Annotated in this window: 52 protein-coding genes, 1 tRNA gene, 1 pseudogene and 1 other annotated feature (2 of these 55 cut by a window edge); of the genes and pseudogenes, 26 read left to right on the top strand and 28 right to left on the bottom strand. The window is 42.0% G+C overall.

The features are described from left to right. Nucleotides 1-528, bottom strand: the start of a protein-coding gene (gene topA / locus ABLA76_RS07010; RefSeq protein WP_348987384.1) for a type I DNA topoisomerase. It extends 2,070 nt beyond the left edge of the window; only the first 528 of its 2,598 coding nucleotides appear in the window; it begins with the start codon at nucleotides 526-528; the stop codon falls past the left edge of the window. Nucleotides 529-835: 307 nt separating this feature from the next. Here topA and ABLA76_RS07005 point away from each other — a divergent pair, with 307 nt between their 5' ends. Further along, nucleotides 836-979, top strand: a complete 144-nt coding sequence (locus ABLA76_RS07005; RefSeq protein ID WP_348987383.1) for a DUF2498 family protein — start codon at nucleotides 836-838, stop codon at nucleotides 977-979. 91 nt (nucleotides 980-1,070) lie between these two features. Here the strand turns inward: ABLA76_RS07005 and sohB are convergent, their stop codons facing one another. Beyond that, entirely contained in the window at nucleotides 1,071-2,117 is a 1,047-nt protein-coding gene (sohB, locus tag ABLA76_RS07000) for a protease SohB (protein ID WP_348987382.1), read from the bottom strand. A gap of 243 nt (nucleotides 2,118-2,360) precedes the next feature. Here sohB and ABLA76_RS06995 point away from each other — a divergent pair, with 243 nt between their 5' ends. Both ABLA76_RS06995 and cobO read left to right on the top strand, forming a co-directional pair. Next, nucleotides 2,361-3,125: a YciK family oxidoreductase gene (locus tag ABLA76_RS06995; protein ID WP_348987381.1), complete on the top strand. Its 765-nt coding sequence runs from the start codon at nucleotides 2,361-2,363 to the stop codon at nucleotides 3,123-3,125. After that, nucleotides 3,125-3,721 (top strand): cob(I)yrinic acid a,c-diamide adenosyltransferase, encoded by a 597-nt coding sequence (cobO, locus tag ABLA76_RS06990; RefSeq protein ID WP_285810682.1) that lies wholly within the window; start codon nucleotides 3,125-3,127, stop codon nucleotides 3,719-3,721. Before ABLA76_RS06995 ends, cobO begins: the two co-directional genes overlap by 1 nt. 68 nt (nucleotides 3,722-3,789) lie before the next feature. Here the strand turns inward: cobO and rluB are convergent, their stop codons facing one another. The 3 genes from rluB to ABLA76_RS06975 form a co-directional block, all read right to left on the bottom strand. Next, on the bottom strand, nucleotides 3,790-4,713 hold the full coding sequence (gene rluB, locus ABLA76_RS06985) for a 23S rRNA pseudouridine(2605) synthase RluB (RefSeq protein WP_348987380.1): 924 nt from the start codon (nucleotides 4,711-4,713) through the stop codon (nucleotides 3,790-3,792). A gap of 81 nt (nucleotides 4,714-4,794) precedes the next feature. Beyond that, on the bottom strand, nucleotides 4,795-5,415 hold the full coding sequence (locus tag ABLA76_RS06980; RefSeq protein ID WP_285810681.1) for an L-threonylcarbamoyladenylate synthase: 621 nt from the start codon (nucleotides 5,413-5,415) through the stop codon (nucleotides 4,795-4,797). 19 nt (nucleotides 5,416-5,434) lie between these two features. Further along, nucleotides 5,435-6,307, bottom strand: a complete 873-nt coding sequence (locus tag ABLA76_RS06975) for a PHP domain-containing protein (protein ID WP_348987379.1) — start codon at nucleotides 6,305-6,307, stop codon at nucleotides 5,435-5,437. Nucleotides 6,308-6,603: 296 nt separating this feature from the next. Continuing rightward, nucleotides 6,604-6,709: a sequence feature (Trp leader region), on the top strand. 27 nt (nucleotides 6,710-6,736) lie between these two features. Between ABLA76_RS06975 and ABLA76_RS06970 the strand changes: the two genes are divergently transcribed. The 6 genes from ABLA76_RS06970 to trpA all read left to right on the top strand — a co-directional run bounded on the left by ABLA76_RS06970 (nucleotide 6,737) and on the right by trpA (nucleotide 13,330). After that, nucleotides 6,737-8,296, top strand: coding sequence for an anthranilate synthase component 1 (locus ABLA76_RS06970; protein WP_348987378.1), 1,560 nt, complete (start codon nucleotides 6,737-6,739; stop codon nucleotides 8,294-8,296). Beyond that, nucleotides 8,296-8,874, top strand: coding sequence for a gamma-glutamyl-gamma-aminobutyrate hydrolase family protein (locus ABLA76_RS06965; protein WP_348987377.1), 579 nt, complete (start codon nucleotides 8,296-8,298; stop codon nucleotides 8,872-8,874). The genes ABLA76_RS06970 and ABLA76_RS06965 overlap by 1 nt, the downstream gene beginning before the upstream one ends. 63 nt (nucleotides 8,875-8,937) lie before the next feature. Further along, on the top strand, nucleotides 8,938-9,942 hold the full coding sequence (trpD, locus tag ABLA76_RS06960; RefSeq protein ID WP_348987376.1) for an anthranilate phosphoribosyltransferase: 1,005 nt from the start codon (nucleotides 8,938-8,940) through the stop codon (nucleotides 9,940-9,942). After that, on the top strand, nucleotides 9,939-11,303 hold the full coding sequence (trpCF, locus tag ABLA76_RS06955) for a bifunctional indole-3-glycerol-phosphate synthase TrpC/phosphoribosylanthranilate isomerase TrpF (protein ID WP_348987375.1): 1,365 nt from the start codon (nucleotides 9,939-9,941) through the stop codon (nucleotides 11,301-11,303). The genes trpD and trpCF overlap by 4 nt, the downstream gene beginning before the upstream one ends. A gap of 30 nt (nucleotides 11,304-11,333) precedes the next feature. Further along, nucleotides 11,334-12,524, top strand: a complete 1,191-nt coding sequence (gene trpB / locus ABLA76_RS06950) for a tryptophan synthase subunit beta (RefSeq protein WP_285810673.1) — start codon at nucleotides 11,334-11,336, stop codon at nucleotides 12,522-12,524. Continuing rightward, on the top strand, nucleotides 12,524-13,330 hold the full coding sequence (gene trpA, locus ABLA76_RS06945) for a tryptophan synthase subunit alpha (RefSeq protein WP_348987374.1): 807 nt from the start codon (nucleotides 12,524-12,526) through the stop codon (nucleotides 13,328-13,330). Before trpB ends, trpA begins: the two co-directional genes overlap by 1 nt. 76 nt (nucleotides 13,331-13,406) lie before the next feature. Here the strand turns inward: trpA and ompW are convergent, their stop codons facing one another. Further along, a complete protein-coding gene (gene ompW, locus ABLA76_RS06940) occupies nucleotides 13,407-14,048 on the bottom strand; it encodes an outer membrane protein OmpW (RefSeq protein ID WP_047770967.1) in 642 nt (213 codons plus the stop codon). A 473-nt stretch (nucleotides 14,049-14,521) separates the two neighbouring features. Here ompW and ABLA76_RS06935 point away from each other — a divergent pair, with 473 nt between their 5' ends. Further along, nucleotides 14,522-15,277, top strand: coding sequence for a YciC family protein (locus ABLA76_RS06935; RefSeq protein ID WP_348987373.1), 756 nt, complete (start codon nucleotides 14,522-14,524; stop codon nucleotides 15,275-15,277). Nucleotides 15,278-15,338: 61 nt separating this feature from the next. Here ABLA76_RS06935 and ABLA76_RS06930 read toward each other — a convergent pair whose 3' ends face one another. After that, nucleotides 15,339-17,045: a SulP family inorganic anion transporter gene (locus tag ABLA76_RS06930; RefSeq protein ID WP_047770969.1), complete on the bottom strand. Its 1,707-nt coding sequence runs from the start codon at nucleotides 17,043-17,045 to the stop codon at nucleotides 15,339-15,341. A gap of 227 nt (nucleotides 17,046-17,272) precedes the next feature. On the opposite strand from ABLA76_RS06930, the gene ABLA76_RS06925 reads away from it, so the two are divergent. Together ABLA76_RS06925 and yciA are read left to right on the top strand one after the other, a co-directional pair. Beyond that, nucleotides 17,273-17,809 (top strand): septation protein A, encoded by a 537-nt coding sequence (locus tag ABLA76_RS06925; RefSeq protein ID WP_047770970.1) that lies wholly within the window; start codon nucleotides 17,273-17,275, stop codon nucleotides 17,807-17,809. Between the two features lie 77 nt (nucleotides 17,810-17,886). After that, nucleotides 17,887-18,324 carry an acyl-CoA thioester hydrolase YciA gene (gene yciA, locus ABLA76_RS06920; protein ID WP_047770992.1) on the top strand — a complete coding sequence of 146 codons (438 nt, stop codon included), beginning with the start codon at nucleotides 17,887-17,889 and terminating at the stop codon, nucleotides 18,322-18,324. A 65-nt stretch (nucleotides 18,325-18,389) separates the two neighbouring features. On the opposite strand, the gene tonB is transcribed toward yciA, so the two are convergent. Both tonB and ABLA76_RS06910 read right to left on the bottom strand, forming a co-directional pair. Further along, complete coding sequence (gene tonB, locus ABLA76_RS06915) at nucleotides 18,390-19,082, bottom strand: TonB system transport protein TonB (protein ID WP_348987372.1); 693 nt, start codon at nucleotides 19,080-19,082, stop codon at nucleotides 18,390-18,392. 210 nt (nucleotides 19,083-19,292) lie between these two features. Further along, entirely contained in the window at nucleotides 19,293-19,475 is a 183-nt protein-coding gene (locus tag ABLA76_RS06910) for a YciY family protein (protein WP_072059806.1), read from the bottom strand. A 369-nt stretch (nucleotides 19,476-19,844) separates the two neighbouring features. Between ABLA76_RS06910 and cls the strand changes: the two genes are divergently transcribed. Then, nucleotides 19,845-21,305 carry a cardiolipin synthase gene (cls, locus tag ABLA76_RS06905; RefSeq protein WP_348987371.1) on the top strand — a complete coding sequence of 487 codons (1,461 nt, stop codon included), beginning with the start codon at nucleotides 19,845-19,847 and terminating at the stop codon, nucleotides 21,303-21,305. 161 nt (nucleotides 21,306-21,466) lie between these two features. Further along, on the top strand, nucleotides 21,467-21,796 hold the full coding sequence (locus tag ABLA76_RS06900) for an HI1450 family dsDNA-mimic protein (protein ID WP_047770993.1): 330 nt from the start codon (nucleotides 21,467-21,469) through the stop codon (nucleotides 21,794-21,796). A 106-nt stretch (nucleotides 21,797-21,902) separates the two neighbouring features. Here ABLA76_RS06900 and oppF read toward each other — a convergent pair whose 3' ends face one another. The 6 genes from oppF to ABLA76_RS06870 form a co-directional block, all read right to left on the bottom strand. Continuing rightward, complete coding sequence (oppF, locus tag ABLA76_RS06895) at nucleotides 21,903-22,904, bottom strand: murein tripeptide/oligopeptide ABC transporter ATP binding protein OppF (protein ID WP_285810666.1); 1,002 nt, start codon at nucleotides 22,902-22,904, stop codon at nucleotides 21,903-21,905. Next, complete coding sequence (locus ABLA76_RS06890) at nucleotides 22,901-23,899, bottom strand: ABC transporter ATP-binding protein (RefSeq protein WP_348987370.1); 999 nt, start codon at nucleotides 23,897-23,899, stop codon at nucleotides 22,901-22,903. Before ABLA76_RS06890 ends, oppF begins: the two co-directional genes overlap by 4 nt. A 9-nt stretch (nucleotides 23,900-23,908) precedes the next feature. Beyond that, nucleotides 23,909-24,817: an oligopeptide ABC transporter permease OppC gene (gene oppC / locus ABLA76_RS06885; protein WP_348987369.1), complete on the bottom strand. Its 909-nt coding sequence runs from the start codon at nucleotides 24,815-24,817 to the stop codon at nucleotides 23,909-23,911. Nucleotides 24,818-24,831: 14 nt separating this feature from the next. Continuing rightward, nucleotides 24,832-25,752, bottom strand: a complete 921-nt coding sequence (gene oppB, locus ABLA76_RS06880; protein WP_047770976.1) for an oligopeptide ABC transporter permease OppB — start codon at nucleotides 25,750-25,752, stop codon at nucleotides 24,832-24,834. 81 nt (nucleotides 25,753-25,833) lie between these two features. Then, the gene (gene oppA, locus ABLA76_RS06875) at nucleotides 25,834-27,477 is read right to left on the bottom strand and encodes an oligopeptide ABC transporter substrate-binding protein OppA (protein ID WP_348987368.1); all 1,644 of its coding nucleotides are present in this window, start codon (nucleotides 27,475-27,477) and stop codon (nucleotides 25,834-25,836) included. Nucleotides 27,478-27,599: 122 nt separating this feature from the next. Continuing rightward, nucleotides 27,600-29,240, bottom strand: coding sequence for an ABC transporter substrate-binding protein (locus tag ABLA76_RS06870; protein WP_348987367.1), 1,641 nt, complete (start codon nucleotides 29,238-29,240; stop codon nucleotides 27,600-27,602). Nucleotides 29,241-30,288: 1,048 nt separating this feature from the next. On the opposite strand from ABLA76_RS06870, the gene adhE reads away from it, so the two are divergent. Further along, the gene (adhE, locus tag ABLA76_RS06865) at nucleotides 30,289-32,946 is read left to right on the top strand and encodes a bifunctional acetaldehyde-CoA/alcohol dehydrogenase (protein WP_348987366.1); all 2,658 of its coding nucleotides are present in this window, start codon (nucleotides 30,289-30,291) and stop codon (nucleotides 32,944-32,946) included. 238 nt (nucleotides 32,947-33,184) lie between these two features. Here the strand turns inward: adhE and ABLA76_RS06860 are convergent, their stop codons facing one another. Beyond that, entirely contained in the window at nucleotides 33,185-33,781 is a 597-nt protein-coding gene (locus tag ABLA76_RS06860) for a thymidine kinase (protein ID WP_047770980.1), read from the bottom strand. 643 nt (nucleotides 33,782-34,424) lie between these two features. Between ABLA76_RS06860 and ABLA76_RS06855 the strand changes: the two genes are divergently transcribed. Next, a complete protein-coding gene (locus ABLA76_RS06855) occupies nucleotides 34,425-34,826 on the top strand; it encodes an H-NS family nucleoid-associated regulatory protein (RefSeq protein ID WP_047770981.1) in 402 nt (133 codons plus the stop codon). A 234-nt stretch (nucleotides 34,827-35,060) separates the two neighbouring features. On the opposite strand, the gene ABLA76_RS06850 is transcribed toward ABLA76_RS06855, so the two are convergent. Genes ABLA76_RS06850 through galU form a run of 3 tightly spaced genes read right to left on the bottom strand, consistent with a single transcriptional unit; the run spans nucleotide 35,061 to nucleotide 38,365 of the window. Further along, complete coding sequence (locus ABLA76_RS06850) at nucleotides 35,061-36,071, bottom strand: NAD-dependent epimerase (RefSeq protein ID WP_348987365.1); 1,011 nt, start codon at nucleotides 36,069-36,071, stop codon at nucleotides 35,061-35,063. Nucleotides 36,072-36,079: 8 nt separating this feature from the next. Further along, nucleotides 36,080-37,423 (bottom strand): UDP-glucose/GDP-mannose dehydrogenase family protein, encoded by a 1,344-nt coding sequence (locus ABLA76_RS06845; RefSeq protein WP_348987364.1) that lies wholly within the window; start codon nucleotides 37,421-37,423, stop codon nucleotides 36,080-36,082. 24 nt (nucleotides 37,424-37,447) lie between these two features. Next, entirely contained in the window at nucleotides 37,448-38,365 is a 918-nt protein-coding gene (gene galU, locus ABLA76_RS06840; RefSeq protein ID WP_348987363.1) for a UTP--glucose-1-phosphate uridylyltransferase GalU, read from the bottom strand. 244 nt (nucleotides 38,366-38,609) lie between these two features. Between galU and ABLA76_RS06835 the strand changes: the two genes are divergently transcribed. The 3 genes from ABLA76_RS06835 to ABLA76_RS06825 all read left to right on the top strand — a co-directional run bounded on the left by ABLA76_RS06835 (nucleotide 38,610) and on the right by ABLA76_RS06825 (nucleotide 40,282). Beyond that, the gene (locus ABLA76_RS06835) at nucleotides 38,610-39,071 is read left to right on the top strand and encodes a YchJ family protein (protein WP_348987362.1); all 462 of its coding nucleotides are present in this window, start codon (nucleotides 38,610-38,612) and stop codon (nucleotides 39,069-39,071) included. A gap of 67 nt (nucleotides 39,072-39,138) precedes the next feature. Continuing rightward, a complete protein-coding gene (gene purU, locus ABLA76_RS06830) occupies nucleotides 39,139-39,987 on the top strand; it encodes a formyltetrahydrofolate deformylase (protein ID WP_047770986.1) in 849 nt (282 codons plus the stop codon). 210 nt (nucleotides 39,988-40,197) lie between these two features. After that, nucleotides 40,198-40,282 (top strand) — tRNA-Tyr (locus ABLA76_RS06825). 330 nt (nucleotides 40,283-40,612) lie between these two features. Here the strand turns inward: ABLA76_RS06825 and ABLA76_RS06820 are convergent. After that, complete coding sequence (locus ABLA76_RS06820; RefSeq protein ID WP_348987361.1) at nucleotides 40,613-41,476, bottom strand: LysR family transcriptional regulator; 864 nt, start codon at nucleotides 41,474-41,476, stop codon at nucleotides 40,613-40,615. A gap of 651 nt (nucleotides 41,477-42,127) precedes the next feature. Between ABLA76_RS06820 and xthA the strand changes: the two genes are divergently transcribed. Continuing rightward, nucleotides 42,128-42,934, top strand: a complete 807-nt coding sequence (gene xthA / locus ABLA76_RS06815) for an exodeoxyribonuclease III (RefSeq protein ID WP_047771905.1) — start codon at nucleotides 42,128-42,130, stop codon at nucleotides 42,932-42,934. A gap of 56 nt (nucleotides 42,935-42,990) precedes the next feature. Here the strand turns inward: xthA and ABLA76_RS06810 are convergent, their stop codons facing one another. From ABLA76_RS06810 to ABLA76_RS06800, 3 genes and pseudogenes are all read right to left on the bottom strand, one after another. Then, the gene (locus tag ABLA76_RS06810; protein WP_348987360.1) at nucleotides 42,991-44,937 is read right to left on the bottom strand and encodes a DNA topoisomerase III; all 1,947 of its coding nucleotides are present in this window, start codon (nucleotides 44,935-44,937) and stop codon (nucleotides 42,991-42,993) included. A 4-nt stretch (nucleotides 44,938-44,941) separates the two neighbouring features. Then, a pseudogene (locus ABLA76_RS06805) lies at nucleotides 44,942-45,379 on the bottom strand (AIR synthase-related protein); the annotation flags it as partial. Between the two features lie 64 nt (nucleotides 45,380-45,443). Then, on the bottom strand, nucleotides 45,444-45,995 hold the full coding sequence (locus ABLA76_RS06800; RefSeq protein ID WP_348987359.1) for an NAD(P)H nitroreductase: 552 nt from the start codon (nucleotides 45,993-45,995) through the stop codon (nucleotides 45,444-45,446). Between the two features lie 169 nt (nucleotides 45,996-46,164). On the opposite strand from ABLA76_RS06800, the gene sppA reads away from it, so the two are divergent. The 3 genes from sppA (at nucleotide 46,165) to pncA (ending at nucleotide 49,831) form a co-directional block, all read left to right on the top strand. After that, on the top strand, nucleotides 46,165-48,042 hold the full coding sequence (gene sppA / locus ABLA76_RS06795) for a signal peptide peptidase SppA (RefSeq protein WP_348987358.1): 1,878 nt from the start codon (nucleotides 46,165-46,167) through the stop codon (nucleotides 48,040-48,042). Nucleotides 48,043-48,151: 109 nt separating this feature from the next. Then, complete coding sequence (gene ansA, locus ABLA76_RS06790; protein ID WP_348987357.1) at nucleotides 48,152-49,171, top strand: asparaginase; 1,020 nt, start codon at nucleotides 48,152-48,154, stop codon at nucleotides 49,169-49,171. Nucleotides 49,172-49,195: 24 nt separating this feature from the next. Beyond that, a complete protein-coding gene (gene pncA / locus ABLA76_RS06785) occupies nucleotides 49,196-49,831 on the top strand; it encodes a bifunctional nicotinamidase/pyrazinamidase (protein ID WP_348987388.1) in 636 nt (211 codons plus the stop codon). A 108-nt stretch (nucleotides 49,832-49,939) separates the two neighbouring features. Here pncA and ABLA76_RS06780 read toward each other — a convergent pair whose 3' ends face one another. Together ABLA76_RS06780 and msrB are read right to left on the bottom strand one after the other, a co-directional pair. Further along, on the bottom strand, nucleotides 49,940-50,221 hold the full coding sequence (locus ABLA76_RS06780; RefSeq protein WP_348987356.1) for a DUF1315 family protein: 282 nt from the start codon (nucleotides 50,219-50,221) through the stop codon (nucleotides 49,940-49,942). A 205-nt stretch (nucleotides 50,222-50,426) separates the two neighbouring features. Then, nucleotides 50,427-50,840, bottom strand: a complete 414-nt coding sequence (msrB, locus tag ABLA76_RS06775) for a peptide-methionine (R)-S-oxide reductase MsrB (RefSeq protein ID WP_348987355.1) — start codon at nucleotides 50,838-50,840, stop codon at nucleotides 50,427-50,429. Nucleotides 50,841-51,182: 342 nt separating this feature from the next. On the opposite strand from msrB, the gene gapA reads away from it, so the two are divergent. Together gapA and ABLA76_RS06765 are read left to right on the top strand one after the other, a co-directional pair. Further along, nucleotides 51,183-52,178, top strand: a complete 996-nt coding sequence (gene gapA / locus ABLA76_RS06770; protein WP_047769804.1) for a glyceraldehyde-3-phosphate dehydrogenase — start codon at nucleotides 51,183-51,185, stop codon at nucleotides 52,176-52,178. A 128-nt stretch (nucleotides 52,179-52,306) separates the two neighbouring features. Further along, nucleotides 52,307-53,203 carry a D-hexose-6-phosphate mutarotase gene (locus ABLA76_RS06765; RefSeq protein WP_047769806.1) on the top strand — a complete coding sequence of 299 codons (897 nt, stop codon included), beginning with the start codon at nucleotides 52,307-52,309 and terminating at the stop codon, nucleotides 53,201-53,203. Nucleotides 53,204-53,262: 59 nt separating this feature from the next. Here ABLA76_RS06765 and alr read toward each other — a convergent pair whose 3' ends face one another. From alr to fadR, 3 genes are all read right to left on the bottom strand, one after another. Then, nucleotides 53,263-54,330: an alanine racemase gene (gene alr, locus ABLA76_RS06760; protein ID WP_348987354.1), complete on the bottom strand. Its 1,068-nt coding sequence runs from the start codon at nucleotides 54,328-54,330 to the stop codon at nucleotides 53,263-53,265. A 19-nt stretch (nucleotides 54,331-54,349) separates the two neighbouring features. After that, entirely contained in the window at nucleotides 54,350-55,651 is a 1,302-nt protein-coding gene (locus ABLA76_RS06755) for a D-amino acid dehydrogenase (protein ID WP_348987353.1), read from the bottom strand. Between the two features lie 576 nt (nucleotides 55,652-56,227). Beyond that, entirely contained in the window at nucleotides 56,228-56,950 is a 723-nt protein-coding gene (gene fadR / locus ABLA76_RS06750) for a fatty acid metabolism transcriptional regulator FadR (RefSeq protein ID WP_348987352.1), read from the bottom strand. Between the two features lie 277 nt (nucleotides 56,951-57,227). Between fadR and nhaB the strand changes: the two genes are divergently transcribed. Continuing rightward, nucleotides 57,228-57,671, top strand: partial view of a sodium/proton antiporter NhaB gene (nhaB, locus tag ABLA76_RS06745; RefSeq protein ID WP_348987351.1) — the beginning only. It continues 1,101 nt past the right edge of the window; 444 of the gene's 1,545 nt are visible here — the first part of the coding sequence; it begins with the start codon at nucleotides 57,228-57,230; its stop codon lies off the right edge, out of view.

Below are 57,671 nucleotides of genomic sequence, written 5' to 3'. Positions count from 1 at the left end.
GCCGACAACGCGATCCATAAAACGACGCGCTTGCTGGGCATTCACACGGTCAAGATTTAATTCACCGGGATTATCAAAAGCCTGCGTGATTGCATTTTTGGTAATTTCATTGAATACCACCCGGCTGAAACGGGATTCATCTCCACCAATTACTTCCCGCAGGTGCCATGCAATAGCCTCTCCCTCACGGTCAAGGTCCGTTGCAAGATAGATATGATCGGCTTTCTCAGCCAGCGTTTTCAGCTCTGAAACAACTTTTTCTTTGCCAGGCAAAATTTGATAGTTCGCTTCCCAACCATGATAAGGATCGACGCCCATACGAACTATCAGCGCCGTTTTTTCATCTTTTTTTGCTTTCTTTTTATTCTTATCGGTAGATGAGCTTGAACTCTTTTGACTCACTGTTCCACTCTTCGGCAAATCACGGATATGACCTACACTGGATTTTACAACGTAGTCATTCCCCAGATATTTATTGATTGTTTTGGCTTTTGCCGGGGACTCCACTATAACAAGAGCTTTAGCCATAGTTACCTTTACCTAATTATCTTCTTTTCAGATGGCGAAAATCACGGCGTTATGTTGCGATATATAAAATAAAACCTCTTTTTATATTGCGATAGATTTGCAAGATATCAACTAATTTTTATCTTGTACTTTTACTTAAGCGCAAAACCCTTTGAAATATTTAGGGTATTTTATATACCGACACACACCATGCAATTGTCTGTTTTAACAGTTGTAAACAAAATCTTCCATCTGCATGACGAAAAGCCCACACTGTACCTGATAAAAAACGATGCGCAACAACTTATTTCTTGAAGGAGCACAATAAATGAAAACTGAAACCATGCCTATTAAGCGAGAGCAGTTACTGAAAAAAGTAAATAAAATCATTAAGACACACGAAGATTTTATACAAGGTATGTACGCAGAGCACGCGGAACAAAGAGGTGGAACATCATCCCTGACTGGTTAATAAATATGCGGGTAATAAAGGATAGATAACTCTCTTCTATTTATCTTACCCGCATATTATCTGTGGTAGTTTTCGATAACTGATTTTTCCGTTACAACAAAGGTTTTTCTCCCCTTTGCCACCAACGCATAAACAATTTGTCAACGTTCTCCATCGCGCTCCCCATAAAACGGTCTATGGCACGTTTGCGGCGATAATAATTGACGCCGATTACTTCACAATGTTCAATTTTTTCAATCAGAAAATCATCACTGACACCCACATCATCAATCAACCCATTCTCTTTTGCTTGTGTACCGTACCAATACTCACCAGTGGCTACGTTTTCCACATCCAAAGAGGGACGGTATTGATGGATAAATGATTTAAATAACTTATGCGTTTCGTTCAAATCTTCCTGAAATTTCTTGCGTCCCTGTTCAGTATTTTCTCCCAAAACAGTCAGGGTACGTTTATATTCACCAGCAGTATGCAATTCAACATCAATATCATTTTTCTTCAATAACCTATGAATATTGGGTAATTGAGCCACAACACCAATGGAACCGATAATGGCAAACGGTGCAGCAATAATGCGATCAGCCACACAAGCCATCATGTATCCACCACTTGCTGCTACTTTATCTACGGCAATTGTCAGGCGTATCCCTTTTTGCCGCAAACGAACCAATTGAGATGCTGCCAGGCCATATCCATGAACCACACCACCAGGACTTTCCAGTCGCAGCAAAACTTCATCTTTTTTATCAGCCACAGCCAATACCGCACTGATCTCTTCGCGGAGTGACTCCACCTCACGGGCATCCATACTGCCGTTAAAGTCCAAAACATAAAGATTCGGCTTCTGTATACCTTTCTGACCCGTTTTGGCTTCTGCTTTTTTCTGTTTAGCGTCACTTTTTTGTTGTTTTTTTAATGCTTTTTGCCAAATTTTTTGTTCTGCCTCACTCATTCGAGCCTGCTGCATCTGATGCTGCCTTTCCTGATATGCCTTACCAAGATTGGTCAGCTTTAATTCCCCTTTGTGCATTGTCTTACGTACACCTAATCCGATACAAACAACCGTCAGAATGGTGATTGCTAAAACCACCGTGAGCACTTTGGCTAAGAACAATCCGTATAGAGACAAATATTCCACAGATCCACCTTTATTAATTTATAATGAACAATAATATGTTTCATTCTAACTAAAAACCGAACGCCTTGCCCTAACAGTTTGCTTAACCCTATCTCAATTGAAATGACGCTCTTTTACCCATTTTACCCATTTTTCACTCAATGCTGGCAAATTTGACGGGAACCTTAAGTTTTGTTCTGATGATGACCTGCCATCCTGAAATGGCAGGTCATAGATCCACAAGCAATATAGGAAGATTGTTCGATGTTTAATTACCAACCAAATAGTCATCTACTGCAACAAAAAATTATTCTAGTAACCGGTGCTGGCGATGGCATCGGACGTGAAGCTGCACTGACCTATGCCCGCCACGGTGCGCAGGTTATTTTACTGGGACGTACTACCGCGAAACTGGACGCAGTCAGAAAGCAAATTGCAAATAATGGTGGTTTACCAGCTGACATGTATACGATGGATCTGCTGACCGTGACCGCAGAAGAATGCCAAATTTTCGCCAATGATCTGGCACAGCGCTATTCACGTTTGGATGGAGTCTTGCACAACGCGGGGCTTCTTGGTGCTGTTTCTCCTATCGCAGAACAGCCTGTTCAGCTTTGGCATGAAGTGATGCAAGTGAATGTCAACGCCACTTTTATGCTGACTCAGGCATTGCTCCCTCTGTTATTACAATCCACCAGCGCTTCTTTGGTGTTCACCAGCTCCAGTGTCGGCCGTGAGGGCAGACGTGGTTGGGGGGCCTATGCTGTTTCCAAATTTGCTACAGAAGGCCTAATGCAAGTTTTGGCACAAGAATATCGGGATACTTCCCTGCGTATCAACTGCATCAATCCCGGTGGAACACGTACCAACATGCGAGCAAATGCTTTTCCTGATGAAAATTCCGCTAAGTTAAAAACACCAGCGGATATTATGCCCGTCTATCTTTATGTAATGGGAGATGACAGCCGAAATGATTCCGGCATCAGTTTTGATGCTCAACCCGGACGTAAAGCGGGACCTGCCGAATAATGACCAGAAATAACAGCCAGTACCAGAAAAGGCAACAACGCCTGAAAGAAAAAATCGATGCCCGCATTGAAGCAGCACAACAAGAACGAGGGATTGTCATTGTGTTCACTGGAAACGGTAAAGGAAAAACGACCGCAGCACTTGGCACAGTGACTCGTGCAATCGGACACGGCCAACGTGCTGGTGTTATCCAATTCATTAAAGGAACATGGGAAAGCGGCGAAAGGAACTTGCTGATACAGCAAGGTGTTGAATTTCATGTGATGGCAACAGGTTTCACCTGGGAGACTCAAAATCGCGAATCAGACACCGCAGCCTGCCAAACAGCCTGGCAACATGCTGTGGCAATGCTATCTGATCCTTCATTACACCTTGTCGTGCTGGATGAATTAACCTATATGGTCAGTTATGGTTACTTAGAACTCACTGATGTTCTGGCTGCCCTTAAACAACGTCCGGCTCATCAAAGTGTGATTATCACTGGCAGAGGATGTCATCGAGAATTACTGGAATATGCCGATACGATTACGGAAATGCGTCCGGCAAAACATGCGTTTAATGCCGGAATCAAGGCACAAAAAGGCATTGATTGGTAAATGAATCCGCTGTTTCATATCTCGTTTAGATAAATGTTGATATAAGCTGAAACAGCGGCTTAAGCGTATTAACGACCTTTAGATGTCGTCTTCTTCCCTGCATTCTGACGAGAGCTGCTTGCAGGACGTTTCCCTGCCGGACGGGATGCAACCTGAGTATGTCGTCTTACCGCACGGCGGATCTGATTAGCCTTAACGCGACGTTGATCACGTCCAACTGCGACTTTGGTCACAATCTCTTCATCCAAATCAACCAACTGACGTAAATAGTTGGTCTGTTCCAACCCCAACTCAGTCCAGCCACCACGTGGCAAACCTTTCGGCAGATTGATATCGCCATAACGCACACGGATCAGGCGGCTAACTTGCACACCAACGGCTTCCCATAAGCGTCTGACTTCGCGATTACGACCTTCTGTCAGAGTGACGTTGTACCATTGGTTGATACCTTCTCCGCCTTTAAACGCAATGGTCTTAAATGAAGCCGGGCCATCTTCCAGTTGTACACCTTGTGTCAATTGACGGAGATTTGCGCTATCTACTTCACCGAACACACGAACTGCATATTCACGCTCAACTTCGCAGCTTGGGTGCATTAAACGGTTAGCCAATTCCCCATCGGTAGTAAACAACAACAACCCGCTGGTATTGATATCCAAACGCCCTACCGCAATCCAGCGTGCGCCCTGCATTTTTGGCAGACGATCAAACACCGTCGGACGACCTTCAGGATCATGGCGAGTACACAATTCCCCTTCCGGTTTATAATAAGCTAAAACACGGCAAACTGTTTTCTGTGGCTCTTTGATATTTAAGATCCGTCCGTCCAGACGAATTTTTACTGAGGGCTTAATTTCAATTCGATCACCCAACGTTGCGATCTTACCATCAATGCTAATGCGACCTTGTTGGATATACCCCTCGATTTCGCGACGGGAACCATGACCAGAACGGGCAAGAACTTTTTGTAACTTTTCTGTTTTATCGCTCATTGAGCAACCTCTATTGTCGCCTTCACAGGCGTCGTGATACTAAATAAAAATTGAATCATATACTTTAAAAAAACGTACACTTTATAAAAAAGGGGTTACATCACCTTCGCCTTCACGAAGAATGACTGGTGAATCCCCAGTTAAATCCACTACCGTCGTCGGTTGCTGCCCAAGATAACCACCGTGAATGATTAAATCAACTTGTTTACCCAAAGTATCCTTAATCTCTTCAGGATCAGATTCAGCAAAATCATTTCCAGGCAAAATCAAGCTACATGACATCAGTGGTTCACGCATCTTTTCCAGCAGTGCCAACGCAATAGGATTAGAAGGAACACGCAGGCCAATAGTCTTGCGTTTTTCGTTCATCAAGCGGCGCGGTACTTCTTTTGTCGCCTGTAAAATAAAAGTGTAATTGCCTGGCGTGTTATTTTTGATCAACCTGAACGCCTGATTATCTACATGGGCATAAGTGGCAATTTCAGACAAATCACGACACATCAACGTAAAATTGTGGCGTCCTTCCAATTGGCGGATACGGCATATACGGGTCATAGCCTCTTTATTTTCAAGGCAACAACCCATGGCATAACCTGAATCAGTCGGATAGATGACAACTCCGCCCTTTTTCAGTACATCCACACTTTGGTCAATAAGACGGACTTGTGGATTGTCAGGGTGGATATAAAAAAACTGGCTCATACAAATAACCTCTATACTTCTATGCAGCCCCACGCCGTGACCAGTCGTGCCATATCGGTACAACATCACCGGGTAGCCACAAATTGCGCCCAAGTTCTATCCATGAACAAGGTTGGTGAAAATCCGATCCTAATGATACTTTCAACCCATATTCTCTTGCCAGTTGACCAAGTTGCTGTCTTTCATTAGGGGCTTGCTGGCACTGGGCAACTTCCATTGCATCACCACCATGTTGTTTAAACCAAACTATTAACCGTTTTAGCCACTTCGTCGACAAATTATACCTACTGGGATGAGCAATTATAGCTTGTCCCCCTGCCTGGTGAATGGTTTCAATAGCTTGCTCAATTGTACACCATTGCGGTGGGACATAACCGATTTTTCCCTTTACCAGATATTTTTTGAACACTTTCGGGATAGTCGGTACAACTCCCGCCTCGACCAAATAACGGGCAAAATGACCACGAGTGACTTGTCCCCCATTGGCTAATCTGGATGCCCCTTCCCAGGCATCAGCAATACCTGCTTTGGCCAACCGTTGCCCCATTTCAATACCACGCTGTTGCCTTAAATCAACCTGATGCGCTAATAACTTCCTTAAGGAAATAGCGTTGATATCAATATGTAAGCCAACGATATGAATTTCCAGATTTTGCCATAATGTCGAAATTTCAACGCCGGGTATCAAAGTTAATGGCAAATTATTTTGCTGAATATGGTTTAAAGCAGACGGAATACCCTCCGTCGTATCATGATCGGTGATGGCCAGTACATCAATCCCCATAGCAATGGCTCTGTCCACGAGCTGCTCAGGTGATAAAACGCCATCTGAAGCGGTCGTATGGCTATGCAGATCATAGCGTTTTGTCGTTTCACTGGCGGCTTCAGTCATTGTTTTTTTACCTGTTTTTCGGGTGGGGGAAGGCACTATCGATTAAGTGATATGCAGCGCTATCAAGCGCAAGGCCGCTAATGATAACACAAGAGTAAAGTTCAAGAGGCGAGTTTGTTGAAACAATGATAATGAATGTGGTTTGCAAACATAAAAAATCATTGACAAGCAACCATCGAACTAGTTTACTAGTACATAGGTTAACTGAAACACTCTTTATTAAAAAAACTTAACTAAAAAACTATTGAACTGATGAGGCACTCGAAATGAGCGTATTTATGCAAACTAAGCAGTCAAAGCGTTGGTGGCACAACTTCCCAGTCAGGGCGGTTGGCTCGCGCACATAAGTTAAAAATAGATACGCAAGTGCCAAAACCCGCCCTAAGAGGCGGGTTTTTTATGAATAAAAATTAGAAACGGGGTATGAAGATGACTGGCAAAGAATTTAATATTTGTATAAATCAGGTAGATACCCTCTATCAGACAGATCCGATACTGCTTTTTCATCAACTTTGTAGTAATCGCCCAGCAACGTTATTGCTGGATTCGGCTGAAATTCACAGTAAAAAGAATCTCAAAAGCATCCTGATCATTGATAGTGCTATGCGCATTACAGCCAACGGGCGTCAAGTTACTTTTGAAGCACTCACTGAAAATGGCCAAAACCTGATCCCGATACTCGCTAATTTACTTTCAGACAAAGCCCAATTAGATGTAGAGCCACAGGTTATGCGAGCACGATTTCCTGCTATTGAGCGCAATCTGGACGAAGATAGCCGGCTAAAATCCGATTCCGTTTTTGACGCATTACGTGCCCTGGCAGCATTAGCATCCTTCTCAGACGCTCCCGATGCCATTTTTGTTGGTGGATTGTTTGCTTACGATTTAGTAGCCGGGTTTGAACCATTGCCGACAGTAGAAGATCACCAGCACTGCCCTGATTTCTGTTTTTATCTCGCAGAAGTGCTATTAGTGATCGATCATCAAGATAAACACTCACGTCTGCAAACTTCATTGTTTGGCGAATCCGATTCAGAAAGAAAACGCCTTAAAAAACGTTTAACAACCTTAGTTGCCGCCATTTCAGCCCCACTCCAGCCACTCTTACCTGTCACACTGCCCGGTATTACTGTTGGCTGCAACCAAAGTGATGAACAATACGCAAATATCGTGCGCCAGCTACAGCAATTTATCCGTCAAGGGGATATTTTTCAGGTCGTTCCATCACGTCGTTTCACCTTGCCATGCCCTTCTCCTCTGAGCGCTTATCATGTATTGAAAAAACAAAACCCAAGCCCTTATATGTTTTTTATGCAAGATCAGGATTTTTGCCTGTTTGGGGCTTCACCAGAAAGTGCGCTTAAATATGATGCCGACAACCGTCAGATCGAAATTTATCCGATAGCCGGTACTCGACCACGTGGACGCGATAACAACGGAGAATTGGATGCCGATCTTGATAGCCGAATTGAACTGGAAATGCGCACAGATGCTAAAGAAATGTCTGAGCATGTGATGTTAGTTGACTTGGCTCGCAACGATTTAGCCCGTATCTGCGAACCGGGCAGTCGATATGTCGCCGATTTAACCAAAGTCGATCGCTATTCATTTGTTATGCATCTGGTTTCTCGTGTTGTCGGCACACTCCGGCATGATTTAGATGTCTTCCATGCCTATCAAGCCTGCATGAATATGGGCACACTGACAGGAGCTCCTAAAGTTCGGGCGATGCAATTCATCGCAGAATATGAAGGTGAACGGCGTGGCAGTTATGGCGGAGCCGTCGGTTACTTCACGGGCAATGGGGATTTTGACACCTGCATAGTGATCCGTTCTGCCTATGTGGAAAACAATCAAGCGACCATTCAGGTTGGAGTCGGTGTGGTACTGGATTCCATTCCTCAGTCAGAAGTAGATGAAACGCACAGTAAAGCCAGAGCCGTTATTCGTGCAATTGCACAAGCGCATCATGTGGAGGTGACATTCTGATGGCTACTATTCTTTTACTTGATAATGTAGATTCCTTTACATATAACCTTGTGGATCAACTGCGTACTCATGGTCACCATGTCGTTATTTACCGCAATACCGTGTTAGCAGACATCATTATTACCAAACTTAATGAGATGGAATCTCCTCTTTTGATGTTATCCCCCGGTCCAGGGAAACCCTCAGAGGCAGGCTGTATGCCTGAATTGCTCAGGCAAGTAACAGGCCAGATCCCGATAATCGGAATTTGTCTTGGACATCAGGCGATTATTGAAGCTTACGGAGGAAAAGTCTCTGCTGCTCAGGAAATTTTGCATGGCAAAGCCACATCAGCTATCCATGATGGGAAAAATATGTTTTCCGGCCTCCCAAATCCTTTGTCTGTCGCTCGTTACCATTCTCTTGCCGCTGTGCACGCTCCGGCAACCCTGACTGTCTCTGCTTCATGCGGTGATATCGTGATGGCGGTGCGCCATGATGAGCACAAAGTTTGTGGTTTTCAGTTCCATCCCGAATCTATTTTGACTACACAAGGTGCCAAACTGCTTGAACAAACGCTAACCTGGGCATTGAGCTAACAATTAAAGGTCGTGAGTTTAAGGGTATCGAATTAAAGGCACTAAACTTAAAGGAATGGGAAGATGCAGTTGATTTTTGACAAATTATTCAGTGCTCAAGCACTGACACAACAAGAAAGCCAACAGCTATTCACTGCCATTATTCATGGCGAGTTGAGCGATACACAACTGGCTGCTGTATTAATTAGCCTGAAGCTGCGGGGCGAGCAGCCACAAGAAATTGCGGGCGCAGCCCGGGCGTTCCTGGCAAACGCAGCCCCCTTTCCTCGCCCCGATTACACATTTTGTGATATCGTCGGCACAGGTGGAGATGGTTCCAATAGCATCAATATTTCAACAGCCAGCGCCTTTATTGCTGCTGCCTGTGGCCTTAAGGTGGCAAAACATGGAAATCGCAGTATTTCCAGTCGATCTGGCTCATCCGATTTATTAGCTGCATTCGGCATTGCATTGGATGCCCAGGCTGAAGAATCACGCAGAGCCTTAGATGATATTGGTGTCTGTTTCCTGTTCGCTCCTCAATATCACAGTGGATTCCGTCATGCGGTGCAAGTTCGCCAGCAACTAAAAACCCGAACATTATTTAATGTACTTGGCCCGTTGATCAATCCGGCGCGTCCTCCTGTGTCTCTTATCGGAGTCTATAGCCCTGAATTAGTTGAACCGATAGCCCATACCTTACATGCCTTGGGTTATCAACGTGCCGCCGTTGTACACAGTGGCGGAATGGATGAAGTTGCTTTACATGCCCCAACCTATGTTGCAGAACTCAGTCACGGTGAGATTAATCAATACCAGTTAACAGCAACCGATTTTGGCTTACCGGGCCATCCGATATCTTCACTGCAAGGTGGAACCCCAGAAGAGAATCGCGATATGCTGGCAATGTTACTGCAAGGCCAGGGACGAAAGGCCCATGCTGATGCGGTAGCCGCAAATGTGGCTCTTTTGATGAAAATTCACGGACATGAAGATCTGCGAGAAAACACGCAACTGGCCCTTAATACTATTTACAGCGGCCAGGCTTATGAAAAAGTAATGGCATTGGCAGCAAGGACTCGATCATGAAAACCAGCATATTACAGAAAATTGTTGATGATAAAACGGCATATCTGATTACTCGTAAGGCAGAGCAACCGCTGGAGAGCTTTATTGAGGTTATCGTTCCAAGTCACCGTCGGTTTTATCAGGCGTTGACCCATAAGCAAACCGTTTTTATTTTGGAATGCAAAAAAGCCTCTCCGTCAAAAGGGATAATTCGTGAAAATTTCGATCCTGTTTGCATTGCAAAAACTTATCAGCCTTATGCTGCTGCAATTTCTGTCCTGACTGATGAAAAATACTTTCAGGGCAGTTATGATTTTCTCGCCATGGTCAGTTATGCTGTACATCAACCTGTTCTGTGCAAAGATTTTATTATTGATGCCTATCAGGTTTATCTTGCCCGTTATTATCAGGCTGACGCTATTTTACTTATGCTCTCCGTTCTTGATAATGATAAGTATCGTGAGCTGTCATCACTGGCACACAGTCTTGGGATGGGCGTACTGACCGAAGTCAGTAATGAAGATGAAAAGCAACGCGCGATTATATTGGGGGCAAAAGTTATTGGTATCAATAATCGGGATCTGCGTGATTTGTCCATTGATTTAGGGCGTACCCGTAAATTGTCGGTTGGTTTACCCAAAGACACGATCGTTATCAGTGAATCCGGTATCCACCAGCATCGTCAGGTGCGGGAATTGAGCCAGTTTGCCGATGGTTTTCTTATTGGTAGTTCTTTAATGGCACAACAAAATTTAGATCTCGCTTTACGCCGCCTGATTTTGGGTGACAACAAAGTCTGTGGCCTGACTCGCCCACAGGATGCCAAAACCGCATTGCAAATGGGAGCCGTTTACGGTGGTTTAATTTTTGCCGAAAAATCACCGCGCAAAATCAGCCTGCAAAAAGCTCAACAAATCATCAATGAAGCCTCTCTTCTATATGTTGGCGTGTTTCAAAATCAATCCATTGATTTTGTCAATAATACCGCCCGTCAGCTTTCGCTCACCGCAGTTCAATTGCACGGAGATGAAGATGAAAACTACATTAACTCCCTACGCTCAGGACTGCCTGAACATTGTGAAATTTGGAAAGCCATTAATATGTCTAAGGTTGAGGAAGTTTCCGCAATACCCCATGTTGAACACTTATTGTTGGATAACGGAGCAGGCGGAACAGGAAAACCATTTGACTGGCAGTTAATCAACCCACTCATTCAGCATAACAGTTTTCTGGCTGGTGGCCTGAACGCTGAAAACTGCCAACTGGCAGCAACATTTGGCTGTTATGGACTGGATTTTAACTCAGGAGTTGAAGTGTCTCCGGGGATCAAAAGCAGCCAGAAAATCAAACAGGTGTTTCAACAATTACGCTGTTATCACTAATTTTTCAGATAAAAATGGATGAGTAGAACAATGAGTAAATTGAATCCTTATTTTGGCGATTTTGGTGGGCAATTTGTGCCACAAATTTTGATCCCTGCACTTAACCAATTAGAAGAAGCCTTTATTGAAGCACAGAAAGATCCAGAGTTTCAGCATACCTTTCAGGATCTCTTGAAAAACTACGCAGGCAGGCCCACTGCCTTAACGCTGTGTCAAAACCTGACTAAAGGGACAAAAACACGTTTGTACCTGAAACGTGAAGATTTACTCCACGGCGGTGCTCACAAAACCAATCAAGTTTTAGGGCAAGCATTGTTGGCAAAACGCATGGGAAAGCATGAGATCATTGCTGAAACAGGCGCTGGTCAACATGGCGTCGCCACCGCCCTAGCTTGTGCGCTATTGGGGCTGAAATGCCGTATTTATATGGGGGCAAAAGATATTGAACGCCAATCGCCCAATGTTTTTCGCATGCGTTTGATGGGTGCAGAAGTGATCCCTGTCCACAGCGGTTCGGCAACCTTGAAAGATGCTTGTAACGAAGCAATGCGTGACTGGTCGGGTTGCTATGAAAAAGCACATTACCTATTAGGCACTGCGGCTGGCCCTCACCCATATCCGACAATGGTACGAGAATTTCAACGTATGATTGGTGAAGAAGCCAAAGCTCAGATTCTGGAAAAAGAAGGCCGTTTACCTGATGCCGTTATCGCCTGCATTGGTGGTGGTTCAAATGCCATCGGTTTGTTTGCTGAATTTATTCCAGAAAATAATGTTCGCTTGATCGGTGTTGAACCTGCGGGGCATGGTATTGAAACCGGAGAGCATGGTGCCCCATTGAAACACGGAAGATTGGGAATTTACTTTGGCATGAAAGCGCCAATGATGCAGACAGCAGACGGGCAAATTGAAGAATCTTATTCCATTTCGGCGGGTTTAGATTTTCCTTCCGTCGGCCCACAGCATGCCTATTTAAACAGCATCGGTAGAGCCGATTATGTTTCAATTACTGATGATGAAGCCCTGGAGGCCTTCCAGGAACTCTCACGCAATGAAGGGATTATTCCTGCACTGGAATCCGCTCATGCGTTGGCTTATGCCTTGAAAATGATCCATGAATCTCCAGACAAGGAACAATTATTAATTGTCAATTTATCTGGTCGTGGTGACAAAGACATCTTTACCGTTCACGATATTTTAAAATCCAAGGGGGAAATCTGATGGGACGTTACGAACAACTTTTTAAGAAGTTACAACACCAAAATCAAGGCGCTTTTGTTCCTTTTGTCACCCTTGGTGATCCTAATCCTGAATTATCATTGGAAATTATTGATACCTTAATTTCAGGTGGTGCTGATGCGCTTGAATTGGGTATTCCGTTCTCAGATCCCCTGGCTGATGGCCCAACTATCCAAAATGCCAATCTGCGGGCGTTATCATCCAAGGTCACGCCCACACTATGTTTTGACCTGCTGGCTAAAATTCGCGCTAAACACCCTGATATACCCATTGGCCTGTTAGTTTACGCCAATCTCGCCTTTCACAATGGCATTGATGAATTTTATCGTCGTTGCAAAAGTGCAGGTGTTGACTCCGTACTTGTCGCTGATGTGCCATTACCCGAGTCATCGCCTTTCCGTTTAGCTGCCATAAAGCATGATATTGCCCCGATCTTTATTTGTCCCCCTAATGCAGATGATGATTTACTGCGTGAAGTTGCTTCATTTGGACGGGGATATACCTATCTGCTATCAAGAGCAGGAGTGACAGGCAGTGAAAATCGCGCTCAACAGCCATTTAATCATATTGTCAATAAGCTCAAAGAATATCACGCTGCCCCGGCTATACAAGGTTTTGGCATTTCAGAGCCAGAACAGGTTATGAGCGCTCTCAATGCCGGTGCTGCGGGTGCAATTTCAGGTTCAGCTATTGTCAAAATTATTGAAGATAACTTACATCAACCCAACATCATGCTGGAAAAGTTAACGGATTTTGTTCGTGCCATGAAAAACGCCACACAATTATAAGCACGCTACCAAAAAATGGGGCAATGACGCCCCATTGGTTCTCTCTTATGTCAACGTCAAACACACGTAGCTTTAGTTAGAAACTATAACCAACACCGAACATAAAGACCCACGGATCAAGGCGGGTTTTATATTTTTTATCTACATCACCGACTTTGAATTTCACATCAGTTTCAATATTCATCCACCAAAGCGAAGTATTCAGCATCCAGTTTTTGTCCAGTTGATAATCCAGGCCAACCTGCCCAGCGATACCCCAAGAATCTTTCAGATCCAGGCTATTTAAATTAACGCCTTTTACCGTCTCATTATTAGTAAATTTTTCACTAAAAAATGTCGTGTAGTTAACACCAATTCCGACATAAGGACGAAATTCATTTTCTGAAGAACCAAAATAATATTGTGCCATTAGTGTTGGTGGTAAATGTTTAACTTCAGCGATTTCACCCGCGCCCGGCAAACTGACTTTATGCTGAAATGGCGTTGCTGCCAATAATTCAACACCAATATTATCAGTAATCATGTAACCAAAAGTTAAACCCAACTGAGTATTATTATTGACACCAAAAGATCCCAATCCTAATACATTATCAGAACCCGCATGCGGTCTTACCGTTGCTGTACCTGCACGGAACAGGAAGTCACCTGCCTCATGGGCAAAAGTCAATGACGGGGCTAACGTAGCAACAGCCAATACAAGCGCAGAAATCTTCTTCATTATCCATCCCATTTATGTGGTTTTAAAACAGTCAGAAATATACCCGTTTGTTTACTATTATGATCTAAGGCAGATCACATCTTTTAAATATTTTTGGCTAAATAAAGTATTTACTGCTTTATTATTTCATTTACTGGATATTTAAAATTGATCCAAATCAAAATTTTCTGCATATTAATTTTAATGCTATCCATGATTTATATCTTAATATCAATTTTTAAATGAATAACAATAAAAAACAATAGAAATTATACATTAAAAAACCTTATTTAATATTCCAACCCACCCTCAATTTATTAACACAAAGTTAATGAGTTGATCATTTTTATAAAATAGACAATAAGGAGCCTGGCAAACAAGATTTCGTGCCCCATCAGCCTCAAGATACAGGAGTAAATCTTAGGTATCCAATAATCCCCCTAACAAGGTACAATTGTGCACTATTGTTGTTTTATTTGATAGGAGCCACTTTCATGCCCATCACGGCAAATACCCTGTATCGTGACAGCATCAACTTTTTAAAGAATCAATTGTTGAATATTGTCATCCTCTCTGTCCTGGCCGCGCTGGTGACAACACTGCTGGGGCATTTACTCATGCCGAATGATGAACAGCTTAATTTATTAGCCGAGTTGCAAAATATAGTCAGAGAGTCCGGCAATACAGGTATCCAACGTTTCGTGATGCAATTAACGCCAGATGAGAAATTCACGTTAATGCGCACAATGTTCGGGGTTTTATTTACCCACATATTTGGTAATACCCTACTAACGGCCAGTGTGCTGGTACTCATCAATGCTATCTCTCGCGGTCAGAAAACTAATGCCATTCATGCCAGTACATTATCAATAACACAACTACCTAAGATGTTCTTGCTAATGCTGATTTGTACCCTGTTGGTCCAAATCGGCTACGCTTTAATGATCCTGCCAGGGCTACTGTTTTCTATTGCATTCTCACTGGCTCCAATTTTTTTGTTTGAAAAAAGCAAAAATGTTTTTGCAGCCATGCAAAATAGTTGGAAGTTGGCATTTGGTAATATGCGGTTGTTGATCCCAGCTATATTGTTATGGCTTTCCGCCAAGCTAATCCTGGCTCTTGTGCTGACAAAAATGCCCGATATGTTGCTATCAACACTGGATAATTTCTTATCATCTCTGTTACTGATTTACCTATTTCGTTTGTATATGTTAGTCAAGCCACAAAATAAAACCATAAACGGTATTTAATAAAAAGCACTTAAAATAGTTCACCTCGCTGTAATACTAATGCAACGGGGTGAACCGCAGTTTACTTTTCCTGTTTGTCCTCCACCTGCTGCTTACTTTGAAGTAAACGAATGGCAAAGTAGAGATCCGGCACAACTATTAAATCGTCATCGCTACGACTTAGTTTATTCTGTTTAATCCAGCGATTTAGCTCTGTTCTGCGCCCTGCCAAAACCAATGTTACACCTTTCTCTTTTAATTCTGTGATTAACTCATCCAACACGGCAAAAACACTGACATCATCATAGGTAAAACTGACCGTCGCATCGACCACTAACCACACAGGATCATTTGCAGCACTTTTCACATGCAGTAATACCCGTTTTTTGAAATATCCAACGTTAAAATAAGTGAGAGGAGAGTTAAAGCGGTACATCATAATGCCATCTATGGGTTTAATATCATTATGTTTATGGATAGAACGAACCATACCTTGGTCATTCACGCCCAGCAGCTGATCCGAAGGCCGAAAAACTATCCGCAAAAATTGCAATAATCCTAACAAAACAGCAAAACCGATACCATCGATCACCCCCACCAGCAAGACGGCAATTAACGTAAAAATTGACAGAGTAAAAGCCTGACGATTACGTTTTCGATAAGCCCAAAGATTTTTTAAACTCAATAAAGACCAAGTGGAAAAGATCAAAACAATACCCAGTGATGACAGAGGGATAGACACCAAAAATTCTGTCATAAACAGCAATACCAGCAAAATGGCACAAGCCGCTATCACCGAAACCATTTGCGTTTTACCGCCAAGCGCATCATTGACCGCAGTACGGCTACCGGCAGCACTGACAGCAAAACCTTGTGATAATGACGAAGCAATATTGGCGATACCCAATGCCCTAAGTTCCAGATCTGCATCGACTTGGTAGCCATTTTTACTGGCAAAACTACGAGCAGTCATCATAAAACTGACGAAACTGATCACCGCTAAGTTAATGGAAGGAACAACTAAATCACGTATGATACCGGGTTCAAATTCGGGTACAGGAACAATAGGCAAACCGCTCCCCATACTACCCACAATCTGGATACCATATTGGCTGAGTTCAAATTGCCAACTGATATAAGTCGATACGATCATTGCTACCAGTGGCGCAGGCCAACTAGGACGGAGGAAATGCACACTAAGCAGTACCAGCAGCGTCATTACTGACACCCCTACCGTCGGCCAGTGAGATTCTAATAGTTTACGGGGAAGTGCAATTAATCGTTCAATCAATTCCACAGGCAACCCAGACAGCCCAAAAACTTTAGCCAGCTGATCCGCCATAATGGTAATCGCAACGCCGTTAATAAAGCCCTTCAAAATGGGATGAGATATAAAATCAGCGAAGGCACCCAATCGAAAATGGCTGGCCAAAATACACCAAAACCCTGTCATTAACGTCATAACTATGGCAAGTTGCCAGCGCACATGCTCATTTCCCAATGCCAGCGGTGTCACAGCAGCAGCAATAACCGCACAAGTTGCAGCATCTGGCCCAACAATCAATTGCCGCGAAGTACCAAACAGTGCATACGCAAACATCGGTAAAATACAGGCATATAAACCAATAATGGCACTAATACCCATTAATTCAGCATAAGCAATCGCAACAGGCAGCGCGACTGCGGCAACAGAGAGACCCGCCCGCATATCATGGCTGAAATACTCTCTACGGTAATGACAAATATTTCCCAAGCCCGGCATCCAACGATGTAATCTTCCCCACAACATGACCTTTATGCCCTTTTGTGAAAATGAAACCTAGTTATAGTGCGTTGCTAAATGGAAACTCACCAGTTTCCCCTCTCCCACACTTAGCTTGTCGCTCATTGTGATAAAATTAGCCAAACAGATGAAAAATGTTTTTACCTGATAAATAAACCATTTCATCGAGATCTGGTACACTCTGGCACAAATTCAAAAACATGCCATCATTGACTTCACAATGGGTTCAATTTATGAAACAACTTTTAGACTTTTTGCCGCTAGTCGTTTTCTTTGTCGTCTACAAAATGTACGACATTTTCTATGCATCTGGTGCCTTGATTGCAGCAACAGGGTTAGTGGTTGTCATTACTTACCTCATTTATCGTCGCGTTGAGAAATCCTCCTTAATTACATTTGTTATGGTTGCTGTTTTCGGCACTCTGACACTGGCTTTCCACAGTGATTTATTTATTAAATGGAAAGTGACTGTCATTTATGCCATTTTTGCTCTGGGACTATTTATCAGCCAATGGGTGATGAAAAAGCCATTAATTCAACGCATGCTAGGCAAGGAGTTAGAATTACCTGATTTTGTCTGGAACAAACTGAATATGGCTTGGGCAATCTTCTTTATTGCCTGTGCATTAGCAAATATTTATGTCGCTTTCTGGCTACCTCAAGATGTTTGGGTAAACTTTAAAGTGTTCGGGTTAACGGCATTGACACTGGTCTTTACTGTATTGAGTGTGGTATATATCTACCGTCATCTGCCTCGCGAACAAAAATAATATAATGACCTTCATATGGATACCTGCCGATGCAGCGGCAGGTATTGTTGTATTCACCAAATAAAGCAAGTTTTCTAATGACACAACAACAATGCTTACCAAACGGAGAATTGGTTCTCCGTACACTGGCCATGCCTGCTGATACTAATGCCAATGGGGATATTTTCGGTGGCTGGCTGATGTCTCAAATGGATATTGGCGGCGCAATCCTGGCAAAAGAGATTGCTCTGGGACGCGTAGTAACTGTTAGCGTAAATGGCATCAGTTTTCTAAAACCGGTTGCGGTAGGTGACGTCGTATGCTGCTACGCCCGTTGTCTTAAAACGGGAAATTCATCTATTACCATTCATATTGAGGTGTGGGTGAAAAAAGTGGCTTCTGAGCCAGTCGGTCAGCGTTATCGTGCGACAGATGCTGTTTTCACCTATGTTGCCGTTGATGAAAATAACGCTTCCCGTCCTTTGCCTGAAGATAAAAGGCACTTTAAATTGGCAAGCAGTGATTCAGAGTCATAATTCATTTTGCTGATGAAGTCAGGGGATGCTTTGCATCCCCTGACCGGGTAAAAACTTTGGTTAAGTCAGGATTGTGAAATACCCGTAGTTTTAAACTCGATAGTCGTTAGGTGCCCGGTAGCAGGTATTTTTTCATAACGCCATTTTCTCATCGCATTTTTCACTTCACGGTCAAAGACATTCTTCGGATTGGCAGAAATAATTTCGATATTTCTAACTCGACCATTTTCATCAATATCAAATTTTACTTTTACCGTCCCCTCTGTCCCCAACTGTTTTGCTCTGGATGGGTAAATGGGATCTGGCCTGTTTAGTGCTTTTGGTCCGCTTCGTGTACCCACGTTTTCATTAATGGTATGGTGCTCCGATTTTTGATTGTCCAGCCTTTTTGCCGTCTGAGGTTCCTGATCAGAAACAGGTTTCAGGGGTTGTTCTGAAGCTTTTTCTGTCTTTTTCTCTCTTGGCTTAATTTCTTTTTTGACAATTTTTTTCTCAGGCTTAGGTTTAGGCAGAGCAATTTTCGCAATAGGTTCTGGTTCTGGCTCCGGTTCAGGAATTGATTCAGGTATGGCAGATTTAGAGACAGGCGCCTCTTCAGCCGCCAACTGGATCATGGCAACAGATATAGACGGGGCTTCTACCTGTTTTTCAGGTTTAATGGCATGGAAAAGCGCCGCCGCAATAGAAATGTGTAAACAAACAGAAAGTAGTATCGGCCAATGTATCCAACGCATAAGAGAATTCTTGTTTAACAGCATGATAGTCAGTTTTCAGATAGGTATTAGTTTAAATGCAAATGACTATCATATTCAATAAAGATTCAAAAACATCTCAGCATGACTTGCATTTTTCAGTCGGTAGTAAGGGGAAAACAACGCGTCAGATATGCATTATTATCTAGAACAGAGTTGATATCGACCGTGAACTCATTCGTCACGAGTCGTATCATGCATCAATTTAAGGTATTACTATAAAATCCACTCTATATTCCGGATAAATAGAATCGATCTATGACGCTTATAAGCATCTGCCTTACGCAGTGCATATATTCGTAAGTTACGACGTGACTGCCCTTCCGACCAGCGACGGCGGATACGAATACCTTGGCGGAGCATTCTCCAACGCCCGACTTCTCTTCTGCTATGTTTCATAAGCTCTTCCAGGCTAATTCTCTCAGTGGGTAAATAACATTATTCTTAATCGTCACTATTCGCAATGTCAATCAATTGCCAATCTGGTTCGTGATTCTGCCATAATAGTATATTACCCAAAATTATCAGTTTAATAATTATGATAAACCATTCATGATTTTTTCGTATCAATCTGCATACAGTGCATGAAGCCAAAGTCAGTCGTTATAAGTAGATAAATAGTAATGATATTCATTATACTTAGCGCTTTTTTGCTAAAATTACGGCTGTTTAATTAATAATTATTAGGTTGATAGTTTGCCAAAATTTCTAGAAACTTGCGGCAATGACTGCATAAGATACTTAAATAAATAGGATTGATTGCCACGTATGACAACTTTCTACTCTGTACTGAGCTGGCTGGCGATTTTCTTCTACTGGCTGATTATTGCCGGTATCACTATTCGAATTTTGATGAAACGTCGTCCTGTGACATCAGCAATGACGTGGTTACTCATTATTTACATTTTTCCTTTAGTCGGGATCATTGCTTACTTGTCATTCGGCGAATTACACCTTGGCAAACGCAGGGTTGAGCAAGCCAAACAAATGCGTTCATCTGTAGTCAATTGGCTGGCCGAATTAAGAAATTCTCCGCAAATTTTTGCCGATGAAAACAGTGAAGTTGCTACTCCGCTGTTTCAGCTGTGTGAGCGTCGACAAAATATCAAAGGTGTCAGAGGGAATAAAATGCAATTAATGACATCTTATGATAATTCGCTAAAAGCGATTGTTCATGATATTGAAAACGCCAAATACAATATCGAGATGGTGTTTTATATATGGCAATCGGGAGGGCTGGTTGATCAGGTCACTGATGCCCTGATGCGCGCAGCCAAACGCGGTGTTAAATGTCGAATCATGGTAGATTCGGCAGGAAGCTGGCAATTTTTCCGCAGCCCTTATCCTGATATTATGCGAAAGGCAGGTATTGAATTTATCGAGTCGCTACAAGTTAATCTCTTCCGTTTATTCTTGCGTCGTATGGACTTACGCCAGCATAGAAAAATTATTCTGATCGACAACCATATTTCATACACCGGTAGCATGAATATGGTTGACCCCCGTTTTTTTAAACAAGATGCCGGGGTCGGTCAATGGGTCGATATCATGGTGAGAATGGAAGGCCCTGTTACGACAACACTGGGGATCATTTATGCTTTTGACTGGGAAATGGAAACAGGAGAGCGCCATCTTCCCCCTCCTCCTGACAGTACTACCATGCCCTTCGAACAAGCCAGCGGTCATACTGCGCAAGTTATTGCTTCCGGGCCAGGGTTCCCTGATGAATTGATCCAACAATCCCTGATGACCGCTATTTTTGCTGCCCGCAAACAACTTATTCTTACCACTCCCTATTTTGTTCCCAGCGATGATTTAATGCATGCAATTTGTACCGCAGCTATGCGTGGTGTTGATGTCAGTATCATTGTACCAAGCCAAAACAACTCATTTCTTGTTCGCTGGGCCAGCCGTGCGTTTTTTTCAGAATTACTGGAAGCGGGTGTGAAAATTTATCAATTTGAAGATGGTTTATTACATACTAAAAGTGTGTTGGTCGATGGCCAGCTCAGTATGGTCGGTTCTGTCAATTTAGATATGCGCAGCTTATGGCTGAACTTTGAAATTACGGTGGTCATTGATGATGAACACTTTGGCAATGATTTAGCACTGGTTCAACAAGACTATATTATGCGTTCAGTACTACTTGCGAACAGTGAATGGGAAAAACGGCCTATGTGGCATCGTATTCTTGAACGTATCTGCTACTTTTTCAGTCCGCTTTTATAATTCATGACTGAAAACAGACAGAAAATAAATTGACCAGTCACTTTTTCAACATGAATATTTTCACCACGAATAACAGTATTCATTCAATACAGAACATGTTTTAATTTCATCTTGTAATTAATCTCGGACTTTGCATCATGGAAAATCAACCGACACACGCTATGCAATTAGACTTAAATAACCGAATGACTGAAGATGACGCACTTGAAAAAGCTTACGACATCTTTTTGGAACAAGCGCTTTCTCACCTTGATCCGGCTGACAGCCTATTGTTTAATTTGCAATTTGAAGAACGGGGAGGAGTTGAATTATTGGAGCCTTCAAGAGTCTGGCTTGAACATGTTGATTTTGATTTGGATCCAGACTTTTTCTCAGAAGTCATTATTGGCCTGGCTGAATCAGACGATGCCGAAATTGATGACATCTTTGCCCGTATCTTGCTCTGCCGGGAAAAATCTTACCCCATCTGCCATATCCTATGGAAAAAATAATCAGACAACCTTCCTCAATACACTTCCCTGATCGGCAAAAATGCCCTCATTGTGAGGGCATTGAATTTAAAGTCGTGACAGCGTCACATTAACCGAATCTGGCTGGTTAGAGTGGATCAACCTTAAGGCAAGATACCGCATGTTTAAAACTTCCTTCAAGCAGCGGTCGAGTCTTGGCACATTCAGCATCAGCCATTGGACAGCGAGTACGGAATACACATCCAGACGGGGGATCAATGGGTGAAGGCAGTTCTCCTTCCAACAATTCAATATGCTTGTTGCGCTCTTTGTCTGGATCAGGAATTGGCACCGCCGACATAAGCGCTCTGGTATATGGATGCAACGGATTATGATAAACCTCGTCGTAAGTGCCTAATTCTACAGCATTCCCCAAATACATCACCAAAACGCGGTCTGATATGTGTTTTACTATTGATAGGTCATGAGCAATAAATATCAGGGAAAGTCCCATTTCCCGCTGTAATTCCTGCAACAAGTTAACGACTTGTGCCTGAATAGACACATCCAGCGCTGAAACAGGTTCGTCGCAGATAACTAATTTAGGCTCCAGGATCAGGGCGCGGGCAATGCCAATACGTTGGCACTGTCCGCCTGAAAATTCATGCGGGTAACGGTTTATCAGGTTAGGTAACAATCCTACCCGCATCATCATTTTTTGAACTTTTTCTTTTATCTCCCCCGCTTTCATTTTGGGGTAATACGTTTTCAATGGCTCTGCAATAATATCACCAATGGTCATACGCGGATTCAGCGATGCCAAAGGGTCTTGAAAAATCATCTGAATATCATTGCGAATATCCCGCCATTGTTTGTCACTCATAGCCAGCAGATTTTGACCAAGCCAGGTGACTGCACCACCAGACGCTTTCACTAACCCAATAACGGCTCTGGCAAGTGTTGATTTCCCGCAGCCAGATTCTCCTACAACGCCCAGAGTCTCACCTTCATATAGTCTTAAGGTAACGCCATCTACCGCTTTTAAGGTTTTTGCCGGCTGCCAGAACCACTGTTTTCCATCTTTAATATCAAAATAAACTTTGAGGTCATCCACTTCCAATAAGACACGTTTTTCAGCTATTGTGTTCATACTAACTCCTCCTGGCGTTTAAAGCAGGCACGCAAGCGCCCAAAGCCAAATTTTTCCAACTGTGGTTCCTCACGAACACAATGCTCTGTGGCAAACTGACAGCGCGGCTGGAATGGGCATCCCTTTGGCAAACGCAATAAATTGGGGGGATTGCCTTGAATCGTTTCCAATGACTCCCCATCACCATCCAGACGAGGAACAGCATTCAGTAACCCGATAGAGTATGGATGGGTAGGCCGGTAAAATACGTCACGCGCTGTGCCATATTCCATCGTTCTTCCGGCATACATTACTAATACTTTGTTACAAATGCCGGCAACCACCCCCAAGTCATGGGTGATCATAATAATGGCCGTGTTAAACTCTTTTTTCAGCTCGTTAAGCAACATCATGATCTGTGCCTGAACCGTTACATCCAATGCCGTTGTCGGTTCATCGGCAATTAATAACTTAGGCTGACACAATAATGCCATGGCAATCATGACTCGTTGACGCATCCCCCCGGAGAATTCATGTGGGTACATTTTCATGCGTTTACGTGCCTCTGGCATCTTAACGGCATCCAGCATACGGATGGATTCCTCAAAAGCCGCGCTTTTACTCATACGCTTATGCAACATCAATACTTCAGTTAATTGATCACCTACCCGCATATAAGGGTTAAGGGAAGTCATGGGATCTTGAAATATCATCGAGATCTCTTCTGCCCGCATCCGGTTCAGCTCTTTTTCTTTCAGGTTGAGGATTTCTCGCCCATGAAAATGAGCAGAACCACTGACAAAACCATTGCTGGCCAATAATCCCATTAATGCAAACGCCGTCTGCGATTTACCTGAGCCAGATTCTCCCACGATCCCCAGGGTTTCTCCGGCTTTTAAGTCAAAATTTAATTTGTTTACGGCCGTCACGTTGCCGTCTGGCGTGCTGAATACGACATTCAGGTCTTTTACCGATAAAAGTGATTCAACATTTTTCGACGTTTCTACGCTATTCACAGGCTCTCCTTAACGGTCTTTCGGATCGAGGGCATCTCGCAGGCCGTCACCAATAAAGTTAAAACAAAACAGGGTTATCACCAGAAAGCCTGCCGGAAATAACAGCAACCACGGAGCCACTTCCATTGAATTAGCCCCATCACTTAACAAAGCCCCCCAACTACTGAGGGGTTCCTGAGTACCCAAACCAAGGAAGCTCAAGAAGGATTCAAACAGGATCATGCTGGGTACAAGTAATGAGGCATAAACCACCACAACACCCAATACGTTTGGCACGATATGGCGCAAAACGATATGACGGGTAGAAACACCACAAACCAACGCGGCTTCGATGAATTCCTTGCGTTTTAAACTCAGTGTCTGACCACGGACGATACGTGCCATGTCCAGCCACGACACCATGCCTATTGCAACGAAAATCAACAGAATGTTTTGACCAAAGAAAGTCACCAGAAGGATAACGAAGAACATGAATGGGAAAGAATTGAGGATTTCCAACAAACGCATCATGACCATGTCAGTTTTGCCGCCAAGATAGCCTGACATCGCACCATATAAAGTGCCCAATAACACAGCAATCAAAGCGGCGGCAACCCCGACCATCAGTGAAATACGCCCGCCAATGGCAACGCGCACCAACAGATCACGCCCTGATGAATCAGTGCCAAAATAGTGTTTGGACTCAAAATCCGGCGGCATTGTCATCATATTCCAATCAGTGTCATCGTAGGCAAATTGGGACAACATCGGCGCTAAGATCACAAATAATGTGATCAAGAATAGAATACATAAACTCATAATCGCCGCCTTGTTATGCTTAAAACGGCGACGTGCATCCTGCCACAAACTGCGGCCTTCAATTTCCAGTTGCTCAGAAAAATTTTCCAGAGCTTCGCTATTTTTTTTATTCAGTAACATTGCGTGCTCCAGTATTAATAACGAATTTTCGGATCAATGACGGCATACAGCACATCAACGATGGCATTAAACATAATGGTCAGGCTCCCCACCAGAATCGTCAAACTCAGTACCAGTGAGTAATCACGGTTTAATGCGCCATTGACAAATAATTGCCCCAGACCGGGTAAGCCGAAAATAGTTTCGATAACCATTGAACCCGTAATGATGCCGACGAATGCTGGACCCATGTAAGAAATAACGGGTAATAAGGCAGGTTTTAACGCATGACGGAAAATAATCTTCCGCAGTGGCAAACCCTTGGCCCGTGCTGTACGAATAAAGTTGGAATGCAAAACTTCTATCATGGAACCCCGGGTAATACGGGATATGCTGGCAATATAAGAGAGGGAAAGTGCGACCATTGGCAAAAGCATATATTTAGGTGCCCCGCCATTCCAGCCTCCTCCCGGCAACCATCTTAATGTAATGGCGAATATCAAAACTAATAAGGGGGCGACCACGAAACCAGGGATCACGACACCTGTCATGGCAAACCCCATTACCGTGTAATCCCATTTCGTATTCTGGTTCAATGCCGCAATAACGCCTGCACTGACACCGAATATTACCGCCATAACAAAGGCGGCAAATCCCAATTTAGCAGAAACCGGCAACGCTTCTGCAACCAGATCATTGACACTGTAGTCTTTATATTTGAATGAAGGGCCAAAATCCCCTTTAGAAAGTTGGATGAGGTAATTGAAATATTGCTTATAAATAGGATCATTTAAATGGTATTTCGCTTCAATATTTGCCATAACCTCTGGCGGCAGCTTTCTTTCTCCTGTAAATGGGCTACCCGGCGCAAGCCGCATCATAAAAAACGAAATAGTAATAAGGATAAAAAGTGTCGGGATCGCCTCTAAACAGCGACGTAAAATAAATTTTAGCATTGCCCGCTCCTACTGCTTAGCCAAACCGTGGCCTTTAATTATTTGACAAGCAGGCGATCCAACGAGATCACCTGCTAATTTCTAATGCTTTATTATGTATAGGTCTTTGGTATGGAAGTTATCTAAGGGATCTTTACCGGTATAACCACCGACATAAGGTTTCACTAAGCGAGTATTGGCATAGTAGAAAATAGGAACTATCGCTGAATCTTTGTCTAATAAAGCATTTGCCTTGGCATAAACTTCTGCACGCTCTTCATCAGTTTGGACTTGCAGGGATTGTTTCATCAGGGCATCAAACGCTTTGCTTTTATAATGGGCTGTATTATTGCTGCTATCGGATAGCATAGCGTTCAGGAAACTGGACGCTTCGTTGTAGTCTGCACACCACCCTGCACGGGCAACGTCAAAATTTCCCTGATGGCGGGAATCAAGATAAGTTTTCCATTCTTGGTTTTCGAGGTTAACTTTAATACCAAGATTCTTTTTCCAAATGGATGCGGCAGCAATGGCCAATTTTTTATGGAGATCAGAAGTGTTATACAACAGGTTAATTTTCAGTGGGTTATCTTTAGTAAAACCCGCTTCTGCCAAAAGTTTTTTCGCTTCTTCATTACGTTGCTGCTGGTTCAGCCTGGTATACCAATCCGGTTTTTCACCTTTAAAATCAGCAATATAAGGAGGGGTATAACCATAGGAAGGTAAATCTCCCTGATTTTTGACCTTATAAGTTATCGTATTACTATCCATCCCTAGTTTCAGTGCGGTACGCACACGGGGATCATTAAATGGGGGTTTCTGGTTATTTATTTCATAATAATAAGTACATAAATACGGGTTGATATGCAACTGTTCGGGAACGTCTTTTTTTAGCTTTTGGAATAGTTCGACCGGTAAGTTGTTATAAGTCATTTCAATTTCGCCGGCACGATAGCGATTAACATCCATGACTTCCGAGGAAATAGGCAAGATTGTGACCTGGTTAATAACAGTGTGTTTGTTATCCCAATACGTTGGGCTGCGTTCCAGAACAATGCGCTCGTTAATCACCCAGTTCTTCAGCTTATAGGCACCGTTACCGACAAAATTTTGTGGTTGTGTCCATCTCTCACCATATTTTTCAATGGTTGCACGATGAACCGGAGAGGTCGTCGGGTGAACAAATAATTTGACTAAATAGGGAACGGCTTCACTGAGTGTTAATTGTAATGTATGGTCATCTAATGCCTTAACGCCCAGCGCTTCCGGTTTCTGTTTAGCCCTGATGATATCGTCAACATTAAGCAGATGGGCATATTGCAGATAACTTGCATATGGGGATGCGGTATTGGGATCTACCAGACGGCGCCAGCTATAGACAAAATCCTGTGCAGTGACAGGGTCACCATTGGACCATTTTGCATCTTTGCGCAGATGGAATGTCCAAACTGTGAAATCCTTATTTTCCCAGCTTTCTGCGACTCCCGGTATAATTTTACCGTCAGGGGCATTGATCACCAGAGTTTCAAACAAATCACGCGCGATATTAGATTCTGGCACACCTTCAATTTTATGCGGGTCCAACGATTGTGGTTCAGAGGCATTGTTGCGGACTAACACCTGTTTTGCAGTATCGGCAAGTTGCACGCCAGCAGGCACTTGTGCTGCAAAGGCCGGCCACCCTATCATCATGCCTAGCGTTACCGTAATGCCAGTAGCCAGTTTTTTCTTTGTTGTGTTTATCATCTTATTCTCTCCAATTGATATCATTTGACCCATTAAAGTCATATCCACGCATTGGGTCGGGCATTTTCCGTATCCAAAAGGAACTATTTTGTTTACGGAAAAATAATATGTTGTGACGATAATCAGTGATTCACCTTTTTAATATACAAATTCTTTAGATCAACATAATCTTGGGGATCTTTCCCAGTCATTCCCCCAACTGTCGGGCGAATGAGGCGCACGCTGACGCGGTAATAAACGGGGATCAACCCTGAATCTTTATCAAGCTGGGCTTCGGCTTGCTGATAAAATTCCTTACGGGTTGCACTCTCTTTGGCAGTCAGGGCCTGCCTAAGAAAGTTATCAAAAGCCTCACTTTGATAAAAACCAGCATTGTTACTGCTATTTGACAGCCACATATTCAAGAAAGAAGAAGGTTCGTTATAATCGCCACACCATGTTGCCCTCGCAACGTCATAATTTCCTTGATGGCGGTTCTGGAGAGAGGTTTTCCACTCCTGATTTTGCAAAGTGACTTTTGCGCCAATATTTTTCTGCCACATAGAAGCCGCAGCAATGGCTTGTTGTTTATTTTGTTCTGATGTGTTGTACAACAAGGTAAATTTAAGGGGATGACTGGCATCAAAACCCGCTTCCTTCAACAATTCTTTCGCCCGTTGATTACGCTGTTCCTGGGTCCAGCTTGCCCATTCTGGATTAATGGTCAAACCGTCGCCAATATAAGTCGGAGTAAATCCATACGCCGGAATTTGCCCCTGAGCCATAATTCTTTCGGTGATGATATCGCGATCAAGACTCAGTTTTATGGCTTCACGCACCCGTTTATCTTTAAACAAGGGCTTCTGGTTATTGATTTCGTAGTAAAACGTGCACAGATAAGGTGAAACTTGCAATTGTTCGGGTATATCCCGTTTCATTTTTTGGTATAGATCAGGAGGAATAGCGTTATCAGTCATATCCACTTCCCCGCTACGATAGCGGTTAACACCACTAACGCCAGAGACAATCGGCAGGAAAGTGCCTTTTTCAATGAGGGTTTCTTTATCGTTCCAATACTGGGGATTGCGCGTTAAGATAATTCGCTCATTAACCACCCAATCTTTCAATGTATAAGCACCATTGCCAATATAGTTTGCTGGCAATGTCCATTTATTTCCCCATTTTTCAATCACATCTTGCCTGACAGGTTTCATCGCTGTATGGCTTAACATGTCGACCAGATAAGGCACTGGCTGGCTGAGTGTTACCTGAAAACGGTGATCATCTAACGCCTTAACTCCCAATTGTTCCGGTGATTTTATTCCTTTCAGAATATCGTCAACGTTCTGAATATAGGCATATTGCAAATAACTGATATAAGGCGACCCAGTATCTGGATCAGCGAGCCGGTGCCAGCTATAGACAAAATCCTGCGCAGTCACAGGCTTACCATCACTCCATTTGGCATCATGGCGTAAATAGAACGTCCATACTTTATAATCTTCATTCTCCCATCTTTCTGCTATGCCAGGCACGGTTTCACCATTTGGCTCTGTCGTTACCAACCCTTCCAGCAGATTGCGGATGATGACGGTTTCTGGAGTACCTTCAACTTTATGAGGGTCCAATGAAGTGACTTCGACACCATTGTTAACGGTTATTTCTTGTTTTTCGGTGAGTGTAACGCCTGCGGGAACAGTTGCAGCAATACTCTGCGCGGCGGGAAAAGAGAATAAAACGATATTCGAAATCAACTGACCTAACTTTGATGTTTTTTTTCTCATATTTTGCTCCAAGTTATAAACAGCAAATGAATCGTTTTTAATCTACTCACTCCAATAATTCACTTATCACGTTAACAAAGGGTAATTAACCTACTAAAAAATGATGTTCACATAATAATTGTTATTTGATTTTTACAATAAATTTATTAAAACATTAATAATATTCGTTGCCCCTGCATACAATGCATTCGAAAAATTAATGTAATAATCTGATAATAATGGATTTTATTCTATTATCTCCCGACGATATTCATGGAATGTTATCAAAAGAGAAAATAAACATTATTTTAACAAAATGCAATCACTACGGAGTAAAAGTCCATCTTCATCACAAAGTAACGACACAAGCCACCAGTCAAACAAGATTATGAAACGAAAAATACGTGTAGAAAATTACAGTATTGTTTTAAGAAAACCACAGACTAAAAAGGAATAAAACATAAACAATGGTTTCAAGGAAATTACACCGAAATGATGTTATCGATTAATCGCGCTTTAACTGGTCATTTATCGGTTGGCTTTTGATTAATTTACTCCCAATCCAAAGGTGAAATTTCATCTTATTGCATAAACAGTTTAAATAAATACATAAGTTATCTTTTCTATATCACAATCACAGCAACCCAGAAAATAAGGTCAGGGTCTTATAATAAAGATATTAACAATAATTCCATGTTCGAATAATCATATTAATATCAGTTCGCTGTAAAGTTAATAGGTTGTATTTGTACCGTTAAATCCGCAGGTAAACGCCATTCAGATATCAATTCAGCTATTGTTCCAGAAACAATAGCTGAATTGAGTCAGCTTAATGTTTTCATGATCTAAATCACAATACTAATAACTGTGAATGATAAGCTGTATCCGACGTAGAATTTCAAGGAAAGAAACTATTACTAGATTAATCATTTTGTTAAGCAATTTTTTAAGGCAATTAGCGGTATTCACGATGAAATCCAAACGATTAATCTCATAATATTATTTAATACCCTAACAATATTGCATCGGATTGCCTTAAAAAATTTAACATTTATCAGGAGTAATTTTTATGGCTGTAACTCAAGTCGCAGAACTCAATGAATTAGTTGCTCGCGTAAAAAAAGCCCAACATGAATTTGCTAATTTTACTCAGGAGCAAGTTGACCGAATTTTCCGGGCTGCTGCCCTTGCCGCTGCTGACGCCCGTATTCCACTGGCAAAATTAGCCGTATCTGAATCAGGTATGGGAATTGTGGAAGATAAAGTGATCAAAAACCACTTCGCTTCTGAGTATATTTATAATGCCTATAAAGATGATAAAACTTGCGGTATTTTATCTGAAGACAGTACTTTCGGTACTATTACTATTGCTGAACCTATTGGCCTGATTTGCGGGATTATTCCAACAACAAATCCAACATCTACTGCCATTTTCAAAGCACTTATCAGCCTGAAAACCCGTAATGGTATTATTTTTTCCCCTCATCCACGCGCCAAAAAAGCGACGAACAAAGCGGCAGAAATCGTCTTAAATGCAGCGGTGAACGCAGGGGCACCAAAAGACATTATTGGTTGGATAGATGAACCTTCCGTTGAACTTTCCAATGCCTTAATGCACCACCCGGATATTAACCTGATTCTGGCAACCGGTGGCCCTGGCATGGTCAAAGCAGCCTATAGCTCAGGTAAACCCGCCATTGGTGTCGGTGCTGGCAATACCCCCGTGGTGATTGATGAATCAGCGGATATTAAACGTGCTGTTGCATCTATCCTGATGTCTAAGACGTTTGATAACGGCGTGATTTGTGCTTCAGAACAATCTGTCATTGTTGTTGATGCTATTTATGAGCAGATTCGTGAGCGTTTTTCAACTCATGGTGGCTATCTTCTCCAGGGAAAAGAGTTAAAAGCCGTACAGGATATTATTTTGAAAAACGGTAACTTAAATGCAGCGATTGTAGGTCAACCTGCAACAAAAATTGCTGAAATGGCCGGTCTCAATGTTCCTGAAAGCACTAAAATTCTGATTGGTGAAGTGACTCTGGCAGATGAAACCGAGCCTTTTGCCCATGAAAAGCTCTCACCACTGCTTGCCATGTATCGTGGCAAAAACTTTGAAGATGCAGTCGAAAAAGCCGAGAAACTGGTTGAGATGGGGGGTATTGGACATACTTCATGCCTCTATACCGAACAAGATAATCAGGCAGAGCGTATTAAATACTTTGGTCACAAAATGAAGACCGCACGTATTTTGATCAACACGCCTGCATCTCAAGGTGGTATCGGAGACTTGTACAACTTTAAGCTGTCTCCTTCTCTGACGCTAGGTTGTGGTTCTTGGGGAGGCAACTCTATTTCTGAAAATGTTGGGCCAAAACACCTGATCAATACAAAAACCGTCGCTAAAAGAGCCGAAAATATGTTGTGGCATAAACTTCCAAAATCAATTTATTTCCGACGTGGCTCTCTGCCCATTGCGTTGGAAGAAGTCGCTACCGATGGTGTTAAACGCGCTTTTATTGTGACAGACCGTTTCTTATTCAATAACGGTTATGCCGATCAGGTTATTAATGTCTTGAAATCTTATGGCGTTGAAACTGAAGTATTCTTCGAAGTCGAAGCAGATCCAACATTAAGCATCGTTCGCAAAGGTGCTGAACACATGCATCTGTTTAAACCGGATGTCATCATTGCCCTTGGCGGCGGTTCCCCGATGGATGCGGCTAAAATTATGTGGGTGATGTATGAGCATCCAGAAACCCATTTTGAGGAACTGGCTCTGCGCTTTATGGATATCCGTAAACGTATCTATAAATTCCCCAAAATGGGTGTAAAAGCTAAATTGGTCGCCATTACCACCACCTCAGGCACGGGTTCAGAAGTCACACCTTTCGCGGTTGTTACCGATGACGTCACCGGGCAGAAATATCCTTTGGCAGACTACGCACTCACCCCTGATATGGCGATTGTTGACGCGAACCTAGTCATGGATATGCCAAAATCGCTATGTGCTTTTGGTGGTCTGGATGCAGTAACCCACGCATTGGAAGCCTACGTTTCTGTTTTAGCCAATGAATATTCTGATGGGCAAGCACTGCAAGCACTAAAGCTGCTAAAAGATTATCTGCCGGTTAGTTACCACGAAGGGGCAAAAAACCCCGTTGCGCGCGAACGTGTCCATAATGCAGCGACGATAGCAGGTATTGCCTTTGCTAATGCATTCTTAGGCGTATGCCACTCTATGGCCCACAAGCTTGGCTCTGAGTTTCATATCCCTCATGGTTTAGCTAATGCCCTGTTAATTTGTAACGTAATCCGCTACAACGCTAATAATAATCCAACAAAACAGACTGCTTTTAGCCAATATGATCGCCCACAAGCACGACGTCGCTATGCGGAAATTGCAGATCATTTGGGGCTAACCTCATCAGATGATCGTACTGCTGCCAAGATTGAAAAACTATTGGCCTGGCTGGACGAAATGAAGTCTCAACTAGATATTCCAGCTTCAATTCGTGAAACAGGGGTGCAAGAAGCTGATTTCCTGGCAAAAATCGACAAGCTTGCAGAAGACGCATTTGATGACCAATGCACCGGTGCAAATCCGCGCTACCCATTAATTTCTGAATTGAAACAACTACTGCTAGATTCTTTTTATGGCCGTAAATTCACCGAAGAGGACAAACCACAGGGGGCAGTCAAATCAAATAGAAAAAATAATAAGTAAGAAAGAATAATAAATGATAGGCTGATGGATGTAACTTAAAAGGCGTGAGGGCAACCCGGCGCCTTTTTAATATTTTATTTTCCAGCCTTCTCAGCCTATACTCGATAAACTTCAAGTTGCAATCCGCCAGACGACGCGAGGCCTTATATTTCCCCGCTGCGCGAGGAAATATAACACGCATCCTGACGTTGGATTGGTATATATAGTTTTAGATTTCTCGATGACAACTGGCGGCGTATTAAACCTTTTTGGCCCTGGCTTCACGAATAACGTCAGTATAATGCCTGCGACACACAGAGACGTATTTTTCGTTACCACCAATATCAACCTGAGCACCATCGTAAACAACGTTGCCATCGTTGCCAAAACGAAGTACACAGCTGGCTTTTCTCCCACAATGACAGATTGTTTTCAACTCTACCAATTTATCTGACCACGCAAGGAGATATTCACTGCCGCTGAATAACTCACCTTGAAAATCTGTCCTTAAACCATAACAAAGAACAGGGATATCATCATAATCTACAATTTCACACAGTTGCTCGACGTGCTCTTTCGTTAAAAATTGGCATTCATCAATCAAAACGCAATGGACTTTTTCTGCCCTATTTTCTTTTCTGATAAGTTCAGCAATATTTGTTTTTGGTGAAAACAACAACGCTCCAGCGGATAATCCAATACGGGAACTGACCTTTCCTTTACCGAATCGAGTATCGATCTCTGCTGTAAAGATCAGCGTTCTCATTCCCCTTTCGTTATAGTTATAGGAAGACTGCAATAAGGAAGTTGATTTCCCTGCGTTCATGGCGGAATAATAAAAATAAAGCTGAGCCATTGGCCTGTTCATCCTCTTGTCAAATTTAATCAGGCGATATAACAGCACCAGTTTACCACAAACTCTGGTTAAAATTATCCCTGTCATTGTCAAATGTGGAGTAACAGAAACAAATTAAAATGAATAAGAAAAGATTATTTTCATGATAATCATCACATTTGCGCATATAAAATCAGCATCACAAGGACTTCCTGCATACCAAATGCACAAAATTAACATAAAAAGAAAATAGCTATTTTTACCCTCATCCTTTGAATATTAATAATCATAGTGGTTTACTTTTGTTCAATTCACCCACCATGATCATAACTAATGGATTACCCATAAAAAACTTTCATCTTACACTTACTCATCAACTTATTTTCAGAAAAACAGTTAATGTTTCTTACGCATTGACTATAAATTAGTTTTATACCCTAAGTTTTATCCCTTACTAAACTTTACAGTAATCCCCTTCATTCTTATTGAAAAATGGTAAACCTAATAGCCGGATTAAAACGCAATATATCGATTACTTCAAAAATTGCATTTTAAAATGACATGTTTTAGCCTAAGAAAGTAAATTCACTATTGCAGAAAATAAAATAGCATTCTATTATTATCTCTACATCAGCTATCATCATTATAATTTGAGACCAGGACAATGAGCGAAAATTTAAAATCCTTAAATAACATCCGTACCTTGCGCGCACAAGCAAGAGAATGTGAACTTACTACTTTGGAAGAAATGCTGGAAAAACTTACGACTGTTGTTGAAGAACGTCGTGACGAAGAAAATCAGGCTCGTGTACAAATAGAAGAGCGTACACGTAAACTTCAAGAATACCGTGAAATGCTGGAAAAAGATGGTATTGAATTAAGCGATTTAGTAGATGCATTAAGTGGTAAATCTACTGGTAAATCTAAACGTGCCGCGCGTCCAGCTAAATATTCATACATTGATGAAGGTGAAACTAAAACCTGGACTGGCCAAGGCCGTACCCCCGCTGTAATCAAAAAAGCAATTGAAGAAGAAGGTAAAAAACTGGAAGATTTCCTGATCTAATCAGTTGCTTTAAGACCTGATAACAAAAATACCCTTGATAGGGTATTTTTGTTTTATGATTAATATTACTAACTAGGTTAATTACAGGCTGATGTAGAAACACAGAGAGCTATATTAGTGACTAAGTCATCTTCATATTCTCGATGTGATAAAAAACAATTTAACACTAACTTAGTTTTTTATTAACATAAAGTTATAGAAAAGGAGCTAACCGCTCCTTTTCTATTTTTGCTGTCATCGCTTCTGATAAAAGCCTAAATACCAATCGGTAAATCGTTTCACCCCTTCCTTTACCGGTGTGTTAGGTGAAAAACCAATCTTATTGTAAAGCGCGTTTGAATCTGCACATGTTGACAATACATCGCCATCTTGAATTTCCATAAAATTTTTCTTTGCCTCAATTCCTAATGAGGTTTCAATGGCTTCAATAAAATCACCCAGTTTTGTCGGTTGTCCATTTCCAATATTGTAAACCCGGTATGGCGCAGAGCTGGCAGATATTTGCCCATCCTCAACTGACCAGTCTTTATTGGAAGCAGGAATGATATCCTGCAATCTGATTATAGATTCAACAATGTCATCAATATATGTGAAATCTCTCACCATATTACCATGATTATAAACATCAATCGGCTGACCTTCTAACATAGCCTTAGTGAATTTAAATAAAGCCATGTCAGGGCGCCCCCACGGTCCATATACGGTAAAAAATCTTAATCCTGTAGTGGGAAGTTGATAAAGATGTGAATAGCTGTGAGACATTAACTCATCGGCTTTTTTTGTTGCTGCATATAAAGAAACCGGATGATCAACTGAGTCATCAGTAGAAAAAGGTTGCTTTTTATTTAAGCCATAGACTGAACTGGAAGATGCATATAATAGATGCTCTACAGAATGATGGCGGCAACCTTCAAGTATATTGATGTGACCGACGATATTGGCATCTATATATGCCATAGGGTTTTGTATTGAATAACGCACACCCGGTTGGGCCCCTAAATGGATAACTCGCTGGAATTGATGTTTCGCAAACAATTCGGGTATTGCAACTCTGTCAGCCAGGTCTAATTTTTGAAATTTGAAATTTGAATAAGAGAGTAATAAATTTAATCTCGCCTGTTTCAAATTAACATCATAATAATCGTTGAGGTTATCGATACCAACAACCTCATACCCCATATTCAATAGCCGCTGACTAACATGAAAACCTATAAAACCAGCAGAGCCTGTAACTAAAAATTTCATAAATTAACTCAAATGACGGGTTTGATTGAGGCACCGCGACCAATACCATAATAAGTAAAACCACGCGATTGCAGGCGTTCGGGATCATAAAGATTGCGTCCATCAAAAATCACCGGCGTTTTTAATGAATCCTTAATCACATCAAAATCAGGTGCTCTGAAATTTTGCCATTCTGTACAGATAATCAAAGCATCAGCACCTTTTAATGCCGCTTCTTTTGTTCCCATTAAAGAGAGATCATCACGCTGCCCATAAATACGTTGGGCTTCCTGCATAGCTTCAGGATCATACGCCTGAACGTTAGCGCCGTATTTCCATAACGTTTCCATCAAGACACGGCTCGATGCTTCACGCATGTCATCTGTATTAGGTTTAAATGACAGCCCCCAAATAGCAAATGTCTTGTCCGATAAATCATCACCAAAATAGTGTCTTACAAAAGCAGGTAATTTACTTTTCTGTTTTTCGTTAACCTGCTCCACTGCCTGAAGAATTTTGGGTGTATATCCAATTTGTTCAGAAGTCCGGATCAATGCCTGAACATCTTTAGGGAAACATGAACCGCCATATCCACATCCAGGGTAAATAAAGTGATATCCGATGCGTGAGTCGGAACCAATTCCCTGGCGCACATGCTCAATGTCAGCTCCCAGCATTTCAGCCAAGTTAGCCATTTCATTCATAAAACTGATTTTTGTCGCCAACATGCAGTTAGCTGCATATTTAGTCAATTCAGCACTGCGGATATCCATAACTATCATACGATCATGATTACGATTAAATGGCTCATACAGTTCACGCATGACATCAACCACATCATCATTATCACAACCAATAATAATGCGTTCAGGCCGCATACAATCAGCAATAGCGGCGCCTTCTTTCAAAAACTCAGGGTTGGAAACGACATCAAATGGAAGTTCCAGATTACGCTCTGCCAATGTTGCTTGCATCACTGCCCTGACTTTATCAGCCGTACCTACCGGCACAGTTGACTTGTCAACAACAACTTTGTAACCATCCATATTTTCCGCAATCGTTCTGGCTACAGCAGTAACATACTTAAGATCAGCAGAGCCATCTTCATCAGGAGGTGTGCCTACTGCAATAAACTGTAATTTGCCATGAGCAATACCGGCTTTGGCATCCGTTGTAAAATTCAGCCGTCCTTCAGCATGATTTTTCTTTACCAAGGGCGTCAAGCCCGGCTCAAAGATAGGAATTTGACCGTTTTTCAAGTTCTCGACTTTTTTTGCATCAACATCGACACAAAGAACATCATGCCCCACTTCAGCAAATACGGTTGCTTGCACTAAGCCTACGTAGCCAATACCAAATACAGTAACTTTCATATCACACCTTAAAGTACGAGTAGATTATTTTTCAAACTGATTTTGCAAGGTCATGATCCAATCCGTGAATGACTTGCCCAATTCTTTATGTTTCATGCCATATTCAACAAATGCCTGCATATAACCCAACTTATTACCACAATCATGACTACGACCTTGCAAGTGATAAGCCTCAACGGACTCTTTTTCCATCAGCATGGCAATAGCATCTGTCAGTTGTATTTCATCTCCTGCCCCTGGCGCAGTTTTAGCCAATAATGGCCAGATTTTTTCGGATAATACATAACGACCAACAATGGAAAGATTCGATGGTGCCTCTTCCGGTTTTGGCTTTTCAACAACACGGACAATAGGTTTGCTATCCCCAGGCTGTAAATTTTCACCCAGGCAATCAACAATGCCATAATCCGCAACACTTTCTACAGGGACAGGTTCAACCAGAATTTGGCTTGCACCACTGCTGTTGAAGCGTAATAACATTTCGCTTAAATTATATTTTGATAGGTCGGTACTGTACTCATCCAAAATAACATCAGGCAGAACAACAGCGAACGGCTCATCACCAATAAGGGGTTTAGCACATAACACGGCATGTCCCAATCCTTTTGCTATTCCTTGACGGGTTTGCATGATGGTCACATGATTTGGACAGATAGATTGTATCTCGTCCAATAACTGGCGCTTAACTCTTTTCTCAAGAATCGCTTCCAACTCAAAGCTGGTATCAAAATGGTTTTCTATCGAGTTCTTGGATGAATGAGTGACCAGAATGATCTCATTAATCCCTGCTTTGATACATTCATTGACCACATACTGAATAAGTGGTTTATCCACCAAGGGGAGCATTTCTTTTGGGATGGCTTTGGTGGCTGGCAACATCCGGGTTCCCAAACCAGCAACAGGTATAACCGCTTTTTTGACCTTTTTATTTATTAATGACATTACATCGTCTCCTACTGCTATGTTTTCACTGAAAAACTCCTTTACAGTTTAAACAATAGCATTAACTCTCAAAAAAAATCGTATGTGTGAGGAAAATAGCACTCGCAAAAAATAACGCGCACGAGTATACACCAGTTAATTCGGCCAGATATACAGTGCGCTGGCATTTAATCCTGTTCAATAAATACTGATTTACCTTACAATTAACGATAATCTGCAACCACTTTAAATAACTGGAGCTATTTTGACAAACATGTGTCCCTGCGGCAGTGGCTCATCTTTCGACTTTTGCTGTAGCCCCTATCTTGAAAACCATCTCCCTGCCCCAAATGCTGAATCCCTGATGCGTTCCAGATATAGTGCTTACGTTACACAAAATGCAGACTATCTTATCGCAACCTGGCACCCGGATTGCCAGTCTGAAAATTGGCGTACAGAAATAGAACAAAGTTTTGCCGGTGTACAATGGCTGGGATTAAATGTCCTCGAAACTAATCAGGGGAAACATAATAACGAAGCTTATGTTGAATTTTCTGCTTGCTTTATTGAACAAGGAAAGCAAGATAAGCAATTGATTCATGAGCGCTCACGTTTTTTGTACCTTGATCAGCGTTGGTTTTATATAGATGGCATACGCCCTGAAATAGGCCGAAATAGCCCTTGTCCATGTCGTTCAGGCAAAAAATACAAGAAATGCTGTGGTTAAATCAGCATCTAAATATCAAACGCAACCACTCACACACAGTGAAGAATATTTGAGGTTCTCGTAATCCATGCAAAACGCAAACATACAAAAAAAAATCTTGCGTACGATTTGTCCTGATTCCAAAGGATTAATCGCAAAAATCACAAACATTTGTTACAAACATCAATTAAACATCGTTCAAAATAATGAGTTTGTGGATCATCGCACTGGACGATTTTTTATGCGTACCGAACTGGAGGGTATTTTTAATGACGAAACTCTTCTGGCCGATTTGGATGACGCTCTCCCTGCGGGTTCAAACCGTGAATTAAATACAGCAGGCCGACGCCGTATCGTTATCATGGTGACAAAAGAGGCGCATTGCATTGGCGACATTTTAGTCAAAAGTGTCTATGGTGGACTGGATGTCGAAATTGCGGCTGTCATCGGCAATCATACTACTTTGCAAAAATTGATTGAGCAGTTTGATATCCCATTCCATTACATCAGTCATGAGGGTCTAACCCGTGAACAACATGACGAAGCATTGATGGCTCAAATTGATCAATATAAGCCGGATTATGTTGTGCTGGCCAAGTATATGCGAGTCTTAACACCAGCATTTGTTCAATATTACCCAAATCAAATAATCAACATTCACCATTCATTCTTGCCCGCATTTATCGGTGCTCGCCCTTACCATCAGGCTTATGAGCGTGGTGTGAAAATTATTGGTGCGACGGCTCATTATGTAAATGACAATTTGGATGAAGGCCCGATTATCACCCAAGATGTGATAAATGTGGATCACACCTATACCGCTGAGGAGATGATGCGTGCAGGACGGGATGTCGAAAAGAATGTATTGAGCCAGGCATTACACTGGGTATTTTCCCAGCGGGTTTTTGTATATGGCAACCGTACCGTCATTCTTTAATAAACCATGTTATCTTTTTAATAAACAATAAGGTATTGTGCCTATAGCTGTTTGGACAAAATGCAATCCTATCACCCAATAGGTTGTAATATGAGCACCTGGATCAAAAAGCAAGCGTACGATACTTTATTTTCAATTATCTGCTTTACAGCGGCGGTTTATCTGATATTATGCCGCTCGCTGCTAACGACAGTATATAATTCAAAATCTGGTGGGGTTCCCGAGCGGCCAAAGGGAGCAGACTGTAAATCTGCCGTCATAGACTTCGAAGGTTCGAATCCTTCCCCCACCACCATCAAGAACCCACATTTCATTATATAAAAATCAAAAAACATACTTATCTTACTAAACAGTAAATTATAGCTTACTGGTTCATAAAATATCTCGATTTGGAAAGTGTTAATACGTTCAAGCTAACATTCAAATTGGAATACCACAGAATGGTTATGGGCAAGGAGAAGCAAGATGAAATGTCAAGATGCGTAATACCTAGATAAGCCAAAGGTGAGGAACGAAATGGCACATCATCCTTCCTCACCACCATCAAAAAATCTGTTCTAAGCTCTTTTAATGCATTTAGGTAAACACCCATAGCGGAGCTGAGAAACTCCGCTCATGCTGTCAGTTACTCCATATCACTGACGGAGTCGATGAAACGATTTAACACGCTTGAATGAGATTTTGATTTGTAGACATAACACTGATTAATTGCATCAGGCCGTGATATAGGAACGAAGCCCAGACTTTCTCCCTCTTCCAGTGCACCGGAGTGGGAATCTGTAATAAAAATATAATCGGTTGACTGGATAAAATTGAGACAGCATTCTATATTATCCATCTGTCGAATATTAACTTTTTCTCCGTTTTTTATCATTTCCTCTTCCAGATTCTTTATCAAATTGCCTTTATAGAGCACGGGATCACATAACCACGTTCTCTTTCTCAGCAATTGAGTAAAGTCCCCATTGACTTCATCCAATAACTCTTTGCGGCAGCAGATCCCCAAATTTGGGCCATCAATTTTCCTTACCAGACTGAATCGATCACTAAGTATTTTTTCTGAACTTAAAATTATTGTATTGCCCTCATAGTCAACTATTTCATCAATGTTATCATAACTGAAGCGTAATATATTCACTTGAGCATTATTTCTGTCCGCTGCTTTATAAAGTGAAATCAGATGCTTTTTCTTACCCCAATCATGGTATATATTTACAACATTACAAATACTCCCGCTAATGTGTTTCTTTGTAATTTCTTTCTCTTTCAAATAGAGCTCTTTTAAGTCATTATATAACTCCACTCCGTCTTTGGTCAGAATCATCCCAAACTTCTCCCTTTTGAATAAGCGCTTTCCTAACGTCGCTTCAAAGTCTTTAATTGATTTAGCGACTGGGGGAGTCGTACGGTTCATCACTCTTGCCGCTTTGCTTAAAGAACCCATTTCCACCACCGCCATGAATGCTTCTAATTTACGAGAAAAAAACATAATTCACCGTTCCTATGTAACTTGTGGCTAAAATAATTTCCTTGAAATGGCCTTCCATCAGGTAACCGCTAAATCAAACTTGATATTATGAAGGTATAGCTTTGTACAATAAAAATAAGTATTTTTCAAATGGCATTTATATAAAATACCAGTCCCTGATGCAATAATGCGGTTTAGATGAACTATATTATTCATCTATATCATGATGAATATTCCACCGTGATTGTAAGCCATTAACAAATATAACCATGACCTACACGTTCAAATTTCTATCAGAGATTGATTAACTCTTCTACTTTTTCATTAATTAATTTTTGTAACACACAACATAAAATAAATTTCAATAATAAAAACTCTCACGTAAAATTACAATATCAACTGTTGAATATAACACATAACAATTAGTGAATTATTATAAATCCATTAATTTACTATTTATTGATTTGGTCTCTTTTTATTATTTAAAAATCGATTCGACACTTTAAATTTGAGGTAACGAGAGTATTACAATCAGTATAGTATTACATATGTGAGTAAAATAGCGAATTATCAAGATAATCAGGTGAAATTTATTATTTAATAAATAGTTACATCCTTATTTGCATCTGTTAATATTAAGAATAAGAATATTTTATAGGTGATTATAACAATATGAAATTTATATCATTCAATATTAATGGGTTAAGAGCACGTCATCATCAACTTGCTGCCATTGTTGAACAACACCAACCTGATGTTATCGGATTACAAGAAATAAAAGTCCATGATGAAATGTTTCCTCTGGAAGAAGTCAGTAAGCTGGGTTATCACGTCTTTTACCATGGTCAAAAATCACACTATGGTGTCGCGCTGCTCACTCGCCAACAACCCGTAGATATCCGTAAAGGTTTTCCTACTGATGACGATGATGCACAGCGCCGCATTATTATGGCCGATATCGAGACACCGCTTGGTTTATTAACTGTAATCAATGGCTATTTTCCACAAGGGGAGAGCCGTGACCATCTGATTAAATTTCCTGCAAAAGAAAAGTTTTATCAGGATCTACTGTCTTACCTGGAAATTAACCATTCTCCAGAATCACACATTCTGATTATGGGAGACATGAATATCAGTCCAACAGATCTCGATATTGGCATCGGAGAAAACAACCAGAAACGCTGGTTAAAGACGGGGAAATGTTCTTTTTTGCCAGAAGAGCGTGAATGGATGGAACGCTTGAAAAACTGGGGACTCATCGATACATTCCGAGCACTAAGCCCCGAAGTCAATGACCAGTTTTCTTGGTTCGACTATCGCTCAAAAGGCTTTGATGATAATCGTGGGCTGCGCATTGATTTGCTGCTTGCCAGCCATCCGTTGGCAGAAAGATGTATCTCTTCTGGTATCGATTATGCTATCCGCAGCATGGAAAAACCATCCGATCATGCCCCTGTCTGGACTGAGTTTAAGATATAAACAGCGACCATGAAACACAGCACCACCCATTATGGTGCTGTGTCAGCATTTCGGGATCATCCCTGATTGGCTTGATCTTTCTTTGCCCTGCTCTTGCTGGATTTTACCTGCTTTCCTTTCCCTTTTTTGGCATTAACGGGAACAGGAGGCAAGTCCCTAAAAGCCGTCAAATTACGATGTTGTTTTGCCTGCCAAATCAACTGCTGCAATGTTTCCTGAAGGGGGAACATAAAATCCTGATAACGGAATTGCTTTTCGCTGATTTGCGTCAACCGAGATTCCCAATGTGCAGTCATATCCGGCAATACCGCCATGTCCGGCAATACATGAATTAAAGCCCTGCCAGCCGGAGTCGCGTAAATATAACGCCCTTTTTTGTACAGGAAATCCCGTTTGAATAGCAGCTCAATGATCCCTGCTCGAGTCGCTTCCGTCCCCAAGCCATCAGTGGCACGAAGCACCTTTTTCAAAGCCTTATCCTGCACAAACCGAGCTATGCCAGTCATTGCAGACAATAATGTTGCATCCGTGAAAGGCCGTGGAGGTTGTGTCTGTCTTTCCACCACTTCGCCTTTCTCACACAATAATTCATCTCCTTTAGCAACAACAGGTAATGGCGTGCCTTCATTCTCTTCATCCCGTTCCTTGTTGCCAAGCAGGGTCCTCCAACCCGCTTCTGCCAGAAAACGTGCCTTGGCGATAAATTTTCCACCTGCAATATCAAGTTCAATCGTACATTTCCGAAATACCGCGTCAGGAAAAAACTGCATCAGATATTGCCGCGCAATCAAGCTATAAATATGGCTTTCATTTTCGGTTAAATTGACTTGGCTACTACGTGCAGCAGGAATAATGGCATGGTGAGCATCAACCTTCTTATCATCCCAACAGCGGTTCTTTTGCCCTATATCTAAAGCATTCTGCGGAAGTAAATGAGTAGCATGAATCGAAATGGCATTCAGGACCGCATGACGCCCGACAAAATGCTCTTCCGGCAGGTAACGACAATCAGAGCGCGGATAAGTGATCAATTTATGGGTTTCATAAAGCCGCTGACAAATATCAAGTACATCCTGAGCACTCAAGCCAAAACGTTTGGCCGCTTCAATCTGTAAGGATGAAAGAGAAAAAGGCAATGGTGCTGTTTCTGATTCACGCTTATCCTGATAGGAAGAGACATAGGCGGGTTGTCCGGCAATACGCGCAACGACATGTTCAGCTAACGGCCGGTGAATAATTCTCCCTTCTTCATCCTGAAAATCAATGCACGATTCACTGGGTTGCCATAAAGCGGTAAATCGCTCTTCATCAGGTGTAACAACATGTGCTTTGACTTCAAAGAAGTCTTTCGGCACGAAATTTTCTATCTCTTCATCACGACGCACAACCAAACCTAAAATAGGCGTTTGAACCCGCCCAACCGATAATACCCCTTGATAACCTGCACTTTTGCCTAATAAGGTATAAGCACGGGTCATATTGATACCATAAAGCCAGTCTGCTCTGGCTCTGGCGAGTGCAGAAACACATAAGGGGATAAACTCCCGATTGCTCCTCAGCCGTTCAATCGCTTTTACGACCGCCTGATGATTCAGGTCATTAATCAGGCATCGCTGGACATTGTATTTTCTCTCAGTATCCAGATCTAAAAAATCCAGCACTTCATCCACCAGCAGTTGACCTTCACGATCAGGGTCACCTGCATGGATGATTTCGGTCGCTCTTTCCAACAGGGATTTAATAATGTTGAGCTGTTTGGCCACGGCTGCCCGTGGCTTTAGTTGCCATTTTTCAGGGATGATCGGTAAATCAGCCAATACCCAACGAGCGTAACGGCTATCGTAAGCATCGGGTTCGGCCTGTTCCAATAGATGACCAACACACCAAGTCACAAACTGGTTATCACCGCATTCGATAAACCCATCCCCACGTCGATGGGGCTTCGGTAAAACATCTGCGATGGCTCTCGCTAGACTGGGTTTTTCTGCAATAAAAAGACGCATGGAATTATTCAAAAACTTCAATGAGTGTTCTACCTAAGCCTGGCTCAGGCAGTTCACCAATAGCAAAAAAATCAATGTTGTGGCTTCGTGCAACGGCTTTCGCCTCTTCCACGGCATCCGGCAAAATTGCCAGCAATAAACCACCCGAAGTTAGTGGGTCACACAGGAGATAACGTTGACAGGGAATCATCTTTCCAATTAAGTGCCCAGCGCTGTCAAAGTTGCGTCCCGTGCCTCCAGGTACACAACCTTTTTCGATATAAACATCAACATCTGGCAATCTCGGAATTTGTGAAAATTTGACTTTCTCCTGAACGCCAGAACCTCCACAAATTTTACTCAAATGCCCTAACAGACCGGAGCCTGTTACATCCGTCATAGCTGTAACACCCTCAATTCCTGCAAAATCTGTCCCCGTTCTATTCAACTGGCACATCGTTTCTTTCTCTTGAGTCAGACGGATTTTAGTTGACATGAGTCGCTCCAGTTAAGAAGTTACTGACAAATTAGAAATAACTGACAAAATTCGTCAAATCGGGTGTTGCGACTTTTGCAGGTGCCCTGAGTTCTGGGGTTCCTAAGTAAAGGAATCCAACAATTTTGTCATTTTCCTCACATCCCAAGCCCACTCTAACAATGGGATCTTCTGTCCATGAGCCTGAACGCCATATACCGCCAAAACCTTGGGTGACTGCGGCCATTTGCATTGCGTGAACAGCACACCCCGCAGCAACGACTTGTTCCCATGCCGGAACTTTTGCATGTTCAACGACCTTAGCGATAACGGTAATAATCATTGGTGCCCGGTAAGGGGCATTTTTTGCTTTCTCCTCAACTTCCTTGCCCATTCCGCCTTCAATTGCGGCTTTTTCAAGGAGATTACTGAATTTATCTATACCTTCCCCTTCCATCACAATAAAATGCCAAGGACGCAAAGCCCCATGGTCAGGCGCTCTCATCCCAGCGGCTAAAATATGTTGCAATTCAATATCTTTTGGTACGGGGGTTGTTAAGCGTGAAATTGAACGACGATTTAACAAAAGTTCCAAAGCATTCATTATTTTCTCCTAAAGTAAGATAATCTGTCTCAGACCGACATTCTCTGTTTATTCGTTAATGAATGAAAGCACATAAACTGTTTTTTCAATCAATAACATGATTTCCAGCTGACATTTTCAAGCAGGATGATTAGGATAACCCTATTTGATACCCTGACCGGAGAACAATATGCGCAAATTATGGCACTTCACGGCAGCATTATTTAAATGGAGCTGGAAGCTCCTAAATTTTGTTCGCCAATTTATTTTCAATCTTATTTTTATTCTGTTGATTGTTGTTGTCGTTGTTGGCGTCATCGTTTACCAACAACAATCCAAACTTGACGATAACTATCACGGGGCATTGTATGTTAACTTATCTGGGATTGTTCTTGATCGCGTAACCGATCGCAGTCCATTTGAACAATTCGCCAAAAATCTTTTGGATCCATCCAATAGCAATGACAAAGAAACCTCTGTGTTTGACATTGTTGACAGCATTCGCCGCGCAAAAAACGATCCCAAAATTACTGGCATGGTATTAAAGCTGGATGATTTTATCGGTACAAACCAGACCTCTATGAGATATCTTGGCAAGGCCATCAACGAATTTAAAGCGGCGGGCAAACCTGTTTTTGCAATTGGCGATTCTTATAGCCAATCACAATATTATTTAGCCAGCTATGCCAATGAAATCTCTCTCTCTCCATTAGGCTCTGTTGATATCCATGGTTTCTCCACCAACCAGTTATATTACAAATCATTGTTAGATACACTGAAAGTGTCTACCCATATTTTCCGTGTAGGTACTTATAAATCAGCCGTCGAACCTATGTTACGTGACGATATGTCAAAAGAAGCTCGTGCATCTGACAGCCTCTGGCTCAACGAACTGTGGAACGATTATTTAAATACCATCGCAGTTAACCGGCATATCCCTGCTGATCAGGTCTTCCCCGGCACCGCAAACTTTATCGAGAAATTCCGTAAAGCAGGCGGAGACGCTTCACTGTATGCGTACCAAAACAAACTAGTGGACTATATTGAACCACGCAGTGTCGTTGAAAAGAAAATGCAGGAAAAATTTGGTTGGAATAAGGAACAAAAACATTTCAATTACATCAGTATCTATAACTACATTGACCAAAAACCAATACAAAACACAAATAATAAAGGCAACATTGCTGTTATTGTTGCTGAAGGGGCAATTTTAGACGGCAAACAATCACCGGGTATCGTTGGCAGCGACACCCTTGTTGAACAACTGCGCGAAGCGCACCATAACCCCAATATCAAAGCGATCGTATTACGAGTAAACAGCCCAGGTGGCAGTATCGGGGCGTCTGAAATTATTCGCAATGAGTTAGCCGCAATCCGGGATGACAAAACCGGAAATGCGAAACCCATCGTCGTTTCAATGGGTGGATTGACTGCTTCTGGCGGTTACTGGATATCAACTCCAGCTAACTATATTATTGCTGATCCGAGTACCTTAACAGGCTCGATTGGTGTTTTTGGTGTCATTCAAACCGTTGAGAAGAGCCTCAATTACCTTGGTGTGAATACCGATGGGGTTTCAACAACACCATTAGCCGATATTTCTGCAACTAAAGGTATCAACCAGACATTCTCAGATGTCATGCAACTCGCTATTGAAAATGGTTACAGTAAGTTTATCGGGCTAGTTGCAAACTCTCGTAATAAATCTTTGGACGAGATCAATAACGTCGCTCAGGGGCGTGTCTGGAGTGGCATTGATGCCAAAAAGCATGGTTTGGTCGATCAGCTGGGTGATTTTGATGACGCCGTTAAAAAAGCCGCTGAACTGGCAAAGATCAAAGATGTATCACTGGACTGGATGCAACCTGAACTTTCATTCTCGGAAAAATTCATGCGGGGAATGACTTCATCAGCACAAGCACTATTGCCAAATACTTTGCAGTCAATGTTGCCGGCTCCATTTGCCGAAGTCGCTCAAGATGTGAAAAAACAAGCTACATTTTATAACAATATGAAAGATCCGCAGAATATCTACACATTCTGTCTGAATTGTGTCGATATCCGTTAAAATAATTGACTAAGTTTTCAACAAATTTAAAGCCTGATGTCACCATCAGGCTTTTTTTATTCTTGATACTCCCTATAATCCGGCTAAATGTTTTTATTGAGGTGTTACCATGCAGAAGAAATCGATCTATGTTGTTTACACTGGCGGTACTATTGGGATGCAACATTCCCCCAATGGATACATTCCCGTTTCCGGTCATTTACAACAACAACTTGCTAAAATGCCAGAATTTCACCGTCCAGAAATGCCGACATTCACGATCCGTGAACACCAACCCCTGATTGATTCTTCTGATATGAGTCCTGACGACTGGAACATTATCGCAAATGATATTTATCAGAATTATCATGACTATGATGGCTTTGTTATTCTGCACGGTACAGATACCATGGCTTTCACGGCATCAGCACTCTCCTTCCTGTGTGAAAACCTGAATAAGCCTATTATTGTGACAGGGTCACAAATTCCGCTGGAAGCCTTGCGTTCCGATGGGCAAACCAATCTCCTTAATGCACTGTATCTCGCAGCAAATTACCCTATTAACGAAGTCAGCTTGTTTTTTAACAATAAGTTATTTCGTGGCAATAGAACAATTAAAGCCCATGCAGATGGCTTCAATGCTTTTTCATCCCCGAACTGCCCCCCACTGATGGAAGCCGGGATAAATATTCGCACTTTCAAAACAAATCCTATACCTGTTAGTCAAGGCGAATTCGTTGTAAATCCAATCAAATCGCAACCAATTGGTGTCGTGACCATCTACCCGGGATTATCCAGTCAGGTGGTAGAAAATATTCTGATGCAACCCGTCAAGGCATTGATTTTACGCTCATACGGTGTTGGCAATGCTCCGCAACGCGTTGATTTATTGCAAACGCTAAAGACAGCAACGGAACGAGGCATTATCGTGGTTAATTTGACACAATGCATTTCTGGCCGAGTCAACATGGGAGGTTATGCGACGGGTCATTCTCTGGCTGCATCAGGTGTTATCAGCGGCTATGACATGACTTTCGAGGCAGCTTTAACAAAATTGCACTATTTACTGAGTCAATCTTATCCCCCTGAAGAGATCCGCGACTTGATGCAACAAAATCTGCGGGGAGAATTGAGTTACGCTGATGAATAACAAATAGATAAGTCGAGAAATATGATGAAAACAGCATTATTACTTATCGATCTGCAAAATGACTTTTGTACCGGAGGAGCACTGGCAGTCAAAGATAGCGACGCAGTGATTGAGACAGCAAATGATGTGATTGCGCTATGCCAGGAAAACAATATCCCGGTCATCGCAACTCAGGATTGGCACCCTGCTAACCATATGAGCTTTGCAGAAAACTCAGGAAAAAAAGTAGGTACATTAGGAAAACTCAATGGTATTCCTCAAGTATGGTGGCCGAACCATTGTATACAAGGAGAGTTTGGTGCAGAGTTTCATGCTTTGTTAAACCAATCTGCTATTCAAGAAATTTTCCGCAAAGGTGAAAACCCCCAGATAGATAGCTATAGTGCATTCTTCGATAATGACCATAATAGTAAAACCCACCTGGATGCATGGTTAACAGAACAAAATATACAACGCCTGCTTATCATGGGTATCGCCACTGATTACTGCGTAAAATTTACTGTACTTGATGCCCTGACACTAGGTTATGAAACCTATGTCATTGTTGATGGCTGCCGGGGTGTTAATATCCAGAAAGAGGATAGCCAGCGGGCATTTGAAGAAATGGCCAGAAAAGGGGCCAAGTTAGTTCCACAAAATGAAATTATATCTATTTTATGACCTAATCCATTACTACAGCAGCCTTAACCATTAATAAAATTAATTTATAAACTAAAAAGAACCTCGTCCTTAACAAAAAACAGGACGAGGTTCTCAATTCAGGCCATTTCAATCTTCCGACTGGGGTTTTAATTTTGCGACCATGTCAGACTGAAATATCGCCTTTAACTCCTGTTTACTTTTTATGGTAATTTGGCCGTCTGTGCCAATCGTCATATGTTCAGGATCATGATTATGTTTTGCTTGCCAGAGCATCACCACCTGTAAACTGTATTCTTTCTGTTCTGGTGTGAGCGGTACACCATCCTGCCATTTTCCCAGTTCAACAGCCTGGATTAATCGCTGATAAATTTCAGGCGTCATGGCGGAGAGTAAATCATCCAACTTCATCGAAATTTCCTTACTTAATGGCTATGTGCTCTATTTCACTGCATATACTACATATCTTACTTGTAGGGCTGTAAGCCAACATGAGTATGAATCATATATTGACCTTAAGAACAGTTAAAAATATTTTATCAAAAAAAGCTGAATCGTTTCTTTTTAACTCATAAAGCCAAGATCTCATTTAAATTCAGAATATTCAAACGTAACATTAACCTGTCGTTTCTTCGCCTGTTTCTTTATCAACAAAACGCAGCGCTGCTGAATTAATACAAAAACGTTCTCCTGTCGGTTTGGGACCATCGGGAAAGATATGCCCCAAATGTGCCTGGCATTGGCTACAACGCACTTCTATCCGATGCATATTATGAGAATAATCATCAATATATGTAACAGAACCATCACGAATCGGTTGGTAGAAGCTCGGCCATCCACATCCCGAATCAAATTTCGTATCAGAAACAAATAATGGCTGGCGGCAACACAAGCAATAATAAATGCCATTTTTTTTGTTATGGAGTAATTTTCCTGAAAACGGCGGCTCAGTACCTGCTTCTTGCGTAACATAGCGCTGTATTTTACTAAGCTGTTCTATAGAAAGGGAAATATTTTGACTTTTAGTCATAATGACCACCTTTTAAGGTCAATATTTTCAATAAAATATCATCGGAAACAACCCAAAATTAACACCAAAATGTCAAAACGCATTCTAACCCATCCAACATAGCAATTTACTTTACTAATTGTGATAAGTCTCACATAACTAACCAATGGTAACTTTAAATATCTCCTTATACCCCGATAATGGTGTACGTAGAGCTTGTTCCAGCTGTATAACAATCGTCTGAATAGTGATTATTAAATTGATCTTTTTCAATTGTTGACACGATTCCGCTTGACGGCTGGCAAGATTTTGGTAACTTTAGAAACAACTTTTAATTCACTAAAAAATAGCTGGTGGAATACTATGACTATCAAAGTAGGTATTAACGGTTTTGGTCGTATCGGCCGTATTGTTTTCCGTGCTGCTCAAGAGCGCTCAGACATTGAAATCGTTGCGATCAATGATCTGTTGGATGCAGAATACATGGCATACATGCTGAAATACGATTCAACCCACGGCCGCTTTAACGGCACTGTTGAAGTTAAAGACGGTCAATTGGTTGTTAACGGCAAAACCATCCGTGTGACATCTGAAAGAGACCCAGCTAACCTGAAATGGAACGAAGTCGGTGCTGATGTTGTTGCAGAAGCAACGGGTATTTTCCTGACCGACGAAACTGCACGTAAGCATATCGCGGCTGGCGCGAAAAAAGTTGTTCTGACCGGTCCATCCAAAGACAATACGCCAATGTTCGTTATGGGTGTCAACCACCGTGCCTACGCAGGCCAGGATATCGTTTCCAACGCGTCCTGTACCACTAACTGTCTGGCTCCACTGGCTAAAGTTATTAATGACAAATTCGGTATCATTGAAGGTCTGATGACGACAGTTCACGCAACAACCGCTACCCAGAAAACGGTTGATGGTCCTTCAGCAAAAGACTGGCGTGGTGGCCGTGGTGCAGCACAGAACATCATCCCCTCTTCCACTGGCGCAGCAAAAGCAGTAGGCAAAGTTATCCCTGAACTGAACGGCAAGCTGACCGGCATGTCTTTCCGTGTTCCTACTCCTAACGTATCTGTTGTTGACCTGACTGTACGTCTAGCTAAACCAGCAACTTATGCAGAAATCTGTAACGCGATTAAAGAAGCGGCAGAAGGCGAACTGAAAGGCATTCTGGGCTATACTGAAGATGACGTGGTTTCCACTGATTTCAACGGCGAAAAACTGACTTCTGTATTTGATGCAAAAGCAGGTATCGCGCTGAACGATAACTTTGTAAAACTGGTTTCCTGGTATGACAACGAAACCGGTTATTCCAATAAAGTTCTGGATCTGATCGCTCACATCTCCAAATAATCGAGCTTTTATCCACTTTCAAAAGCCATCTGTTTTCAGGTGGCTTTTATGTTTATATAACTAAAATATTGAGATATTCTTATTCCTTAGTTCAACTGCCAATTTAAGTGTACATAAGGTCATGACAGATGCTTGATAAAATTTTCTCATTACCGATTGTAGAACAGCTCTCCCCTTATATTAGCCAGCGAAACATTGATGGTTTTCCGTTAATTGTTGTTTCCCATCCTAAAGCTCGCGGCGTGATCAGTCTTCAAGGTGCACACCTGATTACCTGGCAACCCAATAACGAAAAACCCGTATTATGGGTCAGTGATAACACGCTTTTCAGCGCAGGCACTGCTATTCGTGGTGGTATTCCCATCTGTTGGCCTTGGTTTGGTGCGTTTGCAGCTCCCAGTCATGGATTTGCACGGATACTCCCCTGGGAACTCAAAGCTCATGATGAGAATGAAAATGGCGTTATTTTGACATTCACATTGCAGGATAACGCATATACCCGTAAGTTATGGCCACATGAATTCACACTGATTGCCCGCTTTAAATTGGGAGAAACTTGCGAAATAGAATTAGAACCCCACGGGGAATATCAAGCCACGTGTGCCCTTCACTCATACTTCAATGTGAGTGACATCAATCAAATTCAGATTAGCGGGCTTGGTTCACATTTTATTGATACTCTCACCGAGAGTGAGCAATATATTGATGAAGATTTAGTCTTCCGCGGGAGAACAGACCGAATTTATACCAAACCAGACGATTTTAACCTGCTCAGAGATCCGCTATGGAAACGAACAATTGAAATACACCACTATCACCATAGCGAAGTCGTCTGCTGGAATCCTGGCGCTGCACTTTCCAGTAGTATGAAAGATATGAGCAAAGAAGGTTATAAGAATATGGCGTGTATCGAAACTGCACGTATCAATAACCCATTGCAGCCTAAGAATGGCAACCCTGACAGACTTTCTGTCATGATCCGCTGCCGTAAGTTTGCAGATAATAATCAATCAAGTGGGATATAGAACAGGCATTTATTCCAAAACCAAGATAAAAATGCCTGAATTATTAAAAATAGAAAGGATTAAGCCACAGTGACAGGAACGCGCTTCGCTAAAGCACACAAAAGCTCATAACCAATGGTTCCTGCCGGGTTTGCGACTTCATCTACGGGTAGATTTTCTCCCCACAACTCGGCAATGCTGCCTATGTTTGCCTGAGGACACGGAGTCAAATCAACCGTCATCATGTCCATTGATATAGCCCCCAATAACCGGGTACGAACACCATCAACCATAATAGGTGTTCCCGTTGGGGCATGCCGCGGATATCCATCCGCATAACCACAGGCAACTGTACCGACTCGCATGGGTTTTTGGGTTGTATAGCGGCTGCCATAGCCAATTTCTTTTCCCTCGGGAAGCTCATGTACTGCAATGATTTCACTTTGTAGCGTCATGGCTGGTTTCAACCCAATATCGGCAACATCACACCACTTTCCACTCGGAGACACGCCATAAAGAATAATACCTGGCCGTACCCAATCTTTATGTGTTTTCGGATGCCACAACACAGCACCAGAATTCGCCAGACAATGAGGCAGTGAATTCATTTGCAAACACTCAACAACCGCGAATTGTTCATCAATACCCATTTCATTATCCGAATTGGCAAAATGGGTCATTAAAGTCACTGACTTAATATTTTTAACCTTTCTCGCCATTGAAACTATCTGTGGATACTCTTTTTGGATGAATCCCAACCGATTCATGCCACTATTGAGTTTCAAATAGATATCAATAGGCGTATCCAATTTGGCTTTTCCTATCTCATCAAGCTGCCAATGACTATGTACTACGGTTGTCAGGCGGTATTTATTGATAATCTGTAAATCGGCGGGCTTGAAAAAACCCTCCAATAGCAAGATTGGCCCTTGCCATCCCTGCTCCCTTAAATAAATAGCTTCATTCATGTCAAGCAGTGCAAATCCATCTGTCTGCATGAGTGATTGCCATATTCTGTCCAATCCATGCCCATACGCATCCGCTTTTACTACCGACCAAATTTTACTGTTACCCACCATTTGACGAATAACAGACAGATTATGGCGAAATGCATTGAGATGGATCGTTGCCAAAATAGGACGTGGCATGACGACCCCTTCTTATAGTTTATGCCGTGTGTAAATGAGGCTTCATTGGAAACACTTTTATATTGAAGCCATCAATGTATCTGGATACAGAGAGATCATCTGCCGCAATATCGGGCTTTTTGCCTGAAATTAAATCAGACAGTAACTTCCCTGAACCACAGGCCATCGTCCAACCTAGTGTTCCATGTCCTGTATTTAAATAAAGATTCGCATATTTGGTTGGCCCAACAATAGGAGTACCGTCCGGGGTCATAGGACGCAAACCTGTCCAGAATGAGGCCTCCGTAATATTGCCGCCATTATGGTATAGATCCTGTACAACCATTTTTAATGTTTCACAACGATTCTGGAGAACATTCAAATTAAATCCAACCACTTCCGCCATACCACCAACGCGAATACGATTATCAAAACGCGTAATGGCAATCTTGTAAGTTTCATCCAGCACAGTTGAGACAGGTGCTTTTGATTCGTCCATGATCGGCATTGTTAATGAATAACCTTTCAGCGGATAAACCGGAATTTTAACCTGTTCTTTTAATATTTCAGTGGAATAAGATCCCATCGCTACCACATAGTGATCCGCCGTCATGATGCCATCATCACATTGAATACCCGTGACTCTATTTCCATCCACCAAAATCTGTTTAACCCGCTTGTTGAATACAAACTGCACACCAATATCTTCTGCCATTTTGGCCAGAGTTTTGGTAAAAAGTTGACAATCACCCGTTTCATCATTCGGTAATTGCAACCCGCCTGTCAGTTTATGGGAAGCATTGGCAAGCGCTGGCTCCACTGTCGCCAATTGCCCGGCAGTCAATAATCGATAAGAAACCCCCTCTTGCTCTAACACTTTGATATCGTTGGCTGCATTATCAAATTGCTTGGTGGTCCTGAACAATTGCAGAGTTCCTCCCTGGCGCCCTTCATATTGGATCCCCGTATCGGCCCTTAATTGTTTAATACAATCCCGACTATATTCTGCCAAGCGTACCATTCTGCTTTTATTCATCGCGTAATGGCCTGCATCACAATTACGCAGCATTTGCCACATCCAACGTAATTGAAACAGGGAACCATCAGGGCGAATAGCTAAAGGCGCGTGACGTTGAAACACCCACTTTATTGCTTTTAGTGGGATACCTGGAGCCCCCCAAGGGGTCGCATACCCTGGTGAGATTTGACCGGCATTAGCGGCACTAGTTTCTTCTGCGGCACTGTTCTGGCGATCAATTACAGTAACTTCATGGCCTGCTTGTGCAAGATACCATGCGCTGGTTACGCCAATAACACCGCTGCCTAAAATAAGGACCTTCATTCTACCCCCTACTGGCAAGTGATGTCCGCAAGCATAATATGCTAAACATAAAAAGCCAATACAGAATAATAGACCATGACGCAATTAATTAACTTTTAGGATTTAAGTCACATTTACATTACGAAATACAAAAAAATATTTCTTCAACAAATTTAGAGTTTCAATATAAATTCATATAAATCAAATAGTTAAAAAAGATAAAAATACTGTTTACCCCTTCATTTCTTACTTATTAAAGTGTTTTTTATGGCAAAAAATAAACATTGCATTCACAATGATAGAATTCATAAAACTCCAGACAAATGAAAATTTTTGGAATTTTATCTAGCATCGTTATTAATTAAGTAGAATAATAATTTAAAAAACTGCATTACACAGTTGGGCGTGTTTCTAAATAGCACACACGTGTTAAGTGATGATCAGAGAAATGCCCCAGAAACATAGATAATGATGCATCAATAATTGCATATTATATGACCTAACCATGAGATAACTACATCACTGGGGTAAATAAATGTAACCAATCGTGAGGCAAACAAAAAACGAAGAGTTTAACCAACTTAAGACGTGTTTCTGTTAATTCGTTGATCTTTCTGTCAATTCATTGATCATAATACTTTGCATACTATGCCAGATAATGCCACTCTCTTTACCATAATTACGCACACAACCCATGATCTTGTCATAGGCTTTTTCCCGACATAATGAACTTAACTGCTGGTAGAAATTCAACGCTAAATTACGTGCTTCAGGACTGGAGAAATAATAACGACCAACACGGGTATACAACCCTTTCAGCCCGTTAATAATCAAACCGTAAATTGGGTTTCCTGACGCAAAAGCCAGACCACGAAAAATATCATAGTCCACAGAACTGAAAGCTTCAGCGGTATCTTCCACGTTTTCTTTTTCCGCCAGAATTTCCAATGATTTTTCAGGATTGTTCTTAAATGCCGTGCGGATAAAGATAGCGGCAATATTGGTTCGCACAGCTAATAAGTTGTCAATCAACTGGGGAACACGATCATGATCAAGACGCGCCAAAGTTTCCAGAATATTAAGACCGGATGTTTCCCAGAAATTATTAACCTTGGTTGGTTTACCATGCTGAATAGTCAACCAACCATCACGGGCAAGGCGCTGCAATACTTCACGCAAGGTCGTACGGGTGACACCGATCAATTCAGATAATTCACGTTCTGCTGGCAGTATGGAGCCGGGTGGAAAGCGATTATTCCAAATACTTTCAATGAGATACTCTTCCGCGAAACTCGCAGGACTTTGAGCCTTAATTACCATAATTTTAATTATTCCAAAGCAGTTTTCTTGGCTAATAATAGCGGTTGATGATACCAGAATGTGCTTGCCCGACATAGTTACCTGGTAAATAAACCGTGAAAGAGTGAAAGGGTTCATAAAAAATGCGATCATTGGTAGATTAATTATTCGCTAATGCCCTTAAATTGCTATCGCATTGAGCGTACAATACCGCTCCGATATGTTTCTATAGTGGTCGTTTTGATTTATCGCTACTTAGATTTTTTCTACATATCCACAAAGAGGAATATTAATAATAATGGAAATCAGTCTCCAACGCGCAGTGGTGAAGAACTTTCTCGGCAATTCGCCGGATTGGTACAAACTGGCTATCATTGTTTTTCTGATTATCAATCCACTGGTCTACTTCTTTATCAGCCCTTTTGTTGCCGGCTGGATGCTCGTCGTTGAGTTTATCTTCACACTAGCAATGGCATTAAAATGTTATCCTCTGCAACCTGGAGGATTGCTCGCTATTGAAGCAGTCATCATTGGAATGACTTCGCCAAAACAAATAGGTCATGAAATTGCCAACAATCTGGAAGTCATTTTATTGCTGATTTTCATGGTTGCGGGCATTTACTTCATGAAACAATTATTGCTGTTTGTTTTTACAAAGCTGCTACTGAGTATCCGCTCCAAGAAAATGCTGGCACTGGCATTCTGTCTGGCGAGTGCTTTCTTATCCGCTTTCCTTGATGCC

Origin of the sequence: Xenorhabdus sp. SGI240 (assembly GCF_040081915.1) — a bacterium.
In the GTDB taxonomy this organism is placed as follows: Bacteria; Pseudomonadota; Gammaproteobacteria; order Enterobacterales; family Enterobacteriaceae; genus Xenorhabdus; species Xenorhabdus bakwenae.
This window is presented reverse-complemented; position numbering and strand designations above follow the sequence as displayed.

Excerpts from the sequence above, each read along its gene's own strand:
- rluB (WP_348987380.1), bottom strand. The coding sequence starts at position 4,713 with ATGAGCGATAAAACAGAAAAGTTACAAAAAGTTCTTGCCCGTTCTGGT.
- cobO (WP_285810682.1), top strand. The coding sequence starts at position 3,125 with ATGACCAGAAATAACAGCCAGTACCAGAAAAGGCAACAACGCCTGAAA.
- ABLA76_RS06900 (WP_047770993.1), top strand. The coding sequence starts at position 21,467 with ATGCAATTAGACTTAAATAACCGAATGACTGAAGATGACGCACTTGAA.
- ABLA76_RS06860 (WP_047770980.1), bottom strand. The coding sequence starts at position 33,781 with ATGGCTCAGCTTTATTTTTATTATTCCGCCATGAACGCAGGGAAATCA.
- ABLA76_RS06980 (WP_285810681.1), bottom strand. The coding sequence starts at position 5,415 with ATGAGCCAGTTTTTTTATATCCACCCTGACAATCCACAAGTCCGTCTT.
- ABLA76_RS06765 (WP_047769806.1), top strand. The coding sequence starts at position 52,307 with ATGCTTGATAAAATTTTCTCATTACCGATTGTAGAACAGCTCTCCCCT.
- pncA (WP_348987388.1), top strand. The coding sequence starts at position 49,196 with ATGAAAACAGCATTATTACTTATCGATCTGCAAAATGACTTTTGTACC.
- ABLA76_RS06845 (WP_348987364.1), bottom strand. The coding sequence starts at position 37,423 with ATGAAAGTTACTGTATTTGGTATTGGCTACGTAGGCTTAGTGCAAGCA.
- ansA (WP_348987357.1), top strand. The coding sequence starts at position 48,152 with ATGCAGAAGAAATCGATCTATGTTGTTTACACTGGCGGTACTATTGGG.
- ABLA76_RS06995 (WP_348987381.1), top strand. The coding sequence starts at position 2,361 with ATGTTTAATTACCAACCAAATAGTCATCTACTGCAACAAAAAATTATT.
- ABLA76_RS06800 (WP_348987359.1), bottom strand. The coding sequence starts at position 45,995 with ATGAATGCTTTGGAACTTTTGTTAAATCGTCGTTCAATTTCACGCTTA.
- ABLA76_RS06925 (WP_047770970.1), top strand. The coding sequence starts at position 17,273 with ATGAAACAACTTTTAGACTTTTTGCCGCTAGTCGTTTTCTTTGTCGTC.
- ABLA76_RS06810 (WP_348987360.1), bottom strand. The coding sequence starts at position 44,937 with ATGCGTCTTTTTATTGCAGAAAAACCCAGTCTAGCGAGAGCCATCGCA.
- sppA (WP_348987358.1), top strand. The coding sequence starts at position 46,165 with ATGCGCAAATTATGGCACTTCACGGCAGCATTATTTAAATGGAGCTGG.
- ompW (WP_047770967.1), bottom strand. The coding sequence starts at position 14,048 with ATGAAGAAGATTTCTGCGCTTGTATTGGCTGTTGCTACGTTAGCCCCG.
- trpA (WP_348987374.1), top strand. The coding sequence starts at position 12,524 with ATGGGACGTTACGAACAACTTTTTAAGAAGTTACAACACCAAAATCAA.
- ABLA76_RS06910 (WP_072059806.1), bottom strand. The coding sequence starts at position 19,475 with ATGAAACATAGCAGAAGAGAAGTCGGGCGTTGGAGAATGCTCCGCCAA.
- trpCF (WP_348987375.1), top strand. The coding sequence starts at position 9,939 with ATGAAAACCAGCATATTACAGAAAATTGTTGATGATAAAACGGCATAT.
- galU (WP_348987363.1), bottom strand. The coding sequence starts at position 38,365 with ATGTCATTAATAAATAAAAAGGTCAAAAAAGCGGTTATACCTGTTGCT.
- alr (WP_348987354.1), bottom strand. The coding sequence starts at position 54,330 with ATGCCACGTCCTATTTTGGCAACGATCCATCTCAATGCATTTCGCCAT.
- tonB (WP_348987372.1), bottom strand. The coding sequence starts at position 19,082 with ATGCTGTTAAACAAGAATTCTCTTATGCGTTGGATACATTGGCCGATA.
- ABLA76_RS06850 (WP_348987365.1), bottom strand. The coding sequence starts at position 36,071 with ATGAAATTTTTAGTTACAGGCTCTGCTGGTTTTATAGGTTTTCATGTT.
- adhE (WP_348987366.1), top strand. The coding sequence starts at position 30,289 with ATGGCTGTAACTCAAGTCGCAGAACTCAATGAATTAGTTGCTCGCGTA.
- purU (WP_047770986.1), top strand. The coding sequence starts at position 39,139 with ATGCAAAACGCAAACATACAAAAAAAAATCTTGCGTACGATTTGTCCT.
- oppA (WP_348987368.1), bottom strand. The coding sequence starts at position 27,477 with ATGATAAACACAACAAAGAAAAAACTGGCTACTGGCATTACGGTAACG.
- fadR (WP_348987352.1), bottom strand. The coding sequence starts at position 56,950 with ATGGTAATTAAGGCTCAAAGTCCTGCGAGTTTCGCGGAAGAGTATCTC.
- trpD (WP_348987376.1), top strand. The coding sequence starts at position 8,938 with ATGCAGTTGATTTTTGACAAATTATTCAGTGCTCAAGCACTGACACAA.
- ABLA76_RS06855 (WP_047770981.1), top strand. The coding sequence starts at position 34,425 with ATGAGCGAAAATTTAAAATCCTTAAATAACATCCGTACCTTGCGCGCA.
- ABLA76_RS06975 (WP_348987379.1), bottom strand. The coding sequence starts at position 6,307 with ATGACTGAAGCCGCCAGTGAAACGACAAAACGCTATGATCTGCATAGC.
- yciA (WP_047770992.1), top strand. The coding sequence starts at position 17,887 with ATGACACAACAACAATGCTTACCAAACGGAGAATTGGTTCTCCGTACA.
- ABLA76_RS07005 (WP_348987383.1), top strand. The coding sequence starts at position 836 with ATGAAAACTGAAACCATGCCTATTAAGCGAGAGCAGTTACTGAAAAAA.
- ABLA76_RS06930 (WP_047770969.1), bottom strand. The coding sequence starts at position 17,045 with ATGTTGTGGGGAAGATTACATCGTTGGATGCCGGGCTTGGGAAATATT.
- oppF (WP_285810666.1), bottom strand. The coding sequence starts at position 22,904 with ATGAACACAATAGCTGAAAAACGTGTCTTATTGGAAGTGGATGACCTC.
- ABLA76_RS06870 (WP_348987367.1), bottom strand. The coding sequence starts at position 29,240 with ATGAGAAAAAAAACATCAAAGTTAGGTCAGTTGATTTCGAATATCGTT.
- oppB (WP_047770976.1), bottom strand. The coding sequence starts at position 25,752 with ATGCTAAAATTTATTTTACGTCGCTGTTTAGAGGCGATCCCGACACTT.
- ABLA76_RS06965 (WP_348987377.1), top strand. The coding sequence starts at position 8,296 with ATGGCTACTATTCTTTTACTTGATAATGTAGATTCCTTTACATATAAC.
- gapA (WP_047769804.1), top strand. The coding sequence starts at position 51,183 with ATGACTATCAAAGTAGGTATTAACGGTTTTGGTCGTATCGGCCGTATT.
- ABLA76_RS06755 (WP_348987353.1), bottom strand. The coding sequence starts at position 55,651 with ATGAAGGTCCTTATTTTAGGCAGCGGTGTTATTGGCGTAACCAGCGCA.
- ABLA76_RS06820 (WP_348987361.1), bottom strand. The coding sequence starts at position 41,476 with ATGTTTTTTTCTCGTAAATTAGAAGCATTCATGGCGGTGGTGGAAATG.
- xthA (WP_047771905.1), top strand. The coding sequence starts at position 42,128 with ATGAAATTTATATCATTCAATATTAATGGGTTAAGAGCACGTCATCAT.
- msrB (WP_348987355.1), bottom strand. The coding sequence starts at position 50,840 with ATGACTAAAAGTCAAAATATTTCCCTTTCTATAGAACAGCTTAGTAAA.
- ABLA76_RS06780 (WP_348987356.1), bottom strand. The coding sequence starts at position 50,221 with ATGAAGTTGGATGATTTACTCTCCGCCATGACGCCTGAAATTTATCAG.
- cls (WP_348987371.1), top strand. The coding sequence starts at position 19,845 with ATGACAACTTTCTACTCTGTACTGAGCTGGCTGGCGATTTTCTTCTAC.
- ABLA76_RS06935 (WP_348987373.1), top strand. The coding sequence starts at position 14,522 with ATGCCCATCACGGCAAATACCCTGTATCGTGACAGCATCAACTTTTTA.
- ABLA76_RS06970 (WP_348987378.1), top strand. The coding sequence starts at position 6,737 with ATGACTGGCAAAGAATTTAATATTTGTATAAATCAGGTAGATACCCTC.
- oppC (WP_348987369.1), bottom strand. The coding sequence starts at position 24,817 with ATGTTACTGAATAAAAAAAATAGCGAAGCTCTGGAAAATTTTTCTGAG.
- trpB (WP_285810673.1), top strand. The coding sequence starts at position 11,334 with ATGAGTAAATTGAATCCTTATTTTGGCGATTTTGGTGGGCAATTTGTG.